50 protein-coding genes are annotated in these 50,163 nt (G+C 70.6%); 31 read left to right on the top strand and 19 right to left on the bottom strand.

The window, feature by feature from the left end; genetic code table 11:
* Both OU415_RS25845 and OU415_RS25840 read right to left on the bottom strand, forming a co-directional pair.
* The coding region (locus tag OU415_RS25845; protein WP_270951815.1) for an asparagine synthase-related protein at window positions 1-338 on the bottom strand (338 nt) is incomplete at its 3' end.
* 25 nt (window positions 339-363) lie between these two features.
* Window positions 364-1,119 (bottom strand): SDR family NAD(P)-dependent oxidoreductase, encoded by a 756-nt coding sequence (locus OU415_RS25840; RefSeq protein WP_270951813.1) that lies wholly within the window; start codon window positions 1,117-1,119, stop codon window positions 364-366.
* Window positions 1,120-1,389: 270 nt separating this feature from the next.
* Here OU415_RS25840 and OU415_RS25835 point away from each other — a divergent pair, with 270 nt between their 5' ends.
* Window positions 1,390-2,904 carry a helicase HerA-like domain-containing protein gene (locus tag OU415_RS25835; RefSeq protein ID WP_270951811.1) on the top strand — a complete coding sequence of 505 codons (1,515 nt, stop codon included), beginning with the start codon at window positions 1,390-1,392 and terminating at the stop codon, window positions 2,902-2,904.
* Window positions 2,905-3,009: 105 nt separating this feature from the next.
* Here OU415_RS25835 and OU415_RS25830 read toward each other — a convergent pair whose 3' ends face one another.
* The 3 genes from OU415_RS25830 to OU415_RS25820 all read right to left on the bottom strand — a co-directional run bounded on the left by OU415_RS25830 (window position 3,010) and on the right by OU415_RS25820 (window position 7,113).
* Window positions 3,010-4,053, bottom strand: coding sequence for a family 2 encapsulin nanocompartment cargo protein polyprenyl transferase (locus OU415_RS25830; protein WP_270951810.1), 1,044 nt, complete (start codon window positions 4,051-4,053; stop codon window positions 3,010-3,012).
* A gap of 220 nt (window positions 4,054-4,273) precedes the next feature.
* Window positions 4,274-5,659 carry a family 2B encapsulin nanocompartment shell protein gene (locus OU415_RS25825; RefSeq protein WP_270951809.1) on the bottom strand — a complete coding sequence of 462 codons (1,386 nt, stop codon included), beginning with the start codon at window positions 5,657-5,659 and terminating at the stop codon, window positions 4,274-4,276.
* 26 nt (window positions 5,660-5,685) lie between these two features.
* Complete coding sequence (locus tag OU415_RS25820) at window positions 5,686-7,113, bottom strand: family 2B encapsulin nanocompartment shell protein (RefSeq protein ID WP_408641916.1); 1,428 nt, start codon at window positions 7,111-7,113, stop codon at window positions 5,686-5,688.
* A gap of 558 nt (window positions 7,114-7,671) precedes the next feature.
* Between OU415_RS25820 and OU415_RS25815 the strand changes: the two genes are divergently transcribed.
* The 11 genes from OU415_RS25815 (at window position 7,672) to OU415_RS25765 (ending at window position 14,597) form a co-directional block, all read left to right on the top strand.
* The gene (locus OU415_RS25815; RefSeq protein WP_270951805.1) at window positions 7,672-7,941 is read left to right on the top strand and encodes a helix-turn-helix domain-containing protein; all 270 of its coding nucleotides are present in this window, start codon (window positions 7,672-7,674) and stop codon (window positions 7,939-7,941) included.
* Window positions 7,938-8,705 carry a bestrophin-like domain gene (locus tag OU415_RS25810; RefSeq protein WP_270951803.1) on the top strand — a complete coding sequence of 256 codons (768 nt, stop codon included), beginning with the start codon at window positions 7,938-7,940 and terminating at the stop codon, window positions 8,703-8,705. Before OU415_RS25815 ends, OU415_RS25810 begins: the two co-directional genes overlap by 4 nt.
* The gene (locus OU415_RS25805) at window positions 8,705-9,820 is read left to right on the top strand and encodes a DUF6923 family protein (RefSeq protein WP_270951801.1); all 1,116 of its coding nucleotides are present in this window, start codon (window positions 8,705-8,707) and stop codon (window positions 9,818-9,820) included. Before OU415_RS25810 ends, OU415_RS25805 begins: the two co-directional genes overlap by 1 nt.
* 48 nt (window positions 9,821-9,868) lie before the next feature.
* A complete protein-coding gene (locus OU415_RS25800; protein ID WP_270951799.1) occupies window positions 9,869-10,321 on the top strand; it encodes a DUF4442 domain-containing protein in 453 nt (150 codons plus the stop codon).
* 138 nt (window positions 10,322-10,459) lie between these two features.
* Window positions 10,460-11,464: a cation diffusion facilitator family transporter gene (locus OU415_RS25795; protein WP_270951798.1), complete on the top strand. Its 1,005-nt coding sequence runs from the start codon at window positions 10,460-10,462 to the stop codon at window positions 11,462-11,464.
* A 57-nt stretch (window positions 11,465-11,521) separates the two neighbouring features.
* Window positions 11,522-11,809: an ArsR/SmtB family transcription factor gene (locus OU415_RS25790; RefSeq protein WP_270951797.1), complete on the top strand. Its 288-nt coding sequence runs from the start codon at window positions 11,522-11,524 to the stop codon at window positions 11,807-11,809.
* Window positions 11,806-12,189, top strand: coding sequence for a VOC family protein (locus tag OU415_RS25785; RefSeq protein ID WP_270951796.1), 384 nt, complete (start codon window positions 11,806-11,808; stop codon window positions 12,187-12,189). Before OU415_RS25790 ends, OU415_RS25785 begins: the two co-directional genes overlap by 4 nt.
* An 82-nt stretch (window positions 12,190-12,271) precedes the next feature.
* Window positions 12,272-12,793: a COG4315 family predicted lipoprotein gene (locus OU415_RS25780; protein WP_270951795.1), complete on the top strand. Its 522-nt coding sequence runs from the start codon at window positions 12,272-12,274 to the stop codon at window positions 12,791-12,793.
* Between the two features lie 141 nt (window positions 12,794-12,934).
* Window positions 12,935-13,420, top strand: a complete 486-nt coding sequence (locus OU415_RS25775; protein WP_270951794.1) for a DUF1269 domain-containing protein — start codon at window positions 12,935-12,937, stop codon at window positions 13,418-13,420.
* 96 nt (window positions 13,421-13,516) lie between these two features.
* Window positions 13,517-13,924 (top strand): DUF7144 family membrane protein, encoded by a 408-nt coding sequence (locus tag OU415_RS25770; RefSeq protein WP_270951792.1) that lies wholly within the window; start codon window positions 13,517-13,519, stop codon window positions 13,922-13,924.
* Window positions 13,925-13,958: 34 nt separating this feature from the next.
* The gene (locus OU415_RS25765; RefSeq protein WP_270951791.1) at window positions 13,959-14,597 is read left to right on the top strand and encodes a GAP family protein; all 639 of its coding nucleotides are present in this window, start codon (window positions 13,959-13,961) and stop codon (window positions 14,595-14,597) included.
* A 68-nt stretch (window positions 14,598-14,665) separates the two neighbouring features.
* On the opposite strand, the gene OU415_RS25760 is transcribed toward OU415_RS25765, so the two are convergent.
* The gene (locus tag OU415_RS25760; RefSeq protein WP_270951789.1) at window positions 14,666-15,166 is read right to left on the bottom strand and encodes a peptidylprolyl isomerase; all 501 of its coding nucleotides are present in this window, start codon (window positions 15,164-15,166) and stop codon (window positions 14,666-14,668) included.
* Window positions 15,167-15,303: 137 nt separating this feature from the next.
* Window positions 15,304-16,512, bottom strand: coding sequence for an acetyl-CoA C-acetyltransferase (locus OU415_RS25755; RefSeq protein ID WP_270951788.1), 1,209 nt, complete (start codon window positions 16,510-16,512; stop codon window positions 15,304-15,306).
* 190 nt (window positions 16,513-16,702) lie between these two features.
* On the opposite strand from OU415_RS25755, the gene OU415_RS25750 reads away from it, so the two are divergent.
* The 8 genes from OU415_RS25750 (at window position 16,703) to OU415_RS25715 (ending at window position 27,898) form a co-directional block, all read left to right on the top strand.
* Window positions 16,703-18,223, top strand: coding sequence for a 3-hydroxyacyl-CoA dehydrogenase (locus OU415_RS25750; protein ID WP_270951787.1), 1,521 nt, complete (start codon window positions 16,703-16,705; stop codon window positions 18,221-18,223).
* 137 nt (window positions 18,224-18,360) lie between these two features.
* Entirely contained in the window at window positions 18,361-19,521 is a 1,161-nt protein-coding gene (locus OU415_RS25745; protein ID WP_270951786.1) for an acyl-CoA dehydrogenase family protein, read from the top strand.
* 203 nt (window positions 19,522-19,724) lie between these two features.
* Window positions 19,725-20,735 (top strand): glycoside hydrolase family 5 protein, encoded by a 1,011-nt coding sequence (locus tag OU415_RS25740; protein ID WP_270951785.1) that lies wholly within the window; start codon window positions 19,725-19,727, stop codon window positions 20,733-20,735.
* 5 nt (window positions 20,736-20,740) lie between these two features.
* Window positions 20,741-21,538 (top strand): heparin lyase I family protein, encoded by a 798-nt coding sequence (locus tag OU415_RS25735; protein WP_270951783.1) that lies wholly within the window; start codon window positions 20,741-20,743, stop codon window positions 21,536-21,538.
* A 489-nt stretch (window positions 21,539-22,027) separates the two neighbouring features.
* Window positions 22,028-22,891 (top strand): helix-turn-helix domain-containing protein, encoded by an 864-nt coding sequence (locus OU415_RS25730; protein WP_270951782.1) that lies wholly within the window; start codon window positions 22,028-22,030, stop codon window positions 22,889-22,891.
* Between the two features lie 112 nt (window positions 22,892-23,003).
* Entirely contained in the window at window positions 23,004-24,923 is a 1,920-nt protein-coding gene (locus OU415_RS25725; RefSeq protein ID WP_270951781.1) for a maleylacetate reductase and hydroxyquinol 1,2-dioxygenase domain-containing protein, read from the top strand.
* Window positions 24,923-26,677 (top strand): FAD-dependent oxidoreductase, encoded by a 1,755-nt coding sequence (locus OU415_RS25720; protein WP_270951780.1) that lies wholly within the window; start codon window positions 24,923-24,925, stop codon window positions 26,675-26,677. Before OU415_RS25725 ends, OU415_RS25720 begins: the two co-directional genes overlap by 1 nt.
* A gap of 123 nt (window positions 26,678-26,800) precedes the next feature.
* Window positions 26,801-27,898 carry an MBL fold metallo-hydrolase gene (locus OU415_RS25715; protein WP_270951779.1) on the top strand — a complete coding sequence of 366 codons (1,098 nt, stop codon included), beginning with the start codon at window positions 26,801-26,803 and terminating at the stop codon, window positions 27,896-27,898.
* A 45-nt stretch (window positions 27,899-27,943) separates the two neighbouring features.
* Here the strand turns inward: OU415_RS25715 and OU415_RS25710 are convergent, their stop codons facing one another.
* Window positions 27,944-28,408, bottom strand: a complete 465-nt coding sequence (locus OU415_RS25710) for a MarR family winged helix-turn-helix transcriptional regulator (RefSeq protein ID WP_270951778.1) — start codon at window positions 28,406-28,408, stop codon at window positions 27,944-27,946.
* A 234-nt stretch (window positions 28,409-28,642) separates the two neighbouring features.
* Window positions 28,643-29,299 carry a 4'-phosphopantetheinyl transferase family protein gene (locus OU415_RS25705; protein ID WP_270951776.1) on the bottom strand — a complete coding sequence of 219 codons (657 nt, stop codon included), beginning with the start codon at window positions 29,297-29,299 and terminating at the stop codon, window positions 28,643-28,645.
* 350 nt (window positions 29,300-29,649) lie between these two features.
* On the opposite strand from OU415_RS25705, the gene OU415_RS25700 reads away from it, so the two are divergent.
* Genes OU415_RS25700 through OU415_RS25665 form a run of 8 tightly spaced genes read left to right on the top strand, consistent with a single transcriptional unit; the run spans window position 29,650 to window position 36,183 of the window.
* Window positions 29,650-30,495 (top strand): ABC transporter permease, encoded by an 846-nt coding sequence (locus OU415_RS25700; RefSeq protein WP_270951775.1) that lies wholly within the window; start codon window positions 29,650-29,652, stop codon window positions 30,493-30,495.
* Window positions 30,468-31,199 (top strand): ABC transporter ATP-binding protein, encoded by a 732-nt coding sequence (locus OU415_RS25695; protein WP_270951774.1) that lies wholly within the window; start codon window positions 30,468-30,470, stop codon window positions 31,197-31,199. Before OU415_RS25700 ends, OU415_RS25695 begins: the two co-directional genes overlap by 28 nt.
* A complete protein-coding gene (locus OU415_RS25690) occupies window positions 31,196-32,296 on the top strand; it encodes an LLM class flavin-dependent oxidoreductase (RefSeq protein WP_270951772.1) in 1,101 nt (366 codons plus the stop codon). Before OU415_RS25695 ends, OU415_RS25690 begins: the two co-directional genes overlap by 4 nt.
* A 22-nt stretch (window positions 32,297-32,318) precedes the next feature.
* Complete coding sequence (locus OU415_RS25685; RefSeq protein ID WP_270951771.1) at window positions 32,319-33,131, top strand: class II aldolase/adducin family protein; 813 nt, start codon at window positions 32,319-32,321, stop codon at window positions 33,129-33,131.
* A gap of 55 nt (window positions 33,132-33,186) precedes the next feature.
* Window positions 33,187-34,152 (top strand): ABC transporter substrate-binding protein, encoded by a 966-nt coding sequence (locus OU415_RS25680; protein ID WP_270951770.1) that lies wholly within the window; start codon window positions 33,187-33,189, stop codon window positions 34,150-34,152.
* Between the two features lie 7 nt (window positions 34,153-34,159).
* Window positions 34,160-35,176 carry an Rrf2 family transcriptional regulator gene (locus OU415_RS25675; protein WP_270951769.1) on the top strand — a complete coding sequence of 339 codons (1,017 nt, stop codon included), beginning with the start codon at window positions 34,160-34,162 and terminating at the stop codon, window positions 35,174-35,176.
* A 16-nt stretch (window positions 35,177-35,192) separates the two neighbouring features.
* A complete protein-coding gene (locus tag OU415_RS25670) occupies window positions 35,193-35,672 on the top strand; it encodes a cupin domain-containing protein (protein ID WP_270951768.1) in 480 nt (159 codons plus the stop codon).
* Between the two features lie 46 nt (window positions 35,673-35,718).
* Window positions 35,719-36,183 (top strand): nitroreductase family deazaflavin-dependent oxidoreductase, encoded by a 465-nt coding sequence (locus tag OU415_RS25665; protein ID WP_270951767.1) that lies wholly within the window; start codon window positions 35,719-35,721, stop codon window positions 36,181-36,183.
* A 69-nt stretch (window positions 36,184-36,252) separates the two neighbouring features.
* On the opposite strand, the gene OU415_RS25660 is transcribed toward OU415_RS25665, so the two are convergent.
* From OU415_RS25660 to OU415_RS25620, 9 genes are all read right to left on the bottom strand, one after another.
* The gene (locus OU415_RS25660) at window positions 36,253-36,468 is read right to left on the bottom strand and encodes a biotin/lipoyl-binding carrier protein (RefSeq protein WP_270951766.1); all 216 of its coding nucleotides are present in this window, start codon (window positions 36,466-36,468) and stop codon (window positions 36,253-36,255) included.
* 15 nt (window positions 36,469-36,483) lie between these two features.
* A complete protein-coding gene (locus OU415_RS25655) occupies window positions 36,484-37,806 on the bottom strand; it encodes an acetyl-CoA carboxylase biotin carboxylase subunit (protein ID WP_270951765.1) in 1,323 nt (440 codons plus the stop codon).
* Window positions 37,803-38,990: a CaiB/BaiF CoA transferase family protein gene (locus tag OU415_RS25650; RefSeq protein WP_270951764.1), complete on the bottom strand. Its 1,188-nt coding sequence runs from the start codon at window positions 38,988-38,990 to the stop codon at window positions 37,803-37,805. The genes OU415_RS25655 and OU415_RS25650 overlap by 4 nt, the downstream gene beginning before the upstream one ends.
* A 4-nt stretch (window positions 38,991-38,994) precedes the next feature.
* Window positions 38,995-40,527: an acyl-CoA carboxylase subunit beta gene (locus OU415_RS25645; RefSeq protein ID WP_270951762.1), complete on the bottom strand. Its 1,533-nt coding sequence runs from the start codon at window positions 40,525-40,527 to the stop codon at window positions 38,995-38,997.
* Between the two features lie 157 nt (window positions 40,528-40,684).
* A complete protein-coding gene (locus tag OU415_RS25640) occupies window positions 40,685-41,542 on the bottom strand; it encodes an ABC transporter permease (protein ID WP_270951761.1) in 858 nt (285 codons plus the stop codon).
* A 4-nt stretch (window positions 41,543-41,546) separates the two neighbouring features.
* The gene (locus tag OU415_RS25635) at window positions 41,547-42,527 is read right to left on the bottom strand and encodes an ABC transporter permease (protein WP_270951760.1); all 981 of its coding nucleotides are present in this window, start codon (window positions 42,525-42,527) and stop codon (window positions 41,547-41,549) included.
* On the bottom strand, window positions 42,524-44,032 hold the full coding sequence (locus OU415_RS25630; RefSeq protein WP_270951759.1) for an ABC transporter substrate-binding protein: 1,509 nt from the start codon (window positions 44,030-44,032) through the stop codon (window positions 42,524-42,526). The genes OU415_RS25635 and OU415_RS25630 overlap by 4 nt, the downstream gene beginning before the upstream one ends.
* Window positions 44,029-45,012 carry an ABC transporter ATP-binding protein gene (locus OU415_RS25625; RefSeq protein ID WP_270951758.1) on the bottom strand — a complete coding sequence of 328 codons (984 nt, stop codon included), beginning with the start codon at window positions 45,010-45,012 and terminating at the stop codon, window positions 44,029-44,031. Before OU415_RS25625 ends, OU415_RS25630 begins: the two co-directional genes overlap by 4 nt.
* The gene (locus OU415_RS25620) at window positions 45,009-46,019 is read right to left on the bottom strand and encodes an ABC transporter ATP-binding protein (protein ID WP_270951757.1); all 1,011 of its coding nucleotides are present in this window, start codon (window positions 46,017-46,019) and stop codon (window positions 45,009-45,011) included. Before OU415_RS25620 ends, OU415_RS25625 begins: the two co-directional genes overlap by 4 nt.
* Before the next feature lie 125 nt (window positions 46,020-46,144).
* Here OU415_RS25620 and OU415_RS25615 point away from each other — a divergent pair, with 125 nt between their 5' ends.
* Window positions 46,145-46,765, top strand: a complete 621-nt coding sequence (locus OU415_RS25615) for a TetR/AcrR family transcriptional regulator (RefSeq protein ID WP_270951756.1) — start codon at window positions 46,145-46,147, stop codon at window positions 46,763-46,765.
* 23 nt (window positions 46,766-46,788) lie between these two features.
* Here the strand turns inward: OU415_RS25615 and OU415_RS25610 are convergent, their stop codons facing one another.
* On the bottom strand, window positions 46,789-48,384 hold the full coding sequence (locus OU415_RS25610; protein WP_270951755.1) for an FUSC family protein: 1,596 nt from the start codon (window positions 48,382-48,384) through the stop codon (window positions 46,789-46,791).
* A 36-nt stretch (window positions 48,385-48,420) separates the two neighbouring features.
* Here OU415_RS25610 and OU415_RS25605 point away from each other — a divergent pair, with 36 nt between their 5' ends.
* Window positions 48,421-48,918 carry a MarR family winged helix-turn-helix transcriptional regulator gene (locus tag OU415_RS25605; protein WP_270951754.1) on the top strand — a complete coding sequence of 166 codons (498 nt, stop codon included), beginning with the start codon at window positions 48,421-48,423 and terminating at the stop codon, window positions 48,916-48,918.
* Window positions 48,919-49,151: 233 nt separating this feature from the next.
* On the top strand, window positions 49,152-50,163 hold a 1,012-nt coding region (locus OU415_RS25600), incomplete at its 3' end, for a glycosyltransferase family 87 protein (RefSeq protein WP_270951817.1).

Here is a 50,163-nt window from a genome sequence, read left to right as displayed (position 1 = left end):
CCCAAGGCCGCGGCCACCGGCTCGCCCGCGTCGAACAGGGCTGATTTGCAGTGGTAGCAGCGATTTCCGTCGTTGGCCGCGTACTCCGGGCGCTCGGCCTCGTCGGTGCAGACCTCGACGTGCGCGAAGCCGCGGGTGCGGGCGAACTCCCTGGCCTGGCGTCGTTCCGCGGCGGCCAGGCTGGGGGAGACGGCGGTGACGGCCAGCATCCGCGAGCCGAGCACCTCGTGCGCCACGGCCGCTACCAAGGCGGAGTCCACACCCCCGGAGAACGCCACGACCAGGCCGTCCTCCTCGCTGATCCGCTGCCGGAGCCGATCGAGATCGGACGCGCTCACGGTCCCACTCCTTCCAGGTGCCGGTTCAGATGGCGGTCATGCCGCCGTCCATGACGAAGGCGCTGCCGTTGGCGAAACGCGACTTCGCCAGGAACGCGATGCCCTCGGCGACCTCTTCCGGAGTGCCCATCCTGCCGTCCAGCTGGCGCTGCTCCATGGCTTCGCGCGCGGCGTCGGGATCCGGGGCGTCGGCCAGGATCTTGCCGATCCACTCGCTGTCCACCGTGCCGGGACAGATCGCGTTGGCCCGGATGCCCTGGTCGGCGTAGTCGACGGCGATGGAGCGGGTGAGCCCGATGACCCCGGCCTTGGACGCGCAGTAGGCGGCCCGGTTGCGCACACCGACCACCCCGGCGACCGAGGAGACGTTGACGATGCACCCGCCGCCGGCTGCCACCATCCGGGGCAGCACGATCCGGCAGGTCTCGAACAGCGCGGTCAGGTTCACGCCGAGCACGGCGTCCCAGCCCTCGCGGCTGGTCTCGGTGACCGTCGCGGCGATGCCGATCCCGGCGATGTTGGCCAGCAGCTGCGGCGTCCCGCCGAAGTGCTGCTCAGCGCTGTCCACGGCCGCCTCGAACGCATCGGCGTCGCGCACGTCCAGCGCGACCGGCAACGCCTCCGACCCCGCTTCGGCCACCGCCTGAGCAGCTCGTTCGGTCCCGCTGCTGGAGATGTCGACGGCCACGACCCGGTAGCCCTCGGTAGCGAGCGCGATGGAGGTGGCGTATCCGATGCCGGATCCCGCGCCGGTGACGATGGCCGTGCGAACGTCGTGCAACGGACTGCCTCCTGGTAATCCACAGTGGACTTGAAGGGGGTTCGAACTGATCGTCCGACCAGAGCACTCTAGGCGTGTGCAGGACGTCGCTGTCAAGGGAGATGACTGGGCGGAAGCGCCTGGTTGACGGCCGCCGTGCGGGGCGGTAAGCGGCGCCGGCCCGGTGGGTGTCGGACTCGCCGACGTGTCGCTCGTCCGGGTGGCTCACCGCGGTGCTCGCGACCAGCGGACCTAGTGTTCGAAACCGGGACCGATCAGCGCTAGGAGGACGTGGTGGCGGACAACGCGGCGCGGCAGATCGCTTCGGGCTACGCGACCGAAGGAGCTGCTGTCGATCTCGGAGCAGTGGTCGTGGACGGTGCCGTCGATGCCGAGGCGGCGGTGCGCATCCCGCTGGCCACGATGAACCGGCACGGCCTGGTCGCCGGCGCGACCGGCACCGGCAAGACCAAGACGCTGCAGCTGCTTGCCGAGCAGCTCTCCGACGCCGGGGTGCCGGTGCTGCTGGCCGACGTCAAGGGCGACCTGTCCGGACTGGCGCGACCGGGCGAGGGCGGCGACAAGGTGGCCGCACGCGCGGCCGAGGTCGGCGACGACTGGGCGGCCACCGGCTACCCGGTGCAGTTCTGGTCGCTGGGCACCAGCGGCCGCGGCCTGCCGATCCGCGCGACCGTGACCAGCTTCGGCCCGCTGCTGCTGGCCAAGGTGCTGGGGCTCAACGCGACGCAGGAATCGACGCTGGGGCTGATCTTCCACTGGGCCGACCAGCACGGCCTCGCGCTGCTGGACCTCAAGGACCTGCGCGCGGTGATCCAATACCTGACCAGCGACGAGGGCAAGGCGGAGCTGAAGGGCATCGGCGGGGTCTCGGCGGCCACCGCCGGAGTCATCCTGCGCGCGCTGTCCAACTTGGAGGCCCGCGGCGGCGAGGAGTTCTTCGGCGAACCGGAACTCGCGGTCGGCGACCTGATCCAGCAGGTCGACGGCAAGGGCGTGGTGAACCTGCTGGAACTGGACGACGTGCAGGCCGATCCGGTGCTGTTCTCCACGTTCCTGATGTGGCTGCTGGCCGAGCTCTTCGAGGAGCTCCCGGAAGCGGGCGACCTCGACCGGCCGAAGCTGGTGTTCTTCTTCGACGAAGCGCACCTGCTGTTCTCCGAGGCGTCCAAGGCGTTCCTGGAGCGCATCGAGCAGACCGTGAAGCTGGTCCGTTCCAAGGCCGTGGGCGTCTTCTTCTGCACGCAGCTGCCCACGGACCTGCCGAACCCGGTGCTGTCCCAGCTCGGCGCGCGCGTGCAGCACGCGATCCGCGCGTTCACCCCGGAAGACCAGAAGGCCTTGAGCCGCACGGTCAAGACTTACCCGACCACCGAGCACTACGAGCTCGACGAGGCGCTGACCTCGTTGGGCATCGGCGAAGCGATCGTCACGGTGCTCTCGGAGGTCGGTGCGCCGACGCCGGTGGCGTGGACCCGGTTGCGGCCACCCCGGTCGTTGATGGGAGCGATCGGGGAAGACGCAGTGCGGGAAAGCGCTGCGGGTTCGCCGCTGCACGGCAAGTACCAGGAGACCATCGACCGCGAGTCGGCCTACGAACTCCTCGCGCGCAAGGTCGCCGCCGCACCGGAGGAGCCGGAACCCGACGTGGACAAGCCCGCCGAGGACAAACCCGGCGCCTTGCAGCAGGCGATGGAGAACCCGGCGGTCAAGTCGTTCTTCCGCTCAGCGGCGAGCGCCCTCGGCCGCGAGATCACCAGAGGCCTCTTCGGCAACCGCCGCCGCTGACCGGAGCGGGCTCGGCAGGCGAGGCGATCGTGCCTGGAACTGGCCGCTTCCTCGCGATCGGGTGGGGAGCCAGTTCCAGGCACATCGGCGGAGTCCTTCGCGCGGTTAGTGGTCTCGGTGGGTCATCAGGTGGGCCAGGGCGCCGAGCTGTTCTGCTGCTCGGGGCCCCAGGTCCGCTCGGTTGAGGTCGGCGAGGGCTGAGTTGAGGAGTTCGTCGGACTGGTTCTGGCTCCAGCTGCGCCCGCCGGCCAGGGCGATCAGCTCGGCGGATTGGGCCAGGTCGCTGCCGGACAGCGGTTGGTCGCGGAGGTAGATCGCGGCCAACCGCTGCCCAGCCGGCGTGCCGGAGGTCAGCGCGGAGACCACCGGCAGGGTCTTCTTGCGGGTGCGCAGATCGGAGAACACCGGTTTGCCGGTGATGGCCGGATCTCCCCAGATCCCCAGCAGGTCGTCGACGTGCTGGAACGCCAGGCCGACCCGTTCGCCGAAGCTGCGCAGCCGGGCGATCTGGTCGGGCTTGCCGCCGCCGAACATCGCCCCGAGAGCGCACGCGCAGCCCAGCAGCGCGCCGGTCTTGTCGCGGGCCATCCGCTGGCATTCGCCCAGGTCCACGCTGCGGCGGTCCTCGAACGACAGGTCGGCGACCTGCCCGTTGATCAGGTTCAGCACGGCCGTGCTCAACGCCCGCACCGCATCGGCGGCTGCGGAGTGGTGGCACGCCCCGAGCACGTCGGCTGCCAGGGTCAGCAGCGCGTCCCCGGCCAGGATCGCCGGGCCGCTGCCGAACACCGTCCACGCGGTGGGGCGGTGCCGGCGGGTCACGTCGCCGTCCATCACGTCGTCGTGCAGCAGCGAGAAGTTGTGCACCAGCTCGACGGCGACGGCGGCGGGGACGGCCACCGCGGGGTCACCGCCGACAGCGCTGGCGGTGAGCAGCACCATGGCCGGGCGCAGTGCTTTGCCGCGATCGGCGCGCACCGGGTTGCCGTGCTCGTCCCACCACCCGAAGTGGTAGCCGGCGACTTGCTGCATCGTGGTGGGCAACCGGTCGACCGCGGCCCGCAGCGCGGGCTCGACCATGGTGCGGCTCCGGGTCAAAGCCTCGTAAGCCGCCCCTGCCCGGTGGGCGTCCTGGTGGATGGTGGTCATCCGATTTCCCTTTCGAAAAAAGAGGTTTTCCATCCTCGTTCTGCGTGGCGGTGCGGGTGGCGGAACCTCAGCGCCCGCCCGCGCGGTGCCCGTCGTGCTTCGCTGTCGCGGGCCGGACAGGATGGAAAAGGTGGGATTCCTGCGGCGGATCGGGCTGACCGCTCCGCCTCGACCAGCCGGTGGTCGGGCCGTGAGCGCGAACCCACGACCCGACGAGCCGTCAGCGGTTGGTCTCGACGTGCTCGAGCACGCCGAGCGCGTCGGGCACCAGCACGGCTGCTGAGAAGTAGGTGCTGACCAGGTACGAGATGAGGGCCTGGTCGTTGATCCCCATGAACCGCGCGGAGAGCCCGGGCTGGTACTCGTCGGGGATGCCGGTCTGGTGCAGGCCGACCACGCCGCTGTCCTCCTCCCCGATGCGCATGCAGAGGATCGAGCTGGTCCCGTTGTCGCTGATCGGGATCTTGTCGCTGGGCAGCAGCGGCACCCCGCGCCAGGCCTGCACCCGGCGGCCCGCCACCTCGGTGGTCTCCGGGTAGATCCCGCGCCGGTTGCACTCCCGCCCGAACGCGGCGATGGTGCGCGGATGCGCCAGGAAGAACCGCGACTTGCGGCGGCGGGCGAGCAGTTCGTCCAGATCGGCGGGGGTGGGTGGTCCGGTGCGGGTGTGGATGCGTTGGCGCAGGTCGGCGTTGTGCAGCAGGCCGAAGTCGCGGTTGTTGAGCAGTTCGTGCTCTTGGCGTTCGCGCAGCGCTTCGATGGTGAGCCGGAGCTGCTGCTCGGTCTGGTTCATCGGCTGGTTGTAGAGGTCGGCGACGCGGCTGTGCACTCGCAGCACGGTCTGCGCGACGGTGAGCTCGTACTCGCGGGGTTCGAGCTCGTAGTCCACGTAGGTCGAGGGCAGCGACGGCTCGCCGGAGTGCCCGGCGGCGAGCGAGATCTCGGCCTCGCCGTGCTTGTTCTGGCTCGGGGCGGGCTGTCCCTGGCTGCCCGCGATGTGCGCCCGGAGCTGGTCGAACCGCAGGCTGACCGCTTGCAGGGCCCTGCTGGTCAGGATCAGCGCGGTGCACGGGGTGGTGGCCTTGTAGGTGTGCTGCCAGGAGCTCTCGCCGGCGAGCACGTGCGCGCCGAAGAACTCGCCGTCGGCGAGCACGGCCAGCGAGGCGTCGTCGCCGTACTTGCCGGTGCCGATCTTGTCGATCTTGCCGTGGGCGATGAGCACGACCTGCTCGGCGGGCTGACCGGCCCGCGCGATCACCTGGCCGGGCTCGAACTCCTGCTGGATGAACCGGTCGGCCAGCGCGCCGAGCGCGGTGTCGTCGTCGAATCCGCGCAGGAGCGGGAGTTCGCGCAGCTCCTGCGGGATCACCCGCACGTCGGAGCCGGTGTTGGTGAAGGTGATCCGGCCGTCGCCGACGGCGTAGGTCAGGCGCCGGTTGACCCGGTAGGTGCCTGCGCCGACGTCGATCCACGGCAGCATCCGCACCAACCACCGGGAGGTGGTGCCCTGCATCTGCGGGACGGACTTGGTCGTCGTCGACAGCTGGCGCGCTGCCGCGGTGCTCAGGCTCAGCGGCGCCGATTCCTCGGTGTTGGGTGCGGTCACGATGTCCACTGCTCCTCGTGGTGAGTTCAGGCCCGGCCGAGCTCGACGTGCTCGAGCACGCCGAGGGCGTCGGGCACCAGCACGGCCGCCGAGTAGTAGGCGCTGACGAGGTAGGAGATGAGGGCCTGGTCGTTGATCCCCATGAACCGCACGGACAGCCCGGGCTGGTACTCGTCGGGGATGCCGGTCTGGTGCAGGCCGACCACGCCCTGGTTCTCCTCGCCGGCGCGCACGAGCAGCACGTTGCTGGTGCGGCTGTCGCTGACGTGCAGCTTGTTGCACGGCAGGATCGGAACGCCCCGCCACGACGGCACCTGGTGGCCGCCGAGGTCGATGCTGTGCGGGTAGATGCCGCGCTTGCTGCACTCCTGCCCGAAGGCGGCGATGGTGCGCGGGTGCGCCAGGAAGAACCCGGGGTCCTTCCACACCAGCGTCAGCAGTTCGTCGAAGTCGTCCGGGGTGGGCGGGCCGGTGCGGGTGTGGATGCGCTGGCGCAGGTCGGCGTTGTGCAGCAGGCCGAAGTCGCGGCTGTTGATCAGCTCCTCCTCCTGCCGCTCGCGCAACGCCTCGATGGTCAGCCGGAGCTGCTGCTCGGTCTGGTTCATCGGCTGGTTGTAGAGGTCGGCGACGCGGCTGTGCACCCGCAGCACGGTCTGCGCGACGCTGAGCTCGTACTCGCGCGGCGTGAGCTCGTAGTCCACATAGGTCCCCGACAGCTGCGGCTCGCCCGCGTGACCGGAGGCGATCTCGATCTCGGCCTCGCCGTGCGGGTTGTGCTGGCGCTTCGGCTGGGACAGGGTGATCCGCACGTGTTCGCGCAGGGCTTCCGAGTGGCCGTTCATGTCCTGAAAGGCCTGGTGCCGCAAGGAGAGCACGGTGCACCGGGTGACGGCCTGGTAGGTGGAGTTCCAGGTGACCGGTTCGCCGCCGAGCACGTGCGCGCCGAAGAACTCGCCGTCGGCCAGCACGCCGAGCACGGTCTGGTCGCCGTACTCGCCGGTGCCGATCTTGTTGATCTTGCCGTGGGCGATGAGCACGACCTGGTCGGCCGGTTGGCCGGCGGTGGCGATGACCTGGCCCGGCTCGAACTCCTGCTGGACGAACCGGTCGGCGAGCGCGCCGAGCACGGCGTCGTCGTCGAACCCGCGCAGCAGCGGGATCTCGCGCAGCTCCTGCGGGACGACGCGCACGTCCGCGCCGGTGTTGGAGAAGGTCACGCGCCCGTCGCCGAGGGTGTAGCTCAGACGCCGGTTGACCCGGTACACGCCGCCGGAGGCCTGCACCCAGGGCAGCATCTTCAGCAGCCAGCGCGAGGTGATGCCCTGCATCTGCGGTACGGATTTGGTCGTGGTCGCCAGATTTCGGGCCGCTGCCGTGCTCAGGCTCAACTGCGGCGCAGGGGTCTCGCGGGTGTTGACCGGTTCGGTCGAAGTCACGCCAATACCACCAATCATCTTGCCCGCCGAGTTCGGGCAGCCGAATTGCTCCGAGGAATGGTTTCGCTGGAATTGAGAATGGCCGAAAAGAAATGTCCGAGCGGTTGCCGAGTGGCTGCCTCGCTCGCTGCCGACGGCGACGTTATCACTGCTGATCTCGGCCGTACAGTCACCCGAAAGTGCAGCTCGAATCGGTAAAGCGGGAGGTAGGGCGCCCGATTTGGATCACCTGGATCGCGGCTTGCGGGGGACTCTGCGTGATCGGGTTCGGCAATTCGGTCCCGCAATTCGGCGGTGCCACACCTGCTCGCGCTAGGCCATTCCGGTGATCAGGTCATATTCCTCGGCCGCATTGCTCCACCCGGGTGATTCGCTTCGAATGGCCAGATTCCACGAATCGGACCATCCGCGCTCCATCCAATTCGGAGTACTGTTCGGGCCGCGGACGAACCGCGTTCTTCGCGGTGTTTCCTTCAGTAATTCTGAAATCGTGTCGAGCGGGCTGCGTTGCCCGTTCTCGTGCAGCAGGAGGCGGGCGAGCGTGTGCGCAAGCGGCATCAGGTCTGCGGAGATCGAGTGGGAGGCGATGTCGTCGTGAAGTGGAACCTGCGGTTGGTCGCGGCCCAGCGGGGCATTTGGAAGGCCGCCGAGCTGCAACGGCTGCTCGCCGACCACGGCCTGGTGGTCTCGGCCGGGAAGATGTCCGGTCTGTGGTCGAAGACCCCGGCCAGCCTCAAGCTGTCCGATTTGGACATCATCTGCACCGCCCTGGGCTGCCAGGTCGGCGATCTGCTGGTGCCCGAACCGGTCGTGCCGCGCAGCGAAGGCCTGCGCAGCGTCGAGTGAGCATCTACCTGCAGGGCCTGGTCTGGGTGCTGGGCGCATCGGTGGCCGCCGCGCTGGTCGGTTACCTGGTGCGCCGCCTGGGCCAGGACGAAGGGCGGCCGAGCAACAACGACGCGGCGGGGCAGGTGTTCACCATCGTCAGCGGCCTGCAGGCGGTGGTGCTCGCCTTCGTGCTGGTAACCCTGTTCGACGCGGTGACCGACGCCAGGGACGGGTCGTACCGGGAGGCGCAGGGCCTGGCCGCGGTCGCGTGGGCGGTGGACTCGCTGCCCGAGCCGGCCGGTGACCAGGTGCGCGAGCTCGGCGCGGCCTACCTGCACACGGTCATCGACCAGGAGTGGCCGGTCATGCAGGGCGGCGGCGAGGTGACCGGGCCGGGCTGGGCGCAGCTGGACCGGATCCGCGAGGTGGTGCTGAACGCCGGGGCCGACGGCGAGTTCGAGGAGGACCGCAAGACCGAGGCCTCCACCCAGCTCGGCCAGGTCTACGAGGAACGGCACGAACGCTTGACCAGGGCGTTCGACCGCGGCGTGGTGGCCGTGGTGTGGTTCGTGCTGATCGCGGGCAGCGTGGTCTGCGTGCTGCTGCCGAACCTGTTCGGCGGCACCAGGCTGTTCCCGCACATCGTGCTGGTGTCCACTTTGGCCGGTGCGCTGGCGCTGCTGCTGTTCGCGATCTTCCAGCTGCAGAACCCGTTCAGCGGCGGATCCCGGATCGGTCCGGAGGCCTTCCGCTGGGCGCTCGAGCGGCTCGGGCGAAGTTGATGTGGTGGCGTGCGGCCGCGGCCTCGGCCGCGCTGGTGCTGCTGGCGTCGGTGACCTGGGTGCTGAGCGCGGCGGCGGTGCCGGAGTGCTCGGTGCTGCAGGTCCGCAACCGAGGTGGGCCTTCGGCCGCGTACCGGGTCGACTTTCCCGCCGCGACCAGCACCAGGCTGGACCCTCCGGGCTACCGCCTCAACGCGCTCGGGTACGCGGCCTCGCAGCACCTGGTCTACGCCGTGGGCGACGGCGGGCGTGCGGTGGCGTTGACCGCCGACGGCCAGGCCCGGGAACTGGGGCCGATCCGCGCCGGGAGGGAGGGGACCTGGTGGTATCCGCTGAGCACTCCGGACGCAGGTGCGATATCCGGAAACCGCTGGTACCTGGCGGAAAGCGGATATCTGTACACAGTGGACGTGCGTCCTGGGAGCCGGACCTTCCTGGAAGTGCTGTCGATGGTCGCCATCGAGGACCGGTCGTGGCGGTCGTTCGACGACTTCGACGTGGACCCCGTCGACGGCGAGCTCTACGGCATCGGCACCACGCGCACCGGGGCGTCGGCCCTGGTCCGGCTGGACCGCGGCAGCGGGCGGGTGGCGGAGGTCGTCGACGTGCCGCAGCTGCCGCCGCTGAGCTACGGATCAGTGGTGATCGGGTCCGATCGCGCGCTCTACGTCACGGCCAACGAGTCGGGCGGGATGTACCGGGTGGAACGGGGTGGCGCGGTGACCCGGCTGGCCACCGTCCTGCCGATGCTGAGCTCCGACGCGGCGGGTTGCCTGTCCGGGGAAGCGCCGCCCCCGGTTCCGCCGCCGACGTCCTCGACCACGACATCGCCGACGAGCACGACCTCCCCGACGACCACGCCGTCGCCGGTGCCAACGCCGACGACGACAACCCGACCGCCGAGCTCACCGGCATCGGAGCCCGAGCCGACTCCGGAGCCGTCCAGCGAGCCACCGCTGCAGACCTCCGCGAAGCCCGGCAACTTCGCCCCGCCGACGCAGGAGCGCGGTGCGGAGTCGTCCGGGCACAGCACGGGGGAGAAGCGGCGGTGGGCGCTGGCCGCGCTGGTGCTGCTGATCGGAGGCAGTGCTGCGGTGCGCCGCTTGGCGAGGTGATCGGGGCGGTGTTGTCAGCACAAGTTACTCATGAGTAGCATCGCTGCCATGACGAACGAGACCGCCGGCCTCGGTGCCGCCCTCTCCGAAGCCGTGCCGATGGTGCGCACGCTCAACCTGGAGTACCTCGAGGTCGCTCCGGAGCGGGCAGTGCTCCGCATGCCCGACCAGGCGGACTTCCACAACCACGTGGGCGGCCCGCACGCCGGTGCGATGTTCACCCTCGCCGAGTCCGCCAGCGGTGCCATCGTGATCGCGGCGTTCGGCGAGCAGCTCAACCGCGCGGTGCCGCTGGCGGTCCGCTCCGAGATCGACTTCAAGAAGCTCGCCATGGGCGAGGTCACGGCCACCGCGGAACTCGGCCGCCCGATCGCCGACGTGGTGGCCGAGCTGGACGCGGGGGAGCGCCCCGAGTTCCCCGTCAAGGTGAGCATCCAGCGCGCGGACGGCGCGGTCACCGGCGAGATGTCGATCACCTGGACGCTGCGCCCCAACTCGTGACGCCGAGCCCCGCGGTGGATCCACTGTGGATGTTCCGCCGCGGGGCGTCCTCACCTGCGACTTCCTCGCAGTTGCAGCGTTGTCGCGCCCCTGGTCGGCGGCCTATGGTTCGGAGGTCTCCGAATCCGAGGAGTCCGGATGTGGCTCAAGCGCGAGAAGTCGGGACATCACCACCACCGCTGGTCGCGGCTCAGGCACGCGGTCACGCCGCACAGCCACGACGCGGCTGAGTCCGTCGACCGCCCGCTGGAAGCCAGCCGGAAGGGCATGCGGGCGCTGTGGATCTCGTTCGGCGTCCTGGCCGTCACAGCGGCCGGGCAGTCCGTCCTGGTCGCGTTCACCGGGTCCGTCGCCCTGCTCGGCGACACGCTGCACAACTTCGCGGACGCGTTGACCGCGGTCCCGCTGGCGATCGCCTTCCTGCTGGCCAGGCGTGCGGCGACGCGCCGCTTCACCTACGGGCTCGGTCGCGTCGAGGACTTGGCCGGGCTGATCATCCTCGCCGTGATCGCCGCTTCCGCCGCGATGGCGGCGTGGGAGTCCGTGGCGCGGCTGGTCTCCCCGCAGTGCGTCGACCACATCGGATGGGTGGCGGCGGCCGGGCTGCTCGGCTTCGCGGGCAACGAGCTGGTCGCGCGCTACCGCATCCGAGTCGGCCGGGAGATCGGATCGGCCGCGCTGGTCGCGGACGGGATGCACGCGCGCGCCGACGGGTTCACGAGCCTCGCCGTGCTCGGCTCGGCCGCCGGAGCGGCGCTGGGCTGGTGGTGGGCGGACCCGGTCGTGGGGTTGCTGATCACCGCTGCCATCGCCGCGGTGCTGTGGAGTTCGGCCAAGGAGGTCCTCGCCCGGGTGCTCGACGCCGTCGATCCCGAGCTCGTCGGGCGCGCCGAACGCGCGTTGGCCGCCGCTCCCGGTGTGCGCGCGGTCGGGGACCTGCGGCTGCGCTGGGTCGGGCACTGCCTCCGCGTCGAAGCGGAGCTGGAGGTCGACGCGCAGCTCAGCCTCGCCGAGGCGCACCGCATCGCGCACGAGGCCGAGCACCGCCTCTGGCACGAGCTGCCGAGGCTCGGCGGCGCACTCATCCACGCGCATCCATCCGGCGCACAGGAAGCCCACGAGCTGCTCGCGCACCACCTCTGATCAGGGCTTTTCGTCCCGATGTGACATGCAAGCAAATACTTGCCTATAGTGGGTGTCGTGAGTGACGTGTTCAAAGCGCTGGCGGACCCCACTCGGCGGGCGATCCTCGACGAACTGGCCGATCATGACGGCCAGACCCTGTTCGAGATCTGCACCCGGCTGACCGGGAAGCACGGTTTGGGATCGTCCCGCCAGGCCATCTCCCAGCACCTCGAGCTGCTGGAGGGGGCGGGCCTGGTCGAGGTCCGGCGGGACGGTCGCTACAAGTTCCACCACCTCAACACCGGACCGCTGGAGCACCTGCTGGACCGGTGGCTCGAACCAGAAGCGGAGGAGAGCCCGTGAAGATCTACGTGACCAGCATCTTCGTCGACGACCAGAGCAAGGCGCTCGAGTTCTACACCGAGGTGCTCGGTTTCCAGAAGAAGCGCGACATCCCGCTCGGCGAAGCCAGCTGGCTGACGGTGGTCTCGCCGGAAGCGCCGGACGGCGTCGAGCTGCTCCTCGAGCCCGACGGCCACCCGGCCGCCAAGTCCTACAAGGAAGCCCTGGTCAACGACGGAATCCCGGCCACCTCGTTCCAGGTCGACGACATCCGCGCGGAGTACGACCGCCTCACCGGCCGGGGCGTGCGCTTCACCCAGGAACCGCTCGAGATGGGGGACGTGACGACCGCGGTCTTCGACGACACCTGCGGCAACCTCATCCAGATCGTGCAGATGTAACTGGCGGGGTTCCTGCGAACGGGCGAGGGCTGGTGGTGCGAGTTATCTTCGAGCGCATCGCCCCGGCCACAGGGAGGCTGCGATGAGCCGCGCCATCCGACACCGCACATCCGCGCTGGGAAGCATCGGGTTGGTCTGCGGTGCGCTGGCACTGGCCGCGGCGTGCGTCGCCCCTGGTCAAGAACCTGCCGGTGCCGGGGTCGGAACTCCGCCGCCGCCCTCGCCCGCGCCGCCCGTCACCGGCGGGACGATCTCGGTCCAGACCCGCCAGGTGCCCGACCTGGGGGCGGTGCTCACCGGCCCGGACGGGCGGACGGTGTACCTGTTCGACAAGGACGGGAAGTCCGAGCCCACCTGCCGCGAGCAGTGCGCGAGCGACTGGCCGCCGCTGACCACGACCGATCCGCCGGTCGCCGGTGCGGGGGTGAAGCCGGAACTGCTCTCGACCGCCCTGCGCCCGGACGGCAAGCAGCAGGTCGTCTACAACGGACACCCGCTGTACTACTACGTCGGCGACGAGATCCCGGGCCAGACCACCGGTCATGGCGTGTTCTCCGACGGGGGCTACTGGTACGCGCTGTCGCCCGACGGCAACCAGCTCTAGGCAGCCGTCGTCGGTTTCGTTCCGGTAGGACCATCTGCTCTGCCGGGGCGGGGTGGGTGTGGTCCACGCTGAGCAGGCCCGGGTGGCTGGTGTTCCGGCCTCCGGCACGCGGACCGACGCCGATCTCCTAGGAGCGAGCTCATGGCCACGCTCACCGCATGGAAGTTCCCCACCAGCGCTGGTGCCGAGGATGCCCTGCACACGCTGGAACAGCTTCAGAAGGAAGCGCTGATCAAGGTCCACGACGCGGCTGTCGTTTCCTGGCCGGAAGACCGCAAGCGGCCGAAGACGCGGCACGACAAGCGTTTCGGCGGAGCTCTCGGCGGTGCGTTCTGGGGGCTGCTGTTCGGGATGATCTTCTTCATCCCGCTGCTCGGAGCTGCTGCCGGCGCCGCCCTCGGCGCGGTCAGCATGCGCCACGTCGGCATCGACGACGACTTCGTCGACGCCGTGCGGGCCAAGATCACGCCGGGGACTTCAGGGCTGTTCGCCCTCACCTCGGACGCGGTTCCGGACAAGGTCGCGGACGCCTTCCGCGGCACCGAGGCCGAACTCGTCCACACCAACCTCTCCGGCGATCAGGAAGCTCAGCTGCGCGAGATCTTCGGCGGCGCTGACGAGGGCTGAAGCCGGGAGGGTCGTTGTTCCCTGGAACGAGGAACTCGGCACCTGCACGGTGGATCCATCGGAACGAACCGGTTGTCGAGCAGGGGGAGCGCAGTCATGACAACGCATGGAGCAGGGCGCGCGCGTACCGGTTGGGTGGGGTGGGCGTACTTCGCGGCCGCGGTCCTGCTGGTGGTCGGCATCATCCAGATCGTCAACGGTGTGATCGCGTTCGCCCACTCGGGAACCGTGCTCACACCTACCGGGACCGTGGTCCACGTCAGCTACGGGACGATCGGGTGGAGCTACCTGATCATGGGAGCGGTCCTCGTCGCCACCGGGGCTGGGCTGTTCAGCGGGCGCACGTGGGCACGCGTCGTAGCGGTCGTGCTCGCGGCGATCAGCCTGCTGGCCAACATCGCCTTCTTCGCGATGTACCCGCTCTGGTCGGCGGTGGTCATCGTGCTCAACGCGGCGGTGATCTACGCCTTGGTCGCGCACGGCAAGGAGATCAGCCGGCGGTAGCGCGCGGGTTCCGGGCCAGCGGTGGAGGTGTGCTGTGAGCCTGCAGATCCTGCCGCTGGCCATCACCATGATGGCCGGACCGCAGATCATGTCGGCGATCGTGCTCGTGACCGCGGAACGTCCGGTCCGGGTGTCCGTCGCGTTCCTCGTCGGAGTGGTCGTCGCGACCGTGCTCGGCGTGAGCATCGCCGGCGGTCTGGCCGCCCTCCTCGGGGGTGCCGTTCCGGTCGACGGAGAGTCGCGGGAGGCCCGCGAACTGGGCAAGGTCATCCAGATCTTGCTCATCGGGCTGCTGGCGCTCGTGGTGGTGAGGTCCTACCTCGGGCGGAAGACGGCTGAGCCGCCGAAGTGGCTCGGAACGCTGCTCTCGGCGACACCGGCCACGGCGCTGAAGACCGGGCTGCTGGTCGTCCTGGCGATGCCGTCGGACGTCCTGGTGATGCTGACCGTCGGGATGAACCTGCAGCACAACAAGACCGGATTGGTCGGCGCGATCCCGTTCGTGGCGGCGACCGCGTTCATCGCGGCGCTGCCGCTGCTGCTCTACCTCGTGCTGCACAAGCGCGCGATCAAGGCGATGCCGAAGGTCAGGGACTGGATGAACTCCCACAGCTGGCTGGTGAACATCGCCGTCTGCCTGATCTTCATCGTGCTCGTCGCCACCGGCGGGTGATCGCCGGTGCGGAGCGCGTGGCCACCCCGCCGACGTCGGCGAGGTGGCCACTGCGACGTCCGTGCTGGTCAGGCCACGATCTCGGCCTTCTCGATGACCACGTCGTCCTGGGGGACGTCCTGGTGCCCGGCCTTGGAACCGGTGCGCACGCCCTTGATCGAGTCGACGACGTCCTTGCCCTCGACCACCTCGCCGAACACCGCGTAACCCCAGCCCTGCGGGTTCTTCCCGCTGTGGTTGAGGAAGTCGTTGTCCCCGACGTTGATGAAGAACTGCGCCGAGGCCGAGTGCGGGTCCATCGTCCGGGCCATCGCCACGGTGTACACGTGGTTCTTCAGCCCGTTGTCGGCCTCGTTCTGGATCGGGCCGCGGGTGGGCTTCTGCTTCATGCCGGGCTCGAACCCGCCGCCCTGGATCATGAAGTTGTTGATCACGCGGTGGAAGATCGTGCCGTCGTAGTGTCCATCCCGGACGTACTGCACGAAGTTCTCCACCGTCTGCGGTGCCTTCTCGGCGTCCAGCTGCAACACGATGTCGCCGTGATTCGTGGTCAAGCGGACCTTGGACATGCGGGCACCTCACTACCTGTGCGAACGGGGACGATCAACGCTGTCGAAGAGCGTAACCAGCGCCCGGTCGTCGCGCTCAACGGGTGGACGGGCGCCTTCCGCCGTGCGTGGTGGAAGGCGCCCGTCGTCGCTTCGCGTCAGATGCGTTCGAAGACCGCGGCGAGGCCCTGGCCTCCGCCGATGCACATGGTTTCGAGGCCGTAGCGGGCTTCTCGGCGGTGCATCTCGCGGGACAGGGTCGCCAGGATCCGGGCACCGGTGGCGCCGATGGGGTGCCCCAGGGAGATGCCGGAGCCGTTGACGTTGAGGCGGTCGAAGTCGGCCGGCTTGAACTCCCACTCGCGGGTGCAGGCCAGCACCTGCGCCGCGAACGCCTCGTTGAGCTCGATCAGGTCGACGTCGGCGAGGCCGATTCCGGCGCGCTGCAACGCCTTCGCCGTCGCCGGGACCGGGCCGATGCCCATGGTGCGCGGCGGGACGCCCGCCCGCGCCCACGACACGAGGCGGACCAGCGGGCGCAAGCCCAGCTCGGCGGCGCGCTCCGGCGTGGTCACCACGCAGATCGCCGCCGCGTCGTTCTGGCCGCTGGCGTTGCCCGCGGTGACCGTCGCTTCCGGATCCTTCTTGCCCAGCACGGGTTTCAGCGCCGACAGGGAGTCCATAGTGGTCTCCGGGCGGGGGTGCTCGTCGACCTCGACCACGGTGTCGCCCTTGCGGGAGCGGACCGTCACGGGGACGATCTCGTCGGCGAACAGCCCGGCGCTCTGCGCGGCCGCCGCGCGCTGCTGCGAGCGCACCGACAGCTCGTCCTGCTCGGTGCGGGAGATCCCGTACTCGCGGCGCAGGTTCTCGGCGGTCTCCAGCATGCCGCCCGGGACCGGGTAGTTCGCGCCACCGGCGGTGACCCGACCGCGGGCCAGCGAGTCGTGCAGCTCAAGGCCGCTGCCGCGGATGCCCCAGCGGGCCTCGGTGGTGTAGAACGGCGCGCTGCTCATGCTCTCCGCGCCACCGGCCAGCACGACGTCGCTGACACCGGTCTGCACCTGCATCGCGGCGTCGAGGACGGCCTGCAGCCCGGATCCGCAGCGGCGGTCGAGCTGGGTGCCGCCGACCTCGATCGGCAGTCCGGCGTCCAGCGCCGCCACGCGGCCGATCGCCGGGGCATCGGACGTCGGGTAGCCCTGGCCGAGGATCACCTCGTCGATGGCCGAGCCGTCGAGCCCGGTGCGCTCCACCAGCGCCTTGATCACCGTCGAGGCCAGGTCGACGGCCGGAACCGTCTTGAACACCCCGCCGAACCGGCCGATCGGGGTCCGCAGCGGTTCGCAGATCACCGCTTCGCGCATCGCTTGCTCCTTCGGGTTCCGGACGGCTCGTTCCGCCGCCGTTCCCGTTCGTAGCACAGCGCCGTTGCACATCGGAACACGTGGGGATTATGTTCGATCGAGTATTACTGGCAGGTCAATTCAGTATTGGACGCTCTTGGCGTGGGCGTGCGAAGGTGCGTCGAAGGGCAACCGTGGTGGGAGGTCGACCATGCAGTGGGCGCAGCAGGTCAACGCGGTGCGGGTGATCGGCACCGGGGTGATGGGGCGCGGCATCGCGCAGATCGCCGCGGCGGCGGGCCTGACCGTGGAGCTCGCCGACGCGCGCACCGAGGCCGTGGCCGGCGCGGTCGACCAGATCGGCCGGATGTTCGACAAGCTGGCCGGCAAGGGCAAGATGACTGCCGAGCAGGCAGCCGCCGCGCGGGACCGGTTGCGGCCGGTGGACAGCCCGCTGGCGCCCACCGAGTGCGACCTGGTGATCGAGGCGGTCCGCGAGGACCTGGACACCAAGCGCGAGCTGTTCGCCGAGCTGGAGAAGATCTGCCCGGCGCACGCCGTGTTCGCCACCAACACCAGCTCGCTGCAGGTCACCTCCATCGCCACCGCGCTGGCCGACCCGAGCCGGCTGGCCGGTCTGCACTTCTTCAACCCGGTGCCGCTGATGCGCCTGGTCGAGGTGATCCCCGGGGCCCGGACCGCGGCGTGGATCCCCGACGCGCTGGTGGAGCTGGTGCGCCGGTTCGGCCACACGCCGGTGCGCGCCACCGACACCCCCGGCTTCCTGGTCAACCACGCCGGTCGCGGACTGGTCACCGAATCGCTGCAGATCCTCGCCGAGGGCCTGGCCTCCACCTCGGACGTCGACCGGATCTGCCGCGACGTGCTGGGCCTGCGGATGGGCCCGTTCGAGCTGATGGACCTGACCGGGCTCGACGTCACCCACCCGGCGATGGAGAGCATCTGGTCCGGCTACTACGGCGACCCGCGGCTGCGCCCGTCGCCGATCACCCGCACCCGCCTGGAGGCCGGTCTGCTCGGCCGCAAGACGGGGGAGGGCTTCTACTCCTACGTCGACGGCGTCAAGCAGGAGGACCCCGAACCGCAGGCCCCGGACTCGGTGGCGCACCCGGTCTGGTCGGACAGCACCGACCTGCTCGACGCGCTGGAAGGCGCGGGTGTGCGGGTCGAGCGGGGTGCCGAACCCTCCGACGAGGCGGTCGTGCTGGTCATGCCGCACGGGCACAGCGCTGCGGGCGCCGCGCGGTCGGCTGATCTGCCCGTCGCGCGGGTGTGTGGTGTGGATCCGCTGAGCACCGAGACCCGCTACGTCTTGTCCGTGCACCCGGCCTGCGACAAGGAGTTCGCGCGATCCGCCTGGGCCGCGCTGGCCGCGACCGGTCGTGCGGTGACGGTGGTGCGCGACAGCCCGGGCATGGTGGCGCAGCGGATCGTCGCCGCGATCGTCAACACGAGCTGCTTCATCGCCGAGCAGCGCTTGGCGAGCCCGGCCGACATCGACACCGCCGTGCGGCTCGCGCTCGGCTACCCGCGCGGACCCCTGGAGTGGGGCCAGCACATCGGTCCGCGCCGGGTGCTGTCGATCCTGCGCGCCCTGCACTCGGCGACCGGCGACCCGCGCTACCGGCCCAGCCGCTGGCTGGTCGAGCGCGCCGAGCTCGGCCTGGACCTCACCGAGACCGGCACCACCCCGCAAGACCTGCTCACCTGACGCATCGGGGCGAACGGACCGTTGGCCCCGCGCATTGCCGATCGAGCGAACGGACCGTTCGCGCCGTCTACTGGGGCGGGCAGTCCGTTCGCTCTCGTCGTGGTGCGCGCGCAACACCGACCAGCAAGAGGAAGATCGTGGACTTCGAACTGACCGACACCCAGACCGCGTTCAAGGAGATGGCGGCGCAGTTCGTCGACGCCGAGATCGTGCCGCACGTGCGCGAGTGGGACCGCCGCGAGGAGGTCGACCTGGCGATCGTGCGCAAGCTCGGCGAACTCGGGTTCCTCGGGCTCACGCTTCCCGAGGAGTACGGCGGGGTCGAGGCCGACATGGTCAGCTACGCGCTGGTCATCGAGGAGCTCGGTCGCGGTGATTCCTCGGTGCGCGGCATCGTGTCGGTGTCGTTGGGTCTGGTCAGCAAGTCCATCGCCAGCTACGGCACCGAGGAGCAGAAGCAGCGTTGGCTGCCGATGCTGAGCAGCGGCGAAGGGCTCGGATGCTTCGCGCTGACCGAACCCGATGCCGGTTCCGACCCGGGGTCGCTGACCACCCGCGCTCGCCGCGACGGCGGGGACTGGGTGATCACCGGCCAGAAGATGTTCATCACCAACGGGACCTGGGCGAAGGTCGCGCTGCTGTTCGCGCGCACCAGCGACGACGGCGGTCGGGGCATCACGGCCTTCCTGGTGCCCACCGATTCGCCCGGCTTCACCGCCAACACCGTGCACGGCAAGCTCGGCCTGCGCGGCCAGGCCACCGCCGAGCTGGTGCTCGACGAGGTGCGGGTGCCGGATTCGGCGCGGCTCGGCGAGGTCGGCAAGGGGCTGGGCATCGCGCTGGGCGCGCTGACCAAGGGCCGGATCTCGGTTGCCGCGGGCGCGGTCGGCGTCGCGCAGGCGGCGTTGAGCGCTGCGACCCGGTACGCGGGGGAGCGGGTGCAGTTCGGCAAGCCGATCGCGTCCCGGCAGCTGGTGCAGGAACTGCTCGCGGATTCCGCGGTGGAGGTGGAGGCGGCGCGGCTGCTGACCTTGCGCGCTGCCTCGATGGCCGAGCGCGGGGTGTCCCGGGAGGCGCTGACCAAGGCGTCGTCGATGGCGAAGCTGCACGCGAGCGAGACCGCCGTCAAGGTGGCCAACAACGCGCTGCAGGTCTTCGGAGGTTACGGGTTCATCGACGAGTACCCGGTGGGCAAGTACCTCCGCGACGCCCGGGTGCTGACCCTTTACGAGGGCACCAGCCAGGTGCAGAAGCTGATCATCGGCCGGTCCCTCACCGGCGTCGACGCGCTGACCTGATCGCCGGCGAGTCCCGGGAAAGCGGGCAGGCATTCGCGCTGACCAGGACGAATGCCTGCGACTACCAGTCGTGCTCGGCGTTGACAAGTCCCTTTTGCAGGGTATGGACGGTGTTTCTCCCCGGTAGCTAGCGTGGCCCGCAATCGGAAACTAAGTTTCCGATTTCTCCGCCGCCAGGATCGCCTTCGACCGAGGAGATGCCGATGAGGTGGCAGAACGCTGTCCGCGCGGTGGCCATCGCCGCGACTCTACTCGTGACCGGCACCGCGGCCCAGGCCGCTGCGCCCGGTGCGACCGCTCCCGCTGGGCTGACCCCCGTCGCGCAGAACGGGGTCCTGTCCGTGTGCGGGATGAAGTTGTGCAACAGCAGCGGTGCTCCGGTGCAGCTGCGGGGGATGAGCACGCACGGCCTGCAGTGGTACAGCCAGTGCGTCAACGACGAATCGCTGGACGTGCTGGCCCAGGACTGGCAGGCCGACGTGCTGCGGATCTCCATGTACATCCAGGAAGGCGGCTACGAGGACGACCCGGCGAAGTTCACCGAGATGGTGAACAACTACGTCGACGACGCCACCGAGCGCGGCATGTACGCGATCATCGACTGGCACATGCTCGACCCGGGCGACCCGAACTTCAACCTGGACCGGGCCAAGACGTTCTTCACCGAAGTGGCGCAGCGCCACAAGGACAAGCCGAACGTGCTCTACGAGATCGCCAACGAGCCCAGCGGCGTCAGCTGGGACGAGATCAAGGGCTACGCCGAAGAGCTGATCCCGGTGATCCGCGAGCAGGACCCGGACTCGGTGGTCCTGGTCGGCACCCGCGCCTGGTCGTCGCTGGGCGTGTCCGAGGACGCCGACGAGAAGGAAGTCGTGGACAACCCGGTCAACGCCGACAACATCATGTACACCTTCCACTTCTACGCGGCCTCGCACGGCGACGAGTACCTGAACACGCTCTCGCGCGCGGCTGACCAGCTGCCGATGTTCGTCACCGAGTTCGGCACGCAGGAGGCCACCGGCGACGGCGGCAACGACTTCGACATGGCCCAGCGCTACCTCGACCTGATGGCCGAGAAGAACATCAGCTGGACCAACTGGAACTACTCCGACGACTCGCGATCCGGCGCGGTGTTCAAGGAAGGCACCTGCGACGCCGGACCGTACGACCAGCTCAAGCCCGCCGGCGAGTGGGTGCGCGAGCGGGTTCGGTGATCGGGGTGCGACGACTGCTCAGCGCGGGCGTCGCGGTCGGTGCGGCAGTGCTCCTGTCGGGCTCGGCCCTGCTCGCCCCGTCGACGTCCTGGGAAGCCGACACCTCCCGCGGCACTTCGGTTTTCGAGGGCGTCGAGGAGAAACCCGGCAGCGTCGACGTGGTCGACGACCCGAAGGGCGAGCACGGCTCGGTGTACCGGATGCACACCTCCGGCGAGCAGCAGGGCTCGGAGCGGGTCCGCGTGGAGACGCGCGGGCACCGCACCGCCGACGGCGATCGGCTGCGGTTCACCGAGGGCGACACCTACTACATCGGCTGGGAGTCGATGTGGGATCCGCTGCCGACGGAGGACGGGGAGTGGGTGGCGCTGTGGCAGCTCAAGGACTACGGATCCGGCGCTGCCACGCCGCCGCTGTCGCTGCGCGCCCGGGGTGACGTGCTCGACCTGGAGTACAACGACCCGGACCTGAAGACCACGCGGCTGTGGGAGATCCCGATGCCGCGGCAGAGCTGGAACAGCTTCGTCGTCGGCGTGCACATCTCCAGCGACCCGGGCCAGGGCTGGGTCCGGTTCTGGTACAACGGCGAGGAACAGCTCCTCGACGGACAGGAGCAGTTCTCCGGCGCCACCCTCCGGGCGGACTTCGTGACCGACAAGTGGGGTGTGTACCGCTCCGACGGGGTGAAGGGCGAGGCCACCGCTTACCTCGCCAACGCGAAGGTCGGCACCAGCTACGCCGATGTTGCGCCGCAATCGGATTCATCCGCGGGGGAGGCGGTGGACGAAGAACCCGAACAATAGGACCGGGAGAGTTTTCCGCCCTGTCCGACGTGGATTTGGAGAAAATCCACATCGGACAGGGCGAACTCGTGCTTCTTCGATTTACTCGTGCTTCGAGGGATTTGTTGCGGTGAAATGAAAAATCGCCCGGGTGGGGGTCCGCCCCCGCCGCCAGACCTGAGCGGACCCCCGATTGTTGGACGCGAATTCCGCGTCACATCCCGGACTTCGAGTCTGAAACTAGGGCAGTCCGGAAACACTGTCAAGGCGTATCTGACTGTTTGAAGAATGTGAATTACCGGGAAAACATTGGCAAATCGCAGAGGATGAATATCCATGTTGGACGCTCCTCGGATCGCCGCCGCGGACCGGTCGAGATGGAATGTCCAATGAGGACTAGATCTGGGTGTGGTCGAAGCCCGGGACGATCCGTTCCGGATGGTTCGTGACCGTCCGGTGCCGACCGGGACGCGCCTTGTGAGCGGTGGTGGCGCTGCGTATCCTCCGGGTGTGGTTGCGGAGCTGGGCTTGCGCGAAACCCACGGCATCCTCGGGCAGCCCTGGGTCGACCCGACGCGGACCAGCGCCGGTCTCGGTTGGCCGCACCTCTACCTCTCCACCCAGCGCGAGCAGCCCTACCGGGCGGCGTTCGACGCCGCCGCCAGCCACCTGGTGATCCTGCACCTCGACGGTCCGGTGACGGTCCGCCGCGGGCAGCGCTTCGCCGAGTCCCGCCGGATCCCGGCGGGCGGGCTGTTCCTGCACCCCGCGGACCGCGACCTGTCCGTCGAGCTCGGCGGGGAGCTGCAGACCGTGCACGTCTACCTCAGCGATGCTGCGCTGCAGGAGGCCGCCGGTGGCCCGGTGGAACTGGCCGAGGAGTTCGGCGGGACGGACCCGCTGCTGGAACAGCTGGTCCTGTCGCTGGACGAGGTGGTGCGCAACTGGGAGCCGTCCGCCCGCACCTACGTCGACCAGCTCAGCTGCCTGCTGGGAGCCCACCTCGCCCGCCGCCACAGCGTCCGCCGGCCGGTGCTCCCGGACGTCGCTGGACTCGCCGACCGGGAGTTCGGCGCGGTGCAGGAGCTGATGCGGGCCCGCCTCGGTGAAGCCCTGCCGCTGGCCGACCTCGCCGCGGTCGCCGGGCTCAGCGTCAGCCAGTTCTCACGGCGGTTCAAAGCGCGCACCGGCGTGGCCCCGCACCGCTACCTGGTGCGGCTGCGCCTGGACCAGGCGTGCCGGCTGCTGCGGACCGGCGAGCAGCCCATCGCCGAGATCGCCGTGGCCTGCGGTTTCTCCCACCAGGAGCACCTGACCCGGGTGATGCGCGACCGGCTCGGCACCACTCCCGCAGAGGTCCGCCGCGCCGGTTGATGCGCGTTTCGTGCCGCGAACACGATCAGAACGTGCAGGCGTCGAGGTGTGCCGTTGCCCAATACTCCGTGCATCGTGATCCGAGTTACACGACGAGCGGAAGGAGGAGGGCATGCGGACCTTCGTCTACGCGATGAATCCCGCGCGCGTGGTGTTCGGCGCCGGGACTCGCGGGCAGGTTCGGGACGAGGTGCAGCGGTTGGGGTGCTCCCGGGTGCTGCTGCTGGGCAGCCCACCGCTGGCCGAGGCGGTGGACGAGATCGCCGGGCAGCTGGGGGAGCTCGCCGTCGCGCGGTTCGACGGGGCTGCCATGCACACGCCGGTGGAGGTCACCGAGCAGGCGCTGGCGGTGGTCCGCGAGCACGCGGTGGACTGCGTGGTGGCGGTCGGCGGCGGCTCCACGACCGGCCTGTCGAAGGCGATCGCCGTTCGCACCGACATCCCGCAGGTGGTGTTGCCGTCCACCTACGCGGGCTCCGAGGTCACCCCGGTGCTGGGCGAGACCGCTGACGGCCGCAAGACCACCCGGTCCTCGCCCGCGGTCCTGCCGGAGACCGTCGTCTACGACGTGGAGCTCACCCTCGGGCTCCCCGTGGCGATGTCGGTGACCAGCGGCATCAACGCGATGGCGCACGCCGTGGAGGCGCTCTACTCGGAGCAGGCCAACCCGGTCGTCGACGGCATGGCGCTCGACGCGATCGGCCGCATGGCCCGCGCCTTGCCGCGCATCGCCGCCGACCCCCGGGACCTCGACGGCCGGGCGGACGCGCTGCACGCGGCGTGGCTGGCGGGTACCTGCTTGGGCGCGGTCGGCATGGGCCTGCACCACAAGCTGTGCCACACCCTCGGCGGCACCTTCGACCTGCCGCACGCGGAAACGCACACCGTGGTGCTCCCGCACGCCATGGCCTACAACGCCCCGGCCGCACCAGAGGCGATGCAGCGCATCGCCGAGGCGCTGGGCGTTGCCGACGCCCCGGCGGGCGTGCACGACCTGATCGCCTCGCTGGGCGGCCCGACGTCGCTGCGGGAGCTCGGCATGCCCGAGTCCGGGATCGCGGAGGCCGCCGACCTGGCCGTGGCCAAGCCCTACCCGAACCCGCGCGAACTCGTCCGCGACGACATCGAGGTGCTGCTGACCGGGGCCTGGCGCGGTGACCGGCCGAGCTCCGGTGGGGGCTCACCCCTCGCGCGGCTGACCGAGCAGGTCGTGGCCAGCTTCGACGCGACGCCCGACCCGCGGGCCAAGCAGCTGCTCACCGACCTGGTCCGGCACCTGCACGAGTACGTGGTCAGCAACGACGTGACCGACGCGGAGTGGGGCCGGGCGATCGACTTCCTGACCCGCACCGGCCAGCTGTGCAGCGACACCCGCCAGGAGTTCGTGCTGCTGTCCGACACCCTCGGCGTCTCCAGCGCGGTGGACCTGCTGACCAACTCCCGAACCCCGGACACCACGCCCTCGGCGGTGCTGGGCCCGTTCTACGTGGAAGGCCCGCCGCCCGCCGAGCACGGCGCGGACATCGCCCAGGGCCTGCCCGGTGAGCCGCTGTGGTGCGACATCGCGGTCACCGATCCGGACGGCGCTCCCGTCTCCGACGCCGTGGTGGACGTGTGGCAGTCCAATGAGGACGGTTTCTACGACGTGCAGCTGCCGGAGCAGGAGGGGCCGGTCCTGCGGGCCCGGTTCCGCACCGGTGCCGACGGCCGGTTGACCTTCTGGTCGATCCTGCCCGCGGACTACCCGATCCCGGACGACGGACCGGTCGGGCAGCTGCTGCAAGCGGTGGGGCGGCACCCGTACCGCGCCGCGCACGTGCACTTCCTGATCGACGCGCCGGGCCACCGCCAGCTGATCACCCAGCTGTTCGTGTCCGGCGGGCAGTACCTCGGCTCCGACACCGTGTTCGGCGTCAAGGACGAGCTGGTCGTCGACATGCCGGCGCAGGACGGTCCCGCCCCCGACGGCCGCCAGGTCGACAGCTGGCGGCGACTCGACTTCACCTTCCACCTCGCACCCGCGGAGAACTGATGCACGACTGCGAAACCGACGTCCTCGTCGTCGGAGCGGGGCCGGCCGGTGGCTCGGCGGCACTGCTGCTGGCGACCTACGGGGTCCGGACTCTGCTGGTGAACAAGTACGGCTGGCTGGCCAACACGCCGCGCGCCCACATCACGAACCAGCGCACCATGGAAGTGCTCCGGGACCTCGGGGTGGAGAGCGAGGCGCTGGCGGTCGGCAGCCCGCCCGAGCTGATGGGCGACACCGTGTTCTGCACCGCGCTGGCCGGTGCGGAGATCGGCCGGATCCGGAGCTGGGGAACCGGTGAGCGCACCGCGACCGAGTACGGCTCGGCCAGCCCGTGCACGATGATCGACTTACCGCAGACCTACCTCGAACCGATCCTGGTCACCCGCGCGGCGGCCCGCGGGGCGAAGGTGCGGATGGACACCGAGTTCCTCGACCTGGAGCAGGACGCCGACGGGGTGACCGCGCGGTTGCGGGACCGCGTGCGCGGCGACGAGTTCACCGTGCGCGCCCGCTACGTCATCGGCGCCGACGGTGCGCGCAGCCGCGTCGCCGAGCAGATCGGCCTGCCGATCGACGGCCAGGCGGGCAAGGCGGGCAGCATGAACATCGTCTTCAACGCCGACCTGAGCCGCTTCGTCGCCCACCGGCCGAGCGTCCTGTACTGGGTGCTGCGGCCCGGCGCGCACCTCGGCGGCATCGGCATGGGCCTGGTGCGGATGGTGCGGCCCTGGAACGAGTGGTTGCTGACCTGGGGTTACGACATCGAGGAAGCGCCGCCGGAGCTGACCGGCGAGCAGGCCGAGCAGATCGTGCACGACCTGATCGGCGACCCGTCGGTACCGGTGGAGATCACCTCGACCTCGCTGTGGACGGTCAACCACAACTACGCCGCGGAGTACTCGTCCGGCCGGGTGTTCTGCGCCGGCGACGCGGTGCACCGGCATCCGCCGTCGAACGGGCTGGGCTCGAACACCTCCGTGCAGGACTCCTACAACCTCGCCTGGAAGCTCGCCATGGTGGTCAAGGGGCACGCAGACCCGGCCCTGCTGGACACCTACAGCGCGGAACGGGCCCCGGTGGGCAAGCAGATCGTGGACCGGGCGAACCTCAGCCGCGACCAGTTCGGCCCGATCTTCGAGGCGCTGGGCGTCGCGGGCGGTGCCAACGACGAGGGCATCGAGCGCGGTTTGGCGGCTTGCTGGTCCGACGACTCCGAGGGCGGCAAGCGCCGGCGGGCGCTGCACGAGGCGATCGAGCTGAAGAACTTCGAGTTCAACGCGCACGGTGTCGAGCTGAACCAGCGCTACCGGTCCTCGGCGGTGCTGGACGACGGAAGTCCCGAGGAGGTCTGGGCGGAGGACGCCGACCTGCACCACCGGCCGACGACGCGCCCCGGGGCCAAGCTGCCGCACGCCTGGCTGGTGGACGCCGACGGCAACCGCACCTCGACCCTCGACCTGGTCGGCGGGGGAGAGTTCAGCGTGGTCACCGGCTTGTCCGGCCAGGTCTGGCAGGAGGCGGTGGCGGACTGCCGCGAGCACTTCGGAGTACCTGTGCGCAGCGTGGTGATCGGTGCTGAAGGCTCCCGCGACGCGTACGGCGACTGGCACCGGCTGTCCGAAGTGGACGAAGACGGTTGCCTGCTGGTCCGCCCGGACGGCTACGTCGCGTGGCGCAGTGCGACGTCGCCGGAAACACCGGAGGCCGCGGCCGAAGAGCTGCGCGCGGCACTCGGCGCGGTCCTGCACCGCTGAGCCCCGGCGCGGGCGCGGCTCGGTCGCGCCCGCGCTCCGGTGGCGAATTCCCTTGATCCCGAGGCAGTTCGAGGTTCCCGCTCGCATCGGCACAGCGCTGTGCCGTTCCCGGAAGGTTCCCGCATGTCACAGTCCCTGCCCAGGAGATCCGTCCTCCGCGGTTCGCTGACCGCCGCTGCGTTCGGCGGTGCCGCGCTGCTCCCGGTCGGGAGCGCCGCTGCCGCCCCGGTCGGTCCGCGCGCCGATGTCGAGCTGGTGCTGCTCGGCACGGCAGCCGGGCCGCCGGTGGAACCCGGCCGCACCGGGATCTCGACGGTCCTGCGCGTGCACGGCAAGAACTACGTGATCGACTGCGGCCGCAGCTCGGTCACCCAGTACCTGGCCGCGGGCCTGCAGTTCCGCGACCTGGACTCGATCTTCATCACGCACCTGCACGCCGACCACGTCTGCGACCTCTACAACTTCTTCCTGCTGGCCGGATTCGGCCGCAACGACGCCGACAGCGCCGACGGCATCTTCGAGCCGGTGCGGGTGTTCGGCCCGCGTTCGGCCGGGCAGTTGCCGCCGGGTTCGCCGGACGCGCCGACGATCGCCCCCGAGGCGCCGGTCCCCGGAATCCGCGAGCTGGTCGAGAGCTGCCACCGCGCCTATGCCTACAGCAGCAATGTCTTCGTGCGCGACACCGGGATCAAGGACGTCCGCACGTTGGTCGACGCGCGCGAGATCGAGCTGCCCGACGTCGGGGCGCACCCGCACGGCCGGACCGCGCCGCGGATGGCGCCGTTCAAGGTCGCCGAGGACGACCGGGTCTCGGTGTCGGCGGTGCTGGTGCCGCACGGCCCGGTGTTCCCGTCGTTGGCGTTCCGCTTCGACACCGACCGCGGTTCGGTGGTGTTCTCGGGGGACACCGCGGAGTCCGAGAACGTCGTGGAACTGGCCAGGGGAGCGGACGTCCTGGTGCACGAAGCGCTCGACCTGGAGTGGTACCGGCAGAGCGGAACGCCGGAGCACAAGATCAGCCACCTGCGCGAATCGCACACCCCGGCGGACGTGGTGGGCTCGATCGCCGAGCGGGCCGGGGTGCGGACGCTGCTGCTGAGCCACCTGGCGCCGGCCCCGCCGAGTTCGGTCTCCGACGCGCGCTGGCGGCGGCAGGCCCGGCAGGGCTTCTCCGGCCGGGTGCTGGTCGGCCGGGACCTCGACCGGTTGCCGCTGCGCTGAGGTGGAGCGGCCCGGCGGGAGGTGCTCGCCTCCCGCCAGGGCTGGTCAGCTGTTGGCTTCGCGGAGCGTGCGCATGGCCTCGGCCAGCGCGGCCGAGTCGGTTTCGCCCAGGGGCGCCAGGACGCGCTGGCGCAGGACCTCGGCGGCGGACTTGCGGGAGCGCTGCGCGATGTCCAGGCCGTGGTCGGTGAGGGCCGCGTAGGTGACGCGGCGGTCGTCCTCGCACGGTTCGCGGCGGATCAGCCCGGCCTTGACCATGCGGTCGGCGACCTTGGTGAAGCCGCCGCTGCTGAGCGCGGCCTCGTGCGCGAGCTTGGTCATCGGCATCCGGTGCTCGGGGGAGCGCACCAGCCGCAGCAGGATGTCGAAGGAAGCGGGGGCGAGGTCGAACTCCTCGGCGATCGCAGCCATCAGCTTGCCCTGGGTGACGTGGTAGCCCTCGATGACGAGACCCCACCAGGTGATGATCTCGTCGTCGTCGGTGCGCGGGTCAGGGCGGGTGCTGCTCACGGTATTGCTCCTCGGAAAGCGGATGTAGCTCCGCCCATTCTACCCCGAAAAGCTTCGAGCGAGAGTCTCTTGCCCGGAAGAGGCAGCCGGAGCTGCGGATCGCGGTAGGGACTCGTGACCCCGATGCTCCGGCCTTCGGCGTGCATGACGTCGTGCGGACGGACGTTGCCCGGTCAAGATTCTCCCTGTTCCCGCCGCGGCTCGCACTGCATTCAAGCGCATCAGGTCCCTCGGTCAGCGGGCGGGGAGGGCGATGGCGGTGACGATCAGGCCGTCGTCGACGAGCCAGCGGCCGGCGAACTCCGCCAGCGCGTTGCCGGCGGGATCCGTTCCGGACTTGAGCAGGTGGGCGGTGAAGGTGCCGTCGAGGCGCAGGTCGAGGCGGGCGTCTTCGAAGCCGAGCCACTCGCGGGTGATCGGGTACCAGGTCTTGTAGACGGTTTCCTTGCAGCTGAACAGGATCCGGTCCCAGCGGAGCTCCGGGCGCGCCGCGGACAGCTCGGCGACCTGGGCGCGCTCGGCGGGGAGGGACACGACGTCGAGCACGCCCTTGGGGAGGGCTTCGTGCGGTTCGGCGTCGATGCCGAGCGACTGCACCTTCGCCTGGTGCGCGACGACCGCCGCTCGGTAGCCCGAGCAGTGCGTGATGCTGCCGATGGTTCCCGCGGGCCACTGCGGCGCTCTGCGCTCGTCGGACACCAGCGGTTCCGGCGCGACGCCGATGCGGCTCAGCGCCTCGCGCGCGCACCAGCGGCCGGTGGTGAACTCCCGGCGGCGCTTGCCCACCGCGCGCGCGATGATCGCCTCCTCCTCCGGGAAGAGCTCCACGTCGGGTGGGTCGGTGAAGGTCTCGACGCAGCTGACCTCGGACGGCAGCAGTCGCTCGATCACGCGCGGTCACCTGCCGCGAACGCCCGACCACCGAGGCCGGCGGCCTCGGAGCGCACGTGCCCCATCGCTAATCCCAATCTGTGGAGTTGGTTTACCGCTCGCTGCGTTCCGGCTACGGTCAACGGCATGATCCGGACGGTGTCCCTGACGACACGAGGTTACGTCGACCTCGTGCGCGTGTCCTCGGCCCTCTGTCGTCCGTAGCGCTTCCCCCTCTTCTTCGCGCGCATTCGCCGCGCGTTCCCCCTTCACCAGTACCCCGCGCTCGTGACCGAACGCGCGCGGCCGGTCGTTGCCCGCGTGGCCCGCCGTTGGCCGCGCCACGCCCTCATGCCCTGCGGAGAGTGCAGATGACCACATCCACCGAACTCGCACCCAGCCGAGATCCGATCGCCGTCACGACCGTGCAGACCCGCACGGCCAAGCGCGAAACCCGGGTCCCGCGTTGGCTTTTCAAACTCATCAGCCCGGTCGCGCTGGTGCTGATCTGGCAGGCGCTGAGCAGTTCCGGAGTGCTCAGCGACGACACCCTGGCCTCGCCCGCGACGGTCGCGGGAACCGCCTTCGAGATGTGGGAGGAGGGCAGGCTGCAAGAGGCGATCGCCGCCTCGATGCAGCGGGTCGGGGCCGGACTGGCGATCGGCGTGCTGGTCGCAGTGGTGCTGGCCACCCTGTCCGGGTTGTTCCGGCGCGGTGAGGACATCATCGACGCGCCGATGCAGATGCTGCGCACGGTGCCGGTGATCGGCCTGATCCCGCTGCTGATCATCTGGTTCGGCATCGGCGAGCAACCCAAGATCGTGCTGATCGCGCTGGCCGTGACCTTCCCGCTCTACATGAACATCTACGGCGGCATCCGCAACGTCGACGCCGCGCTGGTGGAGGCCGCCAAGACGCTCGGCCTGGGCTGGTTCGCGCAGATCCGGCACGTCATCCTGCCCGCGGCGATGCCCAACGCCCTGGTCGGGCTGCGCTTCTCGCTCGGATCGGCGTGGCTGGCGCTGGTGTTCGGCGAGACGATCAACGCCACTGCGGGCATCGGCTACGAGATGAACACGGCCCGCGAGTTCTTCCAGACCGACGTGATCGTCGTCTGCCTGGTGCTCTACGCACTGCTCGGCCTCGTTGCCGATTTCATCGTCCGACTGTTGGAGAGGACTGTGCTGGCATGGCGACCGGCGTTTCGGGGAGCGTAGTGAAACCGGCCGCGGTGCGCGGCCTGACCAGGCGGTTCGGTGACCGGACGGTGCTCGACGAGCTGGACCTGGAGATCGAGCCGGGCCAGTTCGTCGCGCTGCTCGGGCCCAGCGGGTGCGGGAAGAGCACCTTGCTGCGCATCCTGGCCGACCTCGACCGCGAGGTCGGCGGGGACGTCGAGGTGGCGGTGCGGCGCGCGGTGGCCTTCCAGACCCCGCGGCTGATGCCGTGGAAGCGGGTGTGGCGCAACGTCGTGCTCGGCCTCCCGGGCCGCCCGGACAAGGAGCGGGCGGTCGCGGCGCTGGAGGAGGTCGGCCTGGGGCACCGGGTCGACGTGTGGCCGAAGGTGCTCTCCGGCGGGGAGGCGCAGCGCGCGTCCTTGGCACGTGCGCTGGTGCGCGAACCGGACCTGCTGCTGCTCGACGAGCCGTTCTCGGCGCTCGACGCGCTCACCCGGATCAAGGCCCAGCGGCTGGTCGGTGAGCTGTGGCAGCGGCACGGCTGCGCGATCTTGCTGGTCACCCACGACGTCGAGGAGGCGTTGCTGCTGGCCGACCGGGTGTTGGTGATGCGCGACGGGCGCATCGGCTTCGACCAGGTCCTGGACCTGGACCGCCCGCGTGACGTCAGCGATCCGGCTTTCGTGGCCCTGCGCGCGGAACTGCTGTCCTGGCTGGGCGTCGATGAGGGGAGTGCGAAATGACGGTGGAGTTCATCGGGATGATCGGGGCGCAGCACGTCTCGGAGATCCACGCGGCGGACGGGCCGCCGGTCGATCCGGCGTTCCTGCGCGAGTTCGCCCGCGCCCACGAGGAAGCCGGATTCGACCGGGTGCTGATCGGGTACGGGTCGAGCAGCCCGGAGAACACCCAGCTGGCCGCCCACGCCGCGGCGCACACCGAGCGGTTGGGCTTCCTTGTCGCGCACCGGCCGGGTTTCGTGGCACCGACCCTGGCCGCCCGCACCTTCGCCACCGCCGACCAGCTCACCGGTGGCCGCATCGCGGTGCACATCATCACCGGCGGCAACGACGCCGACCAGCGGCGCGACGGCGACTACCTGTCCAAGGAGGAGCGCTACGCGCGCACCGACGAGTACCTGGAGGTCCTGCACCGGGTGTGGACCGCGGAGGGGCCGGTCGACCACGCGGGGGAGCACTACCGCTTCGAGGACTACAACGCCACCGTGAAACCGCTGCAGCGGCCCAGGATTCCGCTGTACTTCGGCGGATCGTCGGAGGCGGCGTACCGGGTCGGCGGCAAGCACGCGGACGTGTTCGCGCTGTGGGGCGAGCCTTTGGCGCAGACCGCGGAGCAGATCGCCGCGGTCCGCGCGGCGGCTGCTGCGGCGGGGCGCACCGAGCCACCGCGGATCAGCGTGTCCTTCAGGCCGATCCTCGGCGCCACCGAGGAGCAGGCGTGGGACCGCGCGCACCGCGTCCTAAACCGGATCAACGCCGCGCGCGGTGGGCTCGCGTCGTTCACCGGGCCGAAAACGCTCAACCCCGGCCAGCAAGTGGCCAACGTCGGCTCGCAGCGCCTGCTGGCCGCCGCCGCGGCCGGCGAACTGCACGACCGTGCACTGTGGACGCCGACGGCCGCGGCGACGAACGCTGCGGGCAACTCGACCGCGCTGGTGGGCACGCCGGAGACCGTTGCCGCGGCGCTGCTCGACTACGTCGACATCGGTGTGACGACGTTGCTGATCCGCGGCTACGACCCGTTCGACGACGCGGTGGACTACGGGCGCGAGCTGATCCCGCTGGTGCGCCAGGAAATCGCCCGCCGCGAAGCCGCCTAGCCACGAACCCGAGGAGATCGACATGACCACCACCGCACCCGGGCTGTCCGAGTTCGCCCGGAACCTCTCGCCCCGCAACAACAGCTTCCCGGCCCGGCCGGTCTTCGACGACGTCGAGGACGAGCGCCGGTTCCGCAAGCAGCGGCTCGCCGCCGCGCTGCGGATCTTCGGCAAGCTCGGCTACAGCGAAGGCGCCGCCGGGCACATCACCGTCCGCGACCCGGAGCTCGCCGACCACTTCTGGGTCAACCCGCTCGGCCGGGCGTTCAGCCGCATCAAGGCCTCCGACCTGCTGCTGGTGAACCACGACGGCCAGATCGTGCACGGCGACCTGCCGGTCAACCAGGCCGCGTTCGCCATCCACTCGCAGATCCACCAGGCCCGTCCGGACGTCGACGCCGCCGCGCACAGCCACTCCATCTGGGGCAAGGCGCTCGCCGCGCTGGGCATCGAACTGCTGCCGATCTCGCAGGACAGCGCCCAGTTCTACGAGGACAACGTGATCGTGCCCGACTTCTCCGGCGTCGTGCTCGACCTGGAGGAAGGCCGCCGGATCGCCTCGACGCTGGGGCAGCGCAGGCTGGCGATCCTGGCCAACCACGGGCTGCTGACCGTCGGCCGCAGCCTGGAGGAAGCGGTGGCGCTGTACGTCGCCGCGGAGCGGAACTCGAAGGTGCAGGTCGTGGCCCAAGCGGCCGGTCCGCTGCAGCAGATCCCGCACGAGATCGCGCGGCACACCTGGGAGCAGTACCAGGAGCACCGCGACCCGGGCTGGGTCACCTTCGCCCCGCTGTTCGAGGAGATCGTCCACGAGCAGCCGGACCTGCTCGACTAGGCGACCACCCGAGCAAGGCGACCATCAACAGGCTTCATGGCTGGAGAACTGAAGAATGCGAACGACCAGAGCTCTGCTCGCCGTGCTGGCAACCGCGCTGCTGGCGGTGACCGGCTGCGCGAAGGAGGATTCGGCCAACTCGTTGTCCGAGGTCACGCTCGTGCTGGGGGACCAGGCGGGTGGCCTGCGGGCGAGGGTCGAGGCCTCGGGCGCCTTCGACGACGCGCCGTACCGGATCAAGTGGGCCAACTTCCAAGGCGCCGCACCGCTCTTCGAAGCGATGCGCTCCGGGGACGTGGACACCGCCACCGCCGCCGACGCGCCCACCGTGCAGGCCATCGCGGGTGGAGTGCCCGCGCGACCGGCGCTGGCCACCGCTGCCTCGCCCAGCTCCACGGCGATCATCGTGCCGCCGGGGTCGCCGATCCGCACCGTGACCGACCTGCGCGGCAAGCACCTCGTGGTGTCCACCGCGCCGGGCAGCGTCTCGCACTACACCGCGCTCGGCGCGCTGGAGGAGGCCGGCCTCACCCCGCAGGACGTGCAGCTGACCTTCAGCCTGCCCACCGACGCGCAGGCCGGGTTCAGCGCCGGGCACGTCGACGCCTGGGCCACCTTCGACCCGTACCTGGCGATCGCCGAGCACTCGGGAGCACGGGTGATCCGCGACGGCGAGGGCATCAACGGCCGCAACGGGATCCTGTCGGTGTCGGCCACTGCCGCGGCGGACCCGCTCAAGCGCGAGGCGCTGGCCGACGCGCTGCGCCGGTTCGAGGCGGCCTGGCGGTGGAGCGATGAGAACCCGGGCGAGTACCAGCGCGTCTACGAGAAGCTGACCTCGCTGGACCCGCCGGTCGCACGGCAGATCCTCACCCGGACCAAGCAGGAAGTCCGGCCGTTGAGCGACGACGTGGTGCGCGACCTGCAAGCCGTCGCCGACCGCTACCTCCAGGCAGGTGTGCTGCGCGAACCGGTCGACGTGGCCGGGGCGTGCGAGCGGGACCTGTACCGGGCGGGGTGAACCGGAGATGACCACGTGGACCCCGAACGGGACCAGCCGGGGCACCATCGCGGTGCTGCCCGGCAGAGGCGAGACGCCGGCGCTCTACGAGCGCTTCGGCCGTCGGCTCGCAGCGGACGGCTACGCGGTGCTGGTACCCGAGCCGGACAGCGATCCGGCCGGCTGGTTCGAGCCGGGCGCGGCGCGGTTCCTGGTGGGCACCGACACCGGGGCGCTGCGCGCTTGGCAGCTGGCGCTGGAGATCGAACTGGACGGTTTGGTGCTGGTGGGCACCCCGCTGGCCGACGGCCTGCCGCCCGCCGACCGTGCCGAGGAGATCGGGGTGCGCACGTCGTGCCCGGTGCACCGGGAACTGCTGCGCAACGACCCCGGTTTCGAGTGGGGGCGGCTGGCCGACGACGTCACCGAACCGCCCGAGCGCCTGCCCGAGATCCCGGTGCTGCTGCTGCACGGTGACGCCGACACCATCGCGCCGGTCGCCCCGGTGGCCGCGCTCGCCGCCCGCCTCCCGCAGAGCTCGCTGGCGGTGTTCAAGGAGGGCGTGCACGACGTCCTCAACGATCAGCACCACCGCAGCGCGGCCGCCCGGATCGTGCTGTTCTGCGAGGAGATCGCCAAGGGGGCGGTGCTGCTGCCCGAGGTGGCGAAGCCGCGCCGCACCGCTCCGGTGCAGGTCTCGGCGCGGGTGGACTACTCGCTGCGCGCGTTGCGCGAGCTGGCGGGCAGCGACGGACCGGTCAAGTGCGCGGTCATCGCGCGCAACCAGCGGATTCCGCTGAACTCCCTGGTCAACCTGATGATCGAACTGCGCCGCGCGGGACTGGTCGCCAGCCAGCGCGGCTGCGACGGCGGGTACTGGTTGGCCCGGGAGGCGGAGGAGATCACGGTCGGCGAGGTTGTGCGCGCGGTGGACGGTGGGGTTACCTCGGTGCACAGCGGTTCACCCGATGCCGACGTGTGGCGCGAACTGGAACGGCAGGTCGCCGACTTCCTCGGCCGGGTGCCGGTGGTCGGCGATCGGTGAAAGAGGAAGGACGCAGATGACCCAGCACGACGCTTTCCACCCGGACCTGGCGACTTCGGTGCCCGAGGAGCAGCGGGCCTCGCTGCGCACCCGGCTGCACCACGTCCGGGCCGCCGACCTGGACAAGAACACCGCGCAGACCGAGGGCATGCGGCGGCTGGCCGCGATCAGCGGTGATCTGGTCGGCTCGGAGCGGATCTGGATGGGCGAGACCCACGTGGCCCCGTCGACGGCCTCGGACAACCACCACCACGGCGAGTCGGAGACGGCGATCCACGTGGTCAGCGGCAACCCGCAGTTCGTCTTCCACGACGGCGACGAGGAGGTCCGGATCAAGACCGGCCCGGGCGACTACATCTTCGTCCCGCCGTTCGTCCCCCACCGCGAGGAGAACCCGGACCCGGACAACCCGGCGGTCGTGGTGATCGCCCGCAGCACCCAGGAAGCGATCGTGGTCAACCTCCCCGAGCTCTACCACCTCGACCCGGAGAGCTGACCGGGCCGGGTGTCCGCCGATGGTGGGGTCGTGCCGCGGTTCGGGAATGGCGGCTCCGGGCGGCGCGTTGCTCGTGGGCATGTCGCAGGAGAACGTAGAGCTCAGCCCCACGAGCTGGGTGCAGGAGCAGACGAAGAAGATCCTCGAGACCGGCACCACCGAGGGCATCAAGATCCAGGGCTCGCCGATCGTGCTGATGACGTTGCGCGGAGCGAAGACCGGCAAGCTGCGCTACACCCCGGTGATGCGGGTGGAGCACGACGGCAAGTACGCGGTCGTGGCGTCCAAGGGCGGTGCCCCCGAACACCCGACCTGGTACCACAACATCAAGGCCCACCCCGAGTTCCGGCTGCAGGACGGAACCGTGACGAAGGACTTCGTCGCGCGCGAGGTCGAAGGCGCCGAACGGGCCGAGTGGTGGGAACGGGCGGTCGCGGCGTACCCGCCCTACGCCGAGTACCAGCAGAAGACCGACCGCCAGATCCCGGTCTTCGTCCTCGAACCGAAGTGACCTGGCAGTCCCGGAGGCCCGTCGACGCGGGCCTCCGGGACTGGCGCTCGACCTCGTCGCGCCTGGCGTTCACTCCGCGGAGATGACGGCGATGAGGTCGCCTTCGTTGACCGCGTCGCCTTCGGCGACCGCGAGGCGGGTCACCACGCCGTCGGTTTCGCTGAGCACCGGGATCTCCATCTTCATCGACTCCAGGACCGCCAGCTCCTGGTCGGCCTTGACCGCCGTGCCCTCGGTCACCAGCACCTTCCAGACGTTGGCGACCATTTCCGCCTTGATCTCCATGTTGTTCCCCTCCTGTCAGCGGGCGGCGATGATCCGGTCGACCACGCCGGTGTCGTAGTTCCCGGCGGTGAACTCCGGGGCGTCCAGCACTTCGGCCAGGAACGGCAGGTTGCACTTCGGGCCCCGCACGACGAACTCAGCGACCGCCCGCCGCGCCCGGGCCAGGGCGTCCGCGCGGTCGGCGCCGTGCGCCACGATCTTCGCCAGCAGCGGGTCGAAGTGCGGGCTCACCTCGGTGCCGGCCGCGTAGCCGGACTCGACCCGCACCCCGGCCGGCTCGGCCCACCCGGTGATCCGCCCGGGCCGGGGCAGGAAGCGGACCGGGTCCTCCGCGTAGACCCGCAGCTCGACGGCATGTCCGCTCGGCGCTGGGAAGTCCGCCGGAACGTCCGCTCCCGCGGCGATCCGCAGCTGCAGCTCCACCAGGTCGATGCCGTGCACCTCCTCGGTGATCGGGTGCTCGACCTGCAGCCTGGTGTTCACCTCCAGGAAGAAGAACTCCCCGGTGCCGGGATCGAGCAGGAACTCCACGGTGCCCGCGTTGCGGTACCCGACGCTCTCGGCCGCCCGAACCGCAGCCGCGCACAGCCGGGAGCGCAGCGCGGCATCCACGGCCGGGGAAGGGCATTCCTCCACGACCTTCTGGTGCCGCCGCTGCACCGAGCAGTCCCGCTCGCCGAACGTGCGCACCGTGCCGTCGGGCAGGCCGACGACCTGCACCTCCACGTGCCGGGCGCGCGGCACGTACCGCTCCAGGAGGATCCGGGCGTCGCCGAACGCGCTACCGCCTCGCGACAGCGCGGTCCGCACCGCGCGTGCCAGGGATTCGGCATCGCGAGCGATGCCCATCCCGATGCCGCCGCCACCGGAAACCGCCTTGACCATCAGCGGAAAACCCAGCTCCGAGGCTGCGGCATCGGCCTCGGCGGCCGACGCGATCCCGGTGCTGCCCGGCAGCACCGGAACCCCGGCTGACGCCATGTGCGCCCGCGCCGCGGCCTTGTCGGCGAGCAGCTCCATCGCCTCCGGCGACGGGCCGACCCAGATCAGGCCCGCCGTCGCGCAGCGGCGGGCGAAATCCGGGTTCTCCGACAGGAACCCGTAGCCCGGGTGCACCGCCGTCGCCCCGGTCTTCCTCGCCACCGCGAGGATCGCCTCCGCCGAGAGGAAGTCGCGCGGTGAGTCCAGCGGGACCGCCTCGTCGGCTTCGGCGACGTAGGGCAGTCCGGTGTCCACTTCGGAATGGATCGCGATGGTCCGCACCCCGAGCCCGCGGGCGGTCCGGATGATCCGCCGCGCGATCTCGCCCCGGTTGGCCACCAGCAGTCCGTCGATCACGAGGCCCTCCCGGTGATGTTGTCCCGGTGCAGCGCCTTGATGCGCTCCGCCGAATAACCGAGCTGCGCCAGCACCTCGTCGGTGTGCTCGCCCAGCCCCGGCGGGCGTTCGGGGGAACGAGCCGGGGTGTCGGCCAGCCGCAGCGCCGGGCCGGGCACCGTCGCGTGCGCGCCGTCGCGCAACGGCACCTCCACCGCGATGCCCCGGGCCCGCACCTGCGGGTCCGACACCAGGTCGGCCACCGACTGCACCGGTCCGCACACCACTCCACCGGCCTGCAGCGCCGACACGACCTCGGCCTTCGTGCGGCCCCGGGTCCACTCGACGACCTGCGCGTCGATCCGCTCCCGCTCCCGCACCCGCCAGCCGGGCTCGGCGGCCTCCTGCTCCGCCCACTCCGGGTGGCCGAGCAGGGCGCTGAAGGACTCCCACATCTTCGGCGTGATCGGCGCGATGTACACCCAGCCGTCGCCCGCCGGGTACAGCCCCGAGTAGTTCGTCGGCAGCGCCGAGCCCCACCGCGTCGGCTCGCCGATGCCCGCCGCCGCTACCGAGAGGTGGTGGGCCAGCAGCGGGAACATCGAATCCAGCATGCCCACGTCGATCAGCTGGCCCCGGCCGGTCCGCTCCCGCGCCAGCAGGCCGAGCATGGCCGCCATCGCCGCCTGCATGCCGGTGACGTTGTCGGCGACGAACGGCCCCGCGATGGTCGGCGCGCCGTCGGGCTCACCGGTCATGTCGGCCAGCCCGCTCATCGCCTGGATGATGCCGTCGTAGGCCACCCACGACGAGTACGGCCCGGTGCGGCCGAACCCGGTGATGTGCACCATCACGGTCCGCGGGTTGATCCGGTGCGTCTCGTCGAAGCCGAAACCGAGCCGGTCCGGCACGCCGTTGGCGTAGTTGGTCACCAGCACGTCGGCCCGGCTGATCAGCTCGTGCAGGACCTCCTTGCCCTGCTCGCTGCGCAGGTCGAGGGTGATGGCGCGCTTGGTGCGGTTGTTCGCGGCGAAGTAGAGGCTGTCGCCGTCGTGGACCGGCTGGGCGCGGCGGCCCATCTCGCCGTCCGGCGGCTCGACCTTGATCACCTCGGCCCCGTGGTCGGCGAGGATCTGGCAGCACTGCGGTCCGGCGATGTAGTGCGCGATCTCCAGCACGCGCACCCCGCTCATGGCGCTGATCACCACGTCACCCCCGGAAGTGCCACGTCGAAGGGCCTGCCGCGCGCAGCGGTGCGGCCAGTTCGGCGAACTCGCACAGCAGTGGTCTCGTGTCGCGGGGATCGATGATCTCCTCGATGTTGAACGCTTCCGCCGTGCGGAACGGGGAGCGGATCGCGTTCATCTTCTCGGTGATCTCGTCCAGCAGCGCCTGCCGGTCCTCGGCGGCGTCCAGGTCTGCCCGGTACGCGGCCTCGACGCCGCCCTCGATGGGCAGGGAGCCCCAGTCCGCCGACGGCCACGCGTAGCGGTAGTGCACCCGCGCGGCGTTGGTGTGCGCAGCACCCGCGACGCCGAAGACCTTGCGCAGGATCACCGACGCCCACGGCACCTTCGCCTGGTAGACGGCGTTGAGCGCACGCACGCCGTAGCGCATGGTGCCCGCCTTCTCCGCCTCCACGCCGATGACGAAGCCGGGTTGGTCCACCAGATGCACCACCGGCAGGTGGAACGTCTCGGCGAGGTCCACCAGCCACTCGATCTTGCGGCTGGAGTCGGCGGTCATGCCGCCGCCGTAGATCAGCGGGTCGCTGGCCAGCACCGCCACCGGCCAGCCGTTCAGCCGCGCCAGGCCGCCGACCGCCGACCGGCCGAAACCCCTGCCCAGTTCCAGGAACGAGCCCTGGTCCACGACGGCGTTGATGATCGGGCGGATCTGGTACGGGCGGCGCCGGTCGCGCGGGACGGCCTCGATCAGCCAGTCCTCGCGGCGCTCGGTGTCGTCGCCGCACTCCGCGCGCGGCGGCAGCTGGTGCACCGACGGCGGCAGGTAGGACAGGAAGCGGCGGGTGCGGTCGAAGGCCTCCTTCTCGGAATCGACCACGTCGAACACCACACCGTTGCGGCCGTGGATGTCGCTGCCGCCCAGCTCCTCCTTGGTGACGGTCTGCCCGAGCCGCGCCACCAGCGGCGGCCCGGCGGCGAAGACCTGCGAGATGCCGCGCACCATCACCGAGTAGTGGCTGGCGGCCACCCGAGCGGCGCCGAGCCCGGCGACCGAGCCGAGCGCCAGCGCCACCACCGGGATGGTGCCGAGGTTCGCCGCGACCCACTCCCAGCCCGGGTTGGCCGGGACGTAGGTGCGGCCGATCGTCTCCAGCGAGCGGATCGAACCGCCGCCGCCGGTGCCGTCGACCAGCCGCACCAACGGGATCTGCAGCTCGTTGGCCAGCTGCTCGGCCATGATCTGCTTCTCCCGGATCGAGGCGTCGGACGCGCCGCCGCGCACCGTGAAGTCGTCGCCGCCGACCACGACCGGCCGGGCGTCCAGCCGCCCGCGGCCGAACACGAAGTTCGCGGGCTGGAACGCGCCGTCCGGCTGGAACTTCCCGGCGATGGCGCCGATCTCGCGGAAGCTGCCGGGATCCAGCAGCTCGTCGATGCGCTCCCGGACGGTCAGCTTGCCGTGGTCGTGCTGCCGCTTGACCTTCTCCGGCCCGCCCATGCGCTGCGCGAGCTCCTCGCGCCGCCGCAGTTCGTCGATTTCCGGTTGCCAGGACAATGTCCCTCCAAAGTGGTCACGGGGTCGGTCGGTGGAGCGCGTCAGCGCGGCACGCGGGCCGGGGGAGACGCGGTTCTCGTGCGAGAACGCCAACTCGTGGGCGGACGGGCGGAGGGCGTGGTGCCGGGAGCCTTTCGCGACGCATCCGGGTCAGCTCCTAGCGGTTCCGGCGCGGGTCGAGGGCCTGTTGCGCGACGTCGCCGAGGACGTTGAACGCCAGCGCGGTCGCGGCGATCGCGATGCCGGGCACCAGCATCTGCAGCGGTGCCTGGTAGAGGAACGTGTAGGCGCGGGCCAGCATCGAGCCCCAGCTCGGGTCGGGTGGCTGCACGCCGAGGCCGAGGAAGCTCAGACTCGCCTCGGCGATCAGCGCGTGCGCCAGCAGCAGGCTGGACTGCACCAGCACCGGCTGGATCGCATTCGGCACCAGGTGCCGCAGCACGAGGTGCCGGCCCCGGCTGCCGAAGCTGCGCGCCGCCTCGACGTAGGTCTCCTCCTTCACCGCGAGGACCTGCGCGCGCATCAAGCGGGCCACCGAAGGCGCGAACACGATGCCGACCGAGATCATCGAGTTGACCAGGCTCGGCTGCAGCGCCGCCGTGATCGCGATCGCGAGGATGATCGCCGGGAACGACAGCAGGGTGTCCACCACGCGCATCACCGCGCTGTCGACGATGCCGCCGAGGTAGCCCGCGACCAGCCCGAGCGGGATGCCGATCAGCAGCGCGACCCCGACCGCCAGGAAGCTGGCCAGCAGCGACGCCTGCGCGCCGTGGATCAGCCTGCTGAGCACGTCCCGGCCGAGGTCGTCGCTGCCCAGCAGGTAGCCGGGCGTGCCGGCGGGGGCGAGGATGGCGTCGAAGTTCTGCGCGTTCGGTTCGTGCGCGGTCACCACCGGTGCCAGCAGCGCCAGCGCCGCCAGCACCACGAGGTACCCGGCGGACGCCAGGCCGCGCCAGTCCCGCACGACCAGCCACAGCCGGTTCTCCCGGCGCGGTGGGGAAAGCGTGGTCATGGCATCACTCCGAGATACGCGGGTCGATGAACCGGTAGGCCAGGTCGACCACCAGGTTCGTGAGCAGCACCAGCAGCGCGGTGATCAGCACGACGCCCTGGATCACCGGGTAGTCGCGCTGGGTGGTCGCCTCCACGACGAGGGTGCCGAGGCCGGGAATCGCGAACAGGGTCTCCACCACGACGCTCGCGCCGAGCACCCGGCTGACCAGCAGTCCGGTGATCGTCGCCAGCGGCAGCCCGGCGTTCTTCAAGGCGTGCCGCCAGACCATCGTCCGGTGCGACAGGCCTTTCGCCCGGTGGGTGCGCATGAAGTCCGACCGCAGCACCTCGATCAGCGCGCTGCGCAGCTGGCGGCACACCTCGGCGGCGCCGACCATGCCGAGCGCGATCGCGGGCAGGACCACGTATTGCACCGTCTGCAGGGGGTTCTCGGCGAGGCCGACGAATCCCGTCGCGGGCAACCACTGCAGCTGGACGGCGAAGACCAGCACCAGCACCATGCCGATCCAGAAGTTCGGCACCGCGATGCCCAGCGTCGCCGCGCCGGTGATGGCGGTGTCGGCCGGTCGCCCCTGCCGCAGCGCGGCGGCCACCCCGAGCGGTACACCCAGGCCGACGGCCACCAGCAGCGCCGCCGCGCCGAGCGTCAGCGTGGTGGGAAGCCGTTGCCAGAGCAGCGATCCCACGCTCTCACCGGTGCTCAACGAGGTGCCGAGATCACCGGTGATCGCGTTCCGCAGCCAGTCGAGGTACTGGACGGCGAACGGCTGGTCCAGCCCGAGCTGGGCGCGGATCTCGGCCAGCCGCTCCGGCGTGGCGTGCTCGCCGGCGATGGCCTGCGCCGGGTCGCCCGGGATCAGGTGCAGCAGTCCGAACACCACGAACGTCGCCAGCACCAGGGTCGGGACGGCGACCAGGACACGTCGGCCGATCACGCGCAGCAGCGCGGTGTCCCGGCCGGGGCGCAGAGCCAGCGCGGTCATCGTTGGATCCTCACGGTGGTGAACTTGGGTTTGCCCAGCAAGTTCGGTTCGAAGCCCTGCACGTGCTCGCGGTAGGCGGCGACCGCGTTCGGGAAGATCAGCGGCACGAACAGCGACTGGTCGGCCACGATCCGGGCCACCGCGCCCAGCTTCTCCGACCGCTGGGCCAGATCAGCGGTGCCGTTCGCGGCGTTGAGCGCCTCGTCGATGCCGGGCGTGGCGACGTGCCCGGCGTTGTAGTAGCCGCGCTCGGTGAACATCAGCTTGTAGGTCAGGCCCGGATCCGGCCGCCCGGTCCAGGCCGACAGCAGCGCCGGGTACTTGCGCTCGTTGAAGAACTCGCTGCTGGCCTGCGTCAGCTCGGTCGGGATCAGGTCGATCTGCACGCCGACCTTGCCGAGCTGGTACTTCAGCACCTCGGCCAGCCGCACGTTGACCGGATCCGGGTAGGTGAGCAGCGGGAACCGGAGGCCGTCGGCGTGACCGGCTTCGGCGAGCAGCTGCCTGGCCCGGTCGGGATCGTGCGGGTAGGTGGGCACCGCGGACTTCGGGAACGCCCAGTGGTCCGACGGCAGCGGCGTCCAGCCCGGTTCGCCCTGCCCGAACTGGGTGACCTTGAGGATCTGCTCGCGGTCCAGCGCCAGGTTCAGCGCCTCGCGGACCCGCCGGTCGCGGAACACCGGCGCGCTCAGGTCCAGGTAGATGATCAGCTGGTACAGCTGCGGGCCCGCGGCGACCTTCGTGCCCTTCGCCGCGCTGAGCAGTCCGACGTCCTGCGGCGGCGGGTTGAACACCATGTCCTGCTGGCCGGAGCGCAGCGCGTTCACCGCGGTGGAGCCGTCCTTCATGATCGTGAAATCGATGCTGTCCAGGTGCGGCAGCCCGCGCTGCCAGTAGCCGGGGAAGCGCTCCACCCGCACCAGCTGGCCGTAGCGCCATTCGACGAACTTCCAGGGCCCGGCGCCGACGGGATTGCGCTCGAAGGCGTCGCCCTCGCGCTCGGCGGCGGTGGGGGAGACCAGCATCCCGGCGCGGTCGGCGAGCGTGAGCAGCAGCGAGCTGTCCGGCCTGGCCAGGTTCAGCCGCACCGTCCGCGCGTCGAGCACGTCGACGCCGGTCACGGCGGCCACATCGGACTTGATGTTGGACTTGGGACCCTTGGCGCGCTCGATGTTGTACTTGACGGCCTGCGCGTCGACCGGCGTGCCGTCGTGGAACCGCACGTCCGGGCGCAGGTGCAGCACCAGCGCGGTCGGGTCGTCCTGGTCCCAGGACTCGGCCAGCCCCGGCGCGGGCTCCAGCGTCTTCGGGTCGAACGACACCAGGGTGTCGTACATGGTGTAGAGGATCGCGTGGTCCGAACCGGAGTTGCCGCGCTGCGGGTCCAATGAGGACGGATTGGACCGCCATGCCACCCGCAGGTGCTGGCCGCCTTCGGCCGCCCCGCTGCCGCACGCGGTCAGCGCCAGCAGCAACACCCAGACCACTGCGGCGATGCGCTTCACGCCTGGCCTCCTTCGACGCCGCGCAGCGGCAGCGATCCGGGGAAGTGGCACGCGGACCAGCGGCCCGGCTCGACCTCCGCCCACTCCGGGACCTCCTCGGCGCACCGCTGCTGCGCGTAGCGGCACCGGGTGCGGAACCGGCAGCCCGACGGTGGGTCCACCGGGCTCGGGATGTCGCCTTCGAGGACGATCCGGTCGCGCTGGTGCGAGCCGATCCGCGGCTGCGCCGAGACCAGCGCCTCGGTGTAGGGGTGCAACGGCCGCTCGACCACCTCGTCCACCGGGCCGAGCTCCATCAGCCGGCCCAGGTACATCACGGCGACCCGGTCGGCGATGTTCGAGACCACCGCCAGGTCGTGGGTGATGAACAGGTAGGACAGCCCGAAGTCGGCCTGCAGCCGGCGCAGCAGGTCGAGGATCTCCGCTTGCAGCGCGACGTCCAGCGCCGACACCGGTTCGTCGCAGACCACCAGCGCCGGATCCAGGACGAGCGCGCGGGCGATGTTGACCCGCTGCTTCTGGCCGCCGGAGAGCTCGTGCGGGTAGCGCTCGCCGTGCTCGGCCGACAGGCCGCCCGACTCCAGCGCCGCCAGCGCGCGGGTCCTGCGCTCGGCGCGATTCCCCTTGCGCTGCACCAGGAGTGGCTCCTCGACGCTGGAGGCGATGTGCATCCGCGGGTCCAGCGCCGCGTTCGGGTCCTGGAACACCATCTGCAAGCGGGTCAGCGCTTCGCGCCGGGCCCTGCCGCGCAGCGTCGCCAGGTCCGCGCCCGCGAGGCGCACCTCGCCGCCGCTGGGACGCACCAGCTGCAGCAGCGCCCGGCTGAGCGTGGACTTGCCGGAGCCCGATTCGCCGATCAGACCGAGCGTTTCGCCTTCGCGCAGCGTGAAGGAGACTCCGTCGACGGCGCGCACCCGCTCGCCCCTGAGCTTGGTCGCGAACGACACCGCGAGGTCATCGACCTGAAGCAACTCGCTCACCGGGCGACCCCCGGCAGCGTCAGGTCGGCGGTGCGGGCGCAGCGCACCGTGCGCGTGCCGGCGACCGGGAGCAGCTCGGGCCGGTGGCCCCGGCACTCGTCGGTGGTGAAGTCGCAGCGCGGGTGGAAGGCGCATCCCGGCGGCGGGGCGTCCGGCGGCGGTACCCGGCCGGGGATCGCCTTGAGCTCGGCGTGGCGGGCCTCGATCCGCGGGATCGCCTGCAGCAGCCGCGAGGTGTAGGGGTGCCGGGGCGCGCCGAGCACGTCGGAAACGGGCCCGCTCTCGACGGTTTCGCCCGCGTAGAGGGTGACCATCCGGTCGCAGAGCTCGGCGACGACGCCGAGGTCGTGGGTGATGAGCAGGACCGCCGTGCCGTGCTGCCGCGTCAGGTCCCGCGGCAGTTCGAGGATCTGCGCCTGGATCGTCACGTCGACGGCGGTGGTGGGTTCGTCGGCGATCAGCAGCCGGGGGCGGCAGATCAGCGCGATCGCGATCATCACGCGCTGCCGCATCCCGCCGGAGAGCTGGTGCGGGTACTCGCCGAAGCGCTGCTCCGGCAACGGGATCCCGACGGATTCGAGCATCTCGACGGCGGCCTCGCGGGCGGCCCGCTTGCCCATTCCGCGATGTGCGAGCAGGCATTCGGTGAGCTGGTGGCCGACGGTGAACACCGGGTCCAGCGCGCTCATCGGTTCCTGGAAGACCATGCCGAGTTCGCTGCCGCGCAGCCGCTGCCGCTCCGGCTGCGGGAGGCGGAGCAGGTCGGTGCCCGCGAAGCGGATCCGGCCGTCGATCACCGCGGGTGGAGTGGGCAGCAGGCCCATCACGGCGAGCGCGGTCAGGGACTTGCCGCTGCCGCTCTCACCCGCCATGCCGACGATCTCGCCGGCACCGATGTCGAAGGACACGTCGCGCACGGCGGTGGTGCGGGTTTTCCGGCCGAGGAAGGAGATGTTCAGGTGCTCGACTTCCAGCACCCGGTCCGGGGAATTTCGGGGGAGTGTCAACGCCGGCCTCCCGAGGGGTGTGTGACGCGGGGCACTCTAAGCTGTGTGTAAAACTGACGTCAATATCAGTTTTTTGAGATGCGCTAGGTTGGCGCATCTCTGTACCGAATCACCAGGAGGAAGCGGTGGCCGTTGAGCGGCTGCAGCCGGTAGCCAGCCCGAAGACGCCGAAGGGGCGCGGTTCGAAGGAATCGCTGCTGCGCGCGGCGCGCACGGTGTTCGGCCGGTCGGGCTTCGCGGCGTCCCGCGTCGCCGACATCGCGGCCGAGGCGGGCCTGTCCAACGGCGCGTTCTACCGGTACTACACGGACAAGCGCGAAGCGCTGGTCGAGCTGATGGCGGAGCTGCTGGACGGCCTCTTCGACCAGTCGCGCGCCCGGTGGAACCCGGGGGACGCGATCGAGTCCGTGGTGATCAGCACGGAGCGCTACTTCCGCTACTACGAGGACAACGCCGACCTGTTCCGGGTCCTGCACGAGACGGCGCAGACGGACCCGGAGATCGAAGCGATGCAGGCCGAGAGGCGGCGCACGTTCCACGACCGCATCACGCGGATGGCCCGCAAGGGCATCGAGCGGGGCCTGATCCGCCCGAGCCTCGACCCGGAGCTCAGCGCGGCGTTCCTGGGCGGCATGACCGAGCACTACGCCTACACGCGCTTCGTCCTCCACCGCTACCCGGAACGCGATGTCCACGAGGTGAGCCGGGAACTGGCGAACTTCTGGGCCCACGGCGCCCTCGCCTGACACCCCGCGGGCGGTAGCGCGCTTTAGCCGAGCGACGTCCCGGAGTGCTCACGGGACGGGGCGGTGGCGGCGAGGAGTTCGTAGGCCTGGTGCTCGGTGTCGAGGACTTCCCGGGTGCGGGGGTTCCGGTGCCAGATCTCGCCGTCGGCGACCGCGTGCGCGTTGCGGAGGGCGAAGACCGAGCGCGTGAGGCGTGCGCGGGCGTCGGCCGCAGTGGTCTCTTCGGCCTCGCGCAGGCGCTGCTGGGCTTCGCGGCATTCGACGAGGGCGGCGTTCAGGCGGCGGTTGGACTGGTGGTTGATCAGCACCAGGCTCACCGCTGCGGCGATCAGCGCGCCCAGGACCGTCGTGGAGATGCGCTCGACGATCAGCTCGTTGCGCGCCGCCGGGTTGCTCAGCGAGGCCAGGCCGAGGGCCAGGGGAGTGACGAACACCAGCCCCAGCGCGTAGTTGGACTGGACGAACAGCTCGGCGATCAGCTGGCAGACGACCACCAGCACCATGATCGCCAGCGGGCTCGGGTGGAAGCCGAACATGGCGAACGCGACCACGGCCCCGGCGAGGGTGCCGGTCATGCGCTGGACCGTGCGGTGCCAGGTGGCCGTGGCGTGGGTCGACTGCAGGACCGCGCTGGCCGACACGACCGCCCAGTAGGCGTGGTCGAGGCCCACCGCGGTGGTGATCAGCCCGGCGAGCAGGCAGGCGAGCAGCATCCGCCCGGCGTTCGGCAGGAACGGGGAGATCCGGGACCGCAAGGTCGGCCGCGCCTGCGATCGGGGGGTGTGCGGCTTCAACCGGGACTGGGGCTCGGGGATCCGGCCGCGGTGGAGCTTGCGGGCGAGGTCCCTGAGGTGGTCGGCGTCGGCGGGGTGGTGGAGCAGCTGCTCGGCGTCGGCCAGGTGGGCGCGGAGGGCGGCGATGGCGCGCCCGTTGCCGCGCAGGGTCGTTGACGCCCGGTGCACGGCGAGGTGCGCGCGGTGGCGGGTGGCCGGGTTCGGGGTCTCGAGGTGATCGGCGACTGCGATGAGCGCGCGAGCCGTGACGACGCGGTGCGGGCCGGTCGGGTGCAGGAGGTTGCCGAGCAGGCTCAACGCCACGGAGAACGCCGCAGATGCCGCCATGACGGCCAGGTGCGGGCCGATGGCCGCCGGGTCGTGGGCGGAGTAGGCGGCGGCGCCGGCCGCGAAGACGAACATCAGACCACCGGGCGGGCCGAAGTCCAGCACGTCGGAGACCAGCTTGCCCAGCGCGGCGATCGCGGTGAGCACCAGGACCCCGATGAGCTCGTCGCCGGTGGTGGCGGCGATCATCGATGCCGTGGCCACGCTCACGACCAGGCCCAGCGCGATGAGCGGGAGCAGGCGGGCCCGCCGGGACCAGGTGTCGATCCGGCAGTACAACGAGGTGAACGCGCCGAACGCGGCGAAGGGCACCAGGTCCAGGCGTCCGATCGTCGCCAGCAGGGCGATCGGGGTGCCGAACGACAGCCCGATCCGCAGCGCCGGGACCGTCACACCCCCGACCACTCGGGTGAACCGCAGCGCGTCGCGGACGCGGAGGGTTCGGCGCAGGCGGGACGAGGCGGGTTCGGGCTCGACGTGGCTGGGCTGAACGTTCACTAGTAAAATATTACCAGATGGTTTACTCGTGAAGGAGTGACGTTGGACGACGCGGTCGGACGGATCTGCGCGCAGTGGCGCGAGCAGCGGCCGGACCTCGACGTGTCCCCGATCGACGTGATCGGCCGGGTGCGTCGGCTCGGTGCGCTGACCAACCAGCTCACCGACGCGGCGTTCGCCGAGGTCGGCGTGTCGCGGATGGAGTTCGAGGTGCTCAGCGCGCTGCGCCGCGCCGGGGGAGGCCTTCGGCCCAGCCAGCTCACCAAGGAGACGCTGTCCTCCGGGGCGGCCACCACCAAGCGCCTCGCCCGCCTGGAGGCCGAAGGCCTGATCAGCCGCACCGCCTCCCGGCGCGACCGCCGCGAGGTCGACGTGCACCTCACCGAGCGCGGGCGGGAACTGATCGACTCGCTGTTCCCGGAGCAGCTCGAGCGGGAGCGGCAGATGCTCGATCCGCTGGACGCCGACGAGCGCCAGCAGCTGGCAGCCCTGCTGACCAAACTCCTGGGATCACTCGACGGAATGATGCGGTGACGCTCGGGGTCCGCAGTTTCAATTGAAACTGCGATCCGCTCCCCACGAGAGCTGCAGTGTCAATTGAAACTGCAGATCGGCGAGCCGCGTCCGGGGGTGGGCCGCCGGTGAGTTAGAGTTTTCCGGTTCTGCAACGGGAATTTCCCGCGACCTGGCGAGCGCGGCGTGATCGAGCGGTCACGCACCGGTGATCGACGTCGGTCGCCCGATCGAGAGGACCCAGTTTGGCCACGGTGCAGTTCAAGTCCGGCCATCCTGCGCTTGACCTCGGTGAACTTCCAGACCGCCTGCGCGACTTCGTGGTGCGGCGTTCCCGCGCCATCATCGCGGTGTCGGTGCCGCTGCTGGTCGCGTCCTTCGTGCTGCTGCTCGTCATGCGCAGAGCCGGTCTGGACCACGGCTCCGCCATCGACTACCAGGTCTACCGGTGGGCGGTGCACACCTGGCTGGCCGGCGGCGACATCATGAACAGCGCCCCGACGGTCAGCATCGGGCGCGTCCTGCCCTGGGTGTACCCGCCGTTCGCGCTGGTACCGCTTCTGCCGTTCGCGCTGCTGCCGTTCGTCGCCGGGCTGGCTGCGCTGTACCTGGTCGACGTGCTCGCCATCGGCGCGGCGCTGTACCTGGTCACGCGGCACCTGTGGCCGGCCGTCGAGCGGCGCGGCGCGTTCGCCGTGGCCGCTGCGGTGCTGCCCTGGACGCTGTTCCTGGAGCCGGTCTACGCCTCGTTCGGCCTCGGCCAGATCAACATCGCGCTGATGGGCCTGGTGATCGTCGACTGCTTGGCGCTCAACCCGCGCTGGCCGCGCGGTCTGCTGATCGGCATCGCCGCGGCGATCAAGCTGACGCCTGCCGCTTTCCTGCTGTTCTTCCTGTTCCGCAAGGAGTTCCGCGCCGCGGTGACCGTCGTGGTGACTGCCGCTTTCGGCACGTTGGTGGGTTTTGCGCTGAACTACCGGGCTTCGGTGGAGTACTGGTTCGGCAAGGGCCCGGCGCACGGCGTGAGCGGGTCCGCCTTCCACACCAACCAGTCGATCATGGGTGGGCTGGCCCGCCTGGAGTTGGCGCCGTCGGTGCAGAACGCGCTGTGGCTGCTGCTCTCGCTGGCTTGCGCGGCCGTGGTGGCCTACGCGGTCCGCCGCACCGATCCGGCGCTGGCGGTGGTGGCCAACGGGCTGCTCGCGCTGCTGGTCTCGCCGACGTCGTGGTCGGACCACTGGGTGTGGTGCGCCCCCGCTCTGCTGG

The sequence above is a fragment of the Saccharopolyspora oryzae genome (assembly GCF_027853915.1).
Taxonomy (GTDB): domain Bacteria; phylum Actinomycetota; class Actinomycetes; order Mycobacteriales; family Pseudonocardiaceae; genus Saccharopolyspora; species Saccharopolyspora oryzae.
The sequence above is the reverse complement of the archived record's forward strand: the minus strand, read 5'-3'. Positions and strand labels throughout refer to the sequence as shown.

What these genes read in the sequence shown, in the direction of transcription:
- OU415_RS25660 (WP_270951766.1), bottom strand. Translation starts at nt 36,468, where the DNA reads ATGGAGATCAAGGCGGAAATGGTCGCCAACGTCTGGAAGGTGCTGGTG.
- OU415_RS25770 (WP_270951792.1), top strand. Translation starts at nt 13,517, where the DNA reads ATGACAACGCATGGAGCAGGGCGCGCGCGTACCGGTTGGGTGGGGTGG.
- OU415_RS25795 (WP_270951798.1), top strand. Translation starts at nt 10,460, where the DNA reads ATGTGGCTCAAGCGCGAGAAGTCGGGACATCACCACCACCGCTGGTCG.
- OU415_RS25740 (WP_270951785.1), top strand. Translation starts at nt 19,725, where the DNA reads ATGAGGTGGCAGAACGCTGTCCGCGCGGTGGCCATCGCCGCGACTCTA.
- OU415_RS25670 (WP_270951768.1), top strand. Translation starts at nt 35,193, where the DNA reads ATGACCCAGCACGACGCTTTCCACCCGGACCTGGCGACTTCGGTGCCC.
- OU415_RS25800 (WP_270951799.1), top strand. Translation starts at nt 9,869, where the DNA reads ATGACGAACGAGACCGCCGGCCTCGGTGCCGCCCTCTCCGAAGCCGTG.
- OU415_RS25700 (WP_270951775.1), top strand. Translation starts at nt 29,650, where the DNA reads ATGACCACATCCACCGAACTCGCACCCAGCCGAGATCCGATCGCCGTC.
- OU415_RS25805 (WP_270951801.1), top strand. Translation starts at nt 8,705, where the DNA reads ATGTGGTGGCGTGCGGCCGCGGCCTCGGCCGCGCTGGTGCTGCTGGCG.
- OU415_RS25760 (WP_270951789.1), bottom strand. Translation starts at nt 15,166, where the DNA reads ATGTCCAAGGTCCGCTTGACCACGAATCACGGCGACATCGTGTTGCAG.
- OU415_RS25680 (WP_270951770.1), top strand. Translation starts at nt 33,187, where the DNA reads ATGCGAACGACCAGAGCTCTGCTCGCCGTGCTGGCAACCGCGCTGCTG.
- OU415_RS25640 (WP_270951761.1), bottom strand. Translation starts at nt 41,542, where the DNA reads ATGACCACGCTTTCCCCACCGCGCCGGGAGAACCGGCTGTGGCTGGTC.
- OU415_RS25820 (WP_408641916.1), bottom strand. Translation starts at nt 7,113, where the DNA reads ATGATTGGTGGTATTGGCGTGACTTCGACCGAACCGGTCAACACCCGC.
- OU415_RS25715 (WP_270951779.1), top strand. Translation starts at nt 26,801, where the DNA reads ATGTCACAGTCCCTGCCCAGGAGATCCGTCCTCCGCGGTTCGCTGACC.
- OU415_RS25690 (WP_270951772.1), top strand. Translation starts at nt 31,196, where the DNA reads ATGACGGTGGAGTTCATCGGGATGATCGGGGCGCAGCACGTCTCGGAG.
- OU415_RS25675 (WP_270951769.1), top strand. Translation starts at nt 34,160, where the DNA reads ATGACCACGTGGACCCCGAACGGGACCAGCCGGGGCACCATCGCGGTG.
- OU415_RS25775 (WP_270951794.1), top strand. Translation starts at nt 12,935, where the DNA reads ATGGCCACGCTCACCGCATGGAAGTTCCCCACCAGCGCTGGTGCCGAG.
- OU415_RS25830 (WP_270951810.1), bottom strand. Translation starts at nt 4,053, where the DNA reads ATGACCACCATCCACCAGGACGCCCACCGGGCAGGGGCGGCTTACGAG.
- OU415_RS25725 (WP_270951781.1), top strand. Translation starts at nt 23,004, where the DNA reads ATGCGGACCTTCGTCTACGCGATGAATCCCGCGCGCGTGGTGTTCGGC.
- OU415_RS25695 (WP_270951774.1), top strand. Translation starts at nt 30,468, where the DNA reads ATGGCGACCGGCGTTTCGGGGAGCGTAGTGAAACCGGCCGCGGTGCGC.
- OU415_RS25755 (WP_270951788.1), bottom strand. Translation starts at nt 16,512, where the DNA reads ATGCGCGAAGCGGTGATCTGCGAACCGCTGCGGACCCCGATCGGCCGG.
- OU415_RS25665 (WP_270951767.1), top strand. Translation starts at nt 35,719, where the DNA reads ATGGCGGCTCCGGGCGGCGCGTTGCTCGTGGGCATGTCGCAGGAGAAC.
- OU415_RS25720 (WP_270951780.1), top strand. Translation starts at nt 24,923, where the DNA reads ATGCACGACTGCGAAACCGACGTCCTCGTCGTCGGAGCGGGGCCGGCC.
- OU415_RS25750 (WP_270951787.1), top strand. Translation starts at nt 16,703, where the DNA reads ATGCAGTGGGCGCAGCAGGTCAACGCGGTGCGGGTGATCGGCACCGGG.
- OU415_RS25635 (WP_270951760.1), bottom strand. Translation starts at nt 42,527, where the DNA reads ATGACCGCGCTGGCTCTGCGCCCCGGCCGGGACACCGCGCTGCTGCGC.
- OU415_RS25780 (WP_270951795.1), top strand. Translation starts at nt 12,272, where the DNA reads ATGAGCCGCGCCATCCGACACCGCACATCCGCGCTGGGAAGCATCGGG.
- OU415_RS25685 (WP_270951771.1), top strand. Translation starts at nt 32,319, where the DNA reads ATGACCACCACCGCACCCGGGCTGTCCGAGTTCGCCCGGAACCTCTCG.